The 57,461-nt window shown below is 61.9% G+C and carries 54 protein-coding genes and 2 pseudogenes (2 of these 56 only partly in view); 23 read left to right on the forward strand and 33 right to left on the reverse strand.

All coding sequences use genetic code 11. The annotated features are described in order from the left end of the window. The 18 genes from L286_RS0124925 to L286_RS40930 form a co-directional block, all read right to left on the reverse strand. A protein-coding gene (locus L286_RS0124925) for an LPD7 domain-containing protein (protein ID WP_031293477.1) crosses the window boundary here: on the reverse strand, positions 1 to 125 show its 5' portion. The gene continues 739 nt to the left of window position 1, outside the view; the window shows 125 of its 864 coding nt (coding positions 1–125); its start codon is at positions 123 to 125; the stop codon falls past the left edge of the window. Next, a complete protein-coding gene (locus L286_RS40855; RefSeq protein WP_021223799.1) occupies positions 115 to 2,076 on the reverse strand; it encodes a type IV secretory system conjugative DNA transfer family protein in 1,962 nt (653 codons plus the stop codon). Before L286_RS40855 ends, L286_RS0124925 begins: the two co-directional genes overlap by 11 nt. Then, on the reverse strand, positions 2,060 to 3,064 hold the full coding sequence (virB11, locus tag L286_RS40860; protein ID WP_021223800.1) for a P-type DNA transfer ATPase VirB11: 1,005 nt from the start codon (positions 3,062 to 3,064) through the stop codon (positions 2,060 to 2,062). The genes L286_RS40855 and virB11 overlap by 17 nt, the downstream gene beginning before the upstream one ends. A 3-nt stretch (positions 3,065 to 3,067) precedes the next feature. After that, complete coding sequence (gene virB10, locus L286_RS40865; RefSeq protein ID WP_031293478.1) at positions 3,068 to 4,291, reverse strand: type IV secretion system protein VirB10; 1,224 nt, start codon at positions 4,289 to 4,291, stop codon at positions 3,068 to 3,070. A 3-nt stretch (positions 4,292 to 4,294) separates the two neighbouring features. After that, complete coding sequence (gene virB9 / locus L286_RS40870) at positions 4,295 to 5,152, reverse strand: P-type conjugative transfer protein VirB9 (protein WP_021223802.1); 858 nt, start codon at positions 5,150 to 5,152, stop codon at positions 4,295 to 4,297. Beyond that, positions 5,149 to 5,847: a virB8 family protein gene (locus L286_RS40875; protein WP_031293480.1), complete on the reverse strand. Its 699-nt coding sequence runs from the start codon at positions 5,845 to 5,847 to the stop codon at positions 5,149 to 5,151. The genes virB9 and L286_RS40875 overlap by 4 nt, the downstream gene beginning before the upstream one ends. A gap of 334 nt (positions 5,848 to 6,181) precedes the next feature. Beyond that, positions 6,182 to 7,126, reverse strand: a complete 945-nt coding sequence (locus L286_RS40880) for a type IV secretion system protein (protein ID WP_015449342.1) — start codon at positions 7,124 to 7,126, stop codon at positions 6,182 to 6,184. Between the two features lie 18 nt (positions 7,127 to 7,144). Further along, positions 7,145 to 7,357 (reverse strand): EexN family lipoprotein, encoded by a 213-nt coding sequence (locus tag L286_RS48635; RefSeq protein WP_152522355.1) that lies wholly within the window; start codon positions 7,355 to 7,357, stop codon positions 7,145 to 7,147. Next, complete coding sequence (locus L286_RS40885) at positions 7,357 to 8,076, reverse strand: type IV secretion system protein (RefSeq protein ID WP_021223804.1); 720 nt, start codon at positions 8,074 to 8,076, stop codon at positions 7,357 to 7,359. The genes L286_RS48635 and L286_RS40885 overlap by 1 nt, the downstream gene beginning before the upstream one ends. Before the next feature lie 3 nt (positions 8,077 to 8,079). Next, a complete protein-coding gene (locus L286_RS40890; RefSeq protein WP_021223805.1) occupies positions 8,080 to 10,488 on the reverse strand; it encodes a VirB4 family type IV secretion/conjugal transfer ATPase in 2,409 nt (802 codons plus the stop codon). After that, on the reverse strand, positions 10,481 to 10,831 hold the full coding sequence (locus L286_RS40895; RefSeq protein WP_015449339.1) for a type IV secretion system protein VirB3: 351 nt from the start codon (positions 10,829 to 10,831) through the stop codon (positions 10,481 to 10,483). The genes L286_RS40890 and L286_RS40895 overlap by 8 nt, the downstream gene beginning before the upstream one ends. Continuing rightward, complete coding sequence (locus tag L286_RS40900) at positions 10,828 to 11,166, reverse strand: TrbC/VirB2 family protein (protein WP_021223806.1); 339 nt, start codon at positions 11,164 to 11,166, stop codon at positions 10,828 to 10,830. Before L286_RS40900 ends, L286_RS40895 begins: the two co-directional genes overlap by 4 nt. Beyond that, the gene (locus tag L286_RS40905; protein WP_021223807.1) at positions 11,163 to 11,831 is read right to left on the reverse strand and encodes a lytic transglycosylase domain-containing protein; all 669 of its coding nucleotides are present in this window, start codon (positions 11,829 to 11,831) and stop codon (positions 11,163 to 11,165) included. Before L286_RS40905 ends, L286_RS40900 begins: the two co-directional genes overlap by 4 nt. Then, a complete protein-coding gene (locus L286_RS49845; protein WP_443214993.1) occupies positions 11,828 to 12,016 on the reverse strand; it encodes a hypothetical protein in 189 nt (62 codons plus the stop codon). The genes L286_RS40905 and L286_RS49845 overlap by 4 nt, the downstream gene beginning before the upstream one ends. A gap of 200 nt (positions 12,017 to 12,216) precedes the next feature. Beyond that, a complete protein-coding gene (locus L286_RS40915; RefSeq protein WP_021223809.1) occupies positions 12,217 to 13,161 on the reverse strand; it encodes a phytanoyl-CoA dioxygenase family protein in 945 nt (314 codons plus the stop codon). A 10-nt stretch (positions 13,162 to 13,171) separates the two neighbouring features. Then, on the reverse strand, positions 13,172 to 13,783 hold the full coding sequence (locus L286_RS40920; protein ID WP_021223810.1) for an acyl-homoserine-lactone synthase: 612 nt from the start codon (positions 13,781 to 13,783) through the stop codon (positions 13,172 to 13,174). A gap of 72 nt (positions 13,784 to 13,855) precedes the next feature. Next, a complete protein-coding gene (locus L286_RS40925; protein WP_021223811.1) occupies positions 13,856 to 14,599 on the reverse strand; it encodes a LuxR family transcriptional regulator in 744 nt (247 codons plus the stop codon). Positions 14,600 to 14,615: 16 nt separating this feature from the next. Continuing rightward, positions 14,616 to 15,377 (reverse strand): helix-turn-helix transcriptional regulator, encoded by a 762-nt coding sequence (locus L286_RS40930; protein WP_031293485.1) that lies wholly within the window; start codon positions 15,375 to 15,377, stop codon positions 14,616 to 14,618. Between the two features lie 220 nt (positions 15,378 to 15,597). Between L286_RS40930 and L286_RS40935 the strand changes: the two genes are divergently transcribed. Next, entirely contained in the window at positions 15,598 to 16,164 is a 567-nt protein-coding gene (locus tag L286_RS40935; protein WP_021223813.1) for a hypothetical protein, read from the forward strand. A 574-nt stretch (positions 16,165 to 16,738) separates the two neighbouring features. Here L286_RS40935 and L286_RS48050 read toward each other — a convergent pair. The 5 genes and pseudogenes from L286_RS48050 to L286_RS40960 all read right to left on the reverse strand — a co-directional run bounded on the left by L286_RS48050 (position 16,739) and on the right by L286_RS40960 (position 22,692). Beyond that, a pseudogene (locus tag L286_RS48050) lies at positions 16,739 to 17,520 on the reverse strand (IS5 family transposase). 1,049 nt (positions 17,521 to 18,569) lie between these two features. Next, positions 18,570 to 18,854 carry a hypothetical protein gene (locus L286_RS40945; protein WP_021223816.1) on the reverse strand — a complete coding sequence of 95 codons (285 nt, stop codon included), beginning with the start codon at positions 18,852 to 18,854 and terminating at the stop codon, positions 18,570 to 18,572. Between the two features lie 4 nt (positions 18,855 to 18,858). Continuing rightward, entirely contained in the window at positions 18,859 to 21,393 is a 2,535-nt protein-coding gene (locus L286_RS40950) for a cbb3-type cytochrome c oxidase subunit I (RefSeq protein WP_021223817.1), read from the reverse strand. Next, a complete protein-coding gene (gene coxB / locus L286_RS40955; RefSeq protein WP_021223818.1) occupies positions 21,390 to 22,319 on the reverse strand; it encodes a cytochrome c oxidase subunit II in 930 nt (309 codons plus the stop codon). Before coxB ends, L286_RS40950 begins: the two co-directional genes overlap by 4 nt. A 1-nt stretch (position 22,320) precedes the next feature. Next, the gene (locus tag L286_RS40960; protein ID WP_021223819.1) at positions 22,321 to 22,692 is read right to left on the reverse strand and encodes a c-type cytochrome; all 372 of its coding nucleotides are present in this window, start codon (positions 22,690 to 22,692) and stop codon (positions 22,321 to 22,323) included. 98 nt (positions 22,693 to 22,790) lie between these two features. On the opposite strand from L286_RS40960, the pseudogene L286_RS49850 reads away from it, so the two are divergent. Then, positions 22,791 to 23,342, forward strand: a pseudogene (locus L286_RS49850) (c-type cytochrome); the annotation flags it as partial. Between the two features lie 13 nt (positions 23,343 to 23,355). Here the strand turns inward: L286_RS49850 and L286_RS40965 are convergent. The 3 genes from L286_RS40965 to L286_RS40975 all read right to left on the reverse strand — a co-directional run bounded on the left by L286_RS40965 (position 23,356) and on the right by L286_RS40975 (position 25,924). Beyond that, positions 23,356 to 24,027: a cytochrome b gene (locus L286_RS40965; RefSeq protein WP_021223820.1), complete on the reverse strand. Its 672-nt coding sequence runs from the start codon at positions 24,025 to 24,027 to the stop codon at positions 23,356 to 23,358. Further along, the gene (locus tag L286_RS40970) at positions 24,024 to 24,767 is read right to left on the reverse strand and encodes a cytochrome c oxidase assembly protein (RefSeq protein WP_021223821.1); all 744 of its coding nucleotides are present in this window, start codon (positions 24,765 to 24,767) and stop codon (positions 24,024 to 24,026) included. The genes L286_RS40965 and L286_RS40970 overlap by 4 nt, the downstream gene beginning before the upstream one ends. A gap of 110 nt (positions 24,768 to 24,877) precedes the next feature. Continuing rightward, positions 24,878 to 25,924: a sodium:calcium antiporter gene (locus L286_RS40975; RefSeq protein WP_031293489.1), complete on the reverse strand. Its 1,047-nt coding sequence runs from the start codon at positions 25,922 to 25,924 to the stop codon at positions 24,878 to 24,880. 85 nt (positions 25,925 to 26,009) lie between these two features. Here L286_RS40975 and L286_RS40980 point away from each other — a divergent pair, with 85 nt between their 5' ends. The 10 genes from L286_RS40980 (at position 26,010) to L286_RS41025 (ending at position 38,325) form a co-directional block, all read left to right on the forward strand. Next, positions 26,010 to 27,254, forward strand: coding sequence for an alpha-hydroxy acid oxidase (locus tag L286_RS40980; protein ID WP_021223823.1), 1,245 nt, complete (start codon positions 26,010 to 26,012; stop codon positions 27,252 to 27,254). A gap of 116 nt (positions 27,255 to 27,370) precedes the next feature. Further along, entirely contained in the window at positions 27,371 to 29,155 is a 1,785-nt protein-coding gene (locus tag L286_RS40985; protein WP_021223824.1) for a thiamine pyrophosphate-requiring protein, read from the forward strand. A gap of 71 nt (positions 29,156 to 29,226) precedes the next feature. After that, a complete protein-coding gene (locus tag L286_RS40990; RefSeq protein WP_021223825.1) occupies positions 29,227 to 29,967 on the forward strand; it encodes a hypothetical protein in 741 nt (246 codons plus the stop codon). Next, positions 29,960 to 30,559, forward strand: coding sequence for a gluconate 2-dehydrogenase subunit 3 family protein (locus L286_RS40995; RefSeq protein WP_021223826.1), 600 nt, complete (start codon positions 29,960 to 29,962; stop codon positions 30,557 to 30,559). The genes L286_RS40990 and L286_RS40995 overlap by 8 nt, the downstream gene beginning before the upstream one ends. After that, positions 30,549 to 32,183: a GMC family oxidoreductase gene (locus L286_RS41000; RefSeq protein WP_021223827.1), complete on the forward strand. Its 1,635-nt coding sequence runs from the start codon at positions 30,549 to 30,551 to the stop codon at positions 32,181 to 32,183. Before L286_RS40995 ends, L286_RS41000 begins: the two co-directional genes overlap by 11 nt. Further along, a complete protein-coding gene (locus tag L286_RS41005) occupies positions 32,180 to 33,184 on the forward strand; it encodes an SDR family oxidoreductase (protein ID WP_021223828.1) in 1,005 nt (334 codons plus the stop codon). Before L286_RS41000 ends, L286_RS41005 begins: the two co-directional genes overlap by 4 nt. Then, positions 33,181 to 34,761, forward strand: coding sequence for an alpha-amylase family glycosyl hydrolase (locus L286_RS41010; RefSeq protein ID WP_021223829.1), 1,581 nt, complete (start codon positions 33,181 to 33,183; stop codon positions 34,759 to 34,761). Before L286_RS41005 ends, L286_RS41010 begins: the two co-directional genes overlap by 4 nt. After that, the gene (locus tag L286_RS41015; protein ID WP_021223830.1) at positions 34,758 to 36,422 is read left to right on the forward strand and encodes an alpha-amylase family protein; all 1,665 of its coding nucleotides are present in this window, start codon (positions 34,758 to 34,760) and stop codon (positions 36,420 to 36,422) included. Before L286_RS41010 ends, L286_RS41015 begins: the two co-directional genes overlap by 4 nt. A gap of 182 nt (positions 36,423 to 36,604) precedes the next feature. Further along, positions 36,605 to 37,501 carry a BON domain-containing protein gene (locus tag L286_RS48060; protein ID WP_084498543.1) on the forward strand — a complete coding sequence of 299 codons (897 nt, stop codon included), beginning with the start codon at positions 36,605 to 36,607 and terminating at the stop codon, positions 37,499 to 37,501. A 65-nt stretch (positions 37,502 to 37,566) separates the two neighbouring features. Then, on the forward strand, positions 37,567 to 38,325 hold the full coding sequence (locus tag L286_RS41025; RefSeq protein WP_238559332.1) for an exopolysaccharide biosynthesis protein: 759 nt from the start codon (positions 37,567 to 37,569) through the stop codon (positions 38,323 to 38,325). A 98-nt stretch (positions 38,326 to 38,423) separates the two neighbouring features. Here L286_RS41025 and L286_RS48065 read toward each other — a convergent pair whose 3' ends face one another. Both L286_RS48065 and L286_RS41030 read right to left on the reverse strand, forming a co-directional pair. Further along, positions 38,424 to 39,305 (reverse strand): hypothetical protein, encoded by an 882-nt coding sequence (locus tag L286_RS48065; protein ID WP_084498544.1) that lies wholly within the window; start codon positions 39,303 to 39,305, stop codon positions 38,424 to 38,426. A gap of 151 nt (positions 39,306 to 39,456) precedes the next feature. Beyond that, positions 39,457 to 40,770: a chloride channel protein gene (locus L286_RS41030; RefSeq protein WP_031293501.1), complete on the reverse strand. Its 1,314-nt coding sequence runs from the start codon at positions 40,768 to 40,770 to the stop codon at positions 39,457 to 39,459. 48 nt (positions 40,771 to 40,818) lie between these two features. Between L286_RS41030 and L286_RS41035 the strand changes: the two genes are divergently transcribed. Beyond that, on the forward strand, positions 40,819 to 41,424 hold the full coding sequence (locus tag L286_RS41035) for an MgtC/SapB family protein (RefSeq protein ID WP_238559333.1): 606 nt from the start codon (positions 40,819 to 40,821) through the stop codon (positions 41,422 to 41,424). Positions 41,425 to 41,429: 5 nt separating this feature from the next. Here L286_RS41035 and L286_RS41040 read toward each other — a convergent pair whose 3' ends face one another. The 4 genes from L286_RS41040 to L286_RS41055 all read right to left on the reverse strand — a co-directional run bounded on the left by L286_RS41040 (position 41,430) and on the right by L286_RS41055 (position 45,769). Beyond that, on the reverse strand, positions 41,430 to 42,998 hold the full coding sequence (locus tag L286_RS41040; RefSeq protein WP_021223836.1) for a DUF389 domain-containing protein: 1,569 nt from the start codon (positions 42,996 to 42,998) through the stop codon (positions 41,430 to 41,432). A 78-nt stretch (positions 42,999 to 43,076) separates the two neighbouring features. Next, positions 43,077 to 44,066: a YihY/virulence factor BrkB family protein gene (locus tag L286_RS41045; RefSeq protein WP_021223837.1), complete on the reverse strand. Its 990-nt coding sequence runs from the start codon at positions 44,064 to 44,066 to the stop codon at positions 43,077 to 43,079. Positions 44,067 to 44,151: 85 nt separating this feature from the next. Continuing rightward, positions 44,152 to 44,973, reverse strand: a complete 822-nt coding sequence (locus L286_RS41050; RefSeq protein ID WP_021223838.1) for an ion channel — start codon at positions 44,971 to 44,973, stop codon at positions 44,152 to 44,154. 271 nt (positions 44,974 to 45,244) lie between these two features. Beyond that, a complete protein-coding gene (locus tag L286_RS41055) occupies positions 45,245 to 45,769 on the reverse strand; it encodes a MarR family winged helix-turn-helix transcriptional regulator (RefSeq protein WP_021223839.1) in 525 nt (174 codons plus the stop codon). Between the two features lie 289 nt (positions 45,770 to 46,058). Here L286_RS41055 and ectA point away from each other — a divergent pair, with 289 nt between their 5' ends. Genes ectA through L286_RS41095 form a run of 8 tightly spaced genes read left to right on the forward strand, consistent with a single transcriptional unit; the run spans position 46,059 to position 54,461 of the window. Beyond that, positions 46,059 to 46,502, forward strand: a complete 444-nt coding sequence (gene ectA / locus L286_RS41060) for a diaminobutyrate acetyltransferase (protein WP_031293503.1) — start codon at positions 46,059 to 46,061, stop codon at positions 46,500 to 46,502. 19 nt (positions 46,503 to 46,521) lie between these two features. Beyond that, the gene (gene ectB, locus L286_RS41065) at positions 46,522 to 47,829 is read left to right on the forward strand and encodes a diaminobutyrate--2-oxoglutarate transaminase (protein WP_021223841.1); all 1,308 of its coding nucleotides are present in this window, start codon (positions 46,522 to 46,524) and stop codon (positions 47,827 to 47,829) included. Positions 47,830 to 47,839: 10 nt separating this feature from the next. Continuing rightward, a complete protein-coding gene (locus tag L286_RS41070; RefSeq protein WP_031293504.1) occupies positions 47,840 to 48,253 on the forward strand; it encodes an ectoine synthase in 414 nt (137 codons plus the stop codon). 25 nt (positions 48,254 to 48,278) lie between these two features. Next, positions 48,279 to 49,199 carry an ectoine hydroxylase gene (gene thpD, locus L286_RS41075; protein WP_021223843.1) on the forward strand — a complete coding sequence of 307 codons (921 nt, stop codon included), beginning with the start codon at positions 48,279 to 48,281 and terminating at the stop codon, positions 49,197 to 49,199. Further along, positions 49,196 to 50,635, forward strand: coding sequence for an aspartate kinase (locus tag L286_RS41080; protein WP_021223844.1), 1,440 nt, complete (start codon positions 49,196 to 49,198; stop codon positions 50,633 to 50,635). The genes thpD and L286_RS41080 overlap by 4 nt, the downstream gene beginning before the upstream one ends. 9 nt (positions 50,636 to 50,644) lie before the next feature. Continuing rightward, on the forward strand, positions 50,645 to 51,883 hold the full coding sequence (locus L286_RS41085; protein ID WP_031293506.1) for an MFS transporter: 1,239 nt from the start codon (positions 50,645 to 50,647) through the stop codon (positions 51,881 to 51,883). After that, a complete protein-coding gene (locus tag L286_RS41090; protein WP_021223846.1) occupies positions 51,880 to 53,217 on the forward strand; it encodes an MFS transporter in 1,338 nt (445 codons plus the stop codon). Before L286_RS41085 ends, L286_RS41090 begins: the two co-directional genes overlap by 4 nt. Beyond that, on the forward strand, positions 53,214 to 54,461 hold the full coding sequence (locus L286_RS41095; protein ID WP_021223847.1) for a mechanosensitive ion channel family protein: 1,248 nt from the start codon (positions 53,214 to 53,216) through the stop codon (positions 54,459 to 54,461). The genes L286_RS41090 and L286_RS41095 overlap by 4 nt, the downstream gene beginning before the upstream one ends. Here the strand turns inward: L286_RS41095 and L286_RS41100 are convergent. Further along, the gene (locus L286_RS41100) at positions 54,458 to 56,011 is read right to left on the reverse strand and encodes a L,D-transpeptidase family protein (protein ID WP_274518526.1); all 1,554 of its coding nucleotides are present in this window, start codon (positions 56,009 to 56,011) and stop codon (positions 54,458 to 54,460) included. The genes L286_RS41095 and L286_RS41100 overlap by 4 nt on opposite strands. A gap of 150 nt (positions 56,012 to 56,161) precedes the next feature. Here L286_RS41100 and L286_RS41105 point away from each other — a divergent pair, with 150 nt between their 5' ends. Together L286_RS41105 and L286_RS41110 are read left to right on the forward strand one after the other, a co-directional pair. Beyond that, positions 56,162 to 56,671, forward strand: coding sequence for a DUF421 domain-containing protein (locus L286_RS41105; RefSeq protein ID WP_021223849.1), 510 nt, complete (start codon positions 56,162 to 56,164; stop codon positions 56,669 to 56,671). A gap of 26 nt (positions 56,672 to 56,697) precedes the next feature. Next, positions 56,698 to 57,461, forward strand: the 5' portion of a protein-coding gene (locus L286_RS41110) for a DUF2254 domain-containing protein (protein WP_238559335.1). The gene runs 613 nt beyond the window's last position; 764 of the gene's 1,377 nt are visible here — the first part of the coding sequence; its start codon is at positions 56,698 to 56,700; its stop codon lies beyond the right edge, outside the window.

A 57,461-nucleotide genomic window follows, 5' to 3' on the forward strand; every position in this document is an offset into this window, starting at 1 on the left:
TTCCCCTTCTTGGTTGCTTCGGGCGACGATTGCGCCGCATTCCTCGGCCTGGCTCCCGAGTCCTGCGCAATCGTATTGCTACGCTTGCCCGTACCACGTGGCGTCAGAGGTTTTTCAGCGGCCATGATCTGCCCTTTCCTGGATGAGGGGTGAAGATGACGCCCCTTCCGTCTGCACGAGCGCCCGCTCGATCATCGATGACACGAAAGCGATGGCCGCTGCCTCATCGCCGGGCGGCGGCAAGTCGGTCAGGTCGCCCAGGACCAGCATGTCATCGGTAATCTTAGCCGCGCCCGCCAGTTCACCATCGGTCATTTCCCGCATCTTGGTCTCCTCCAGCAAGGCCCCGCCCGTGCTCTTCGCCGTTGGTCCCTCCGCGTCATTGTAAGGGGACACCACCTGATGCTTGCCTGGGGGCAGAACAGTTGGGGACGCAGCAGCGGGGATAGGCCGCGACGGCAGAATAGGCGGCGACAAAACGCGCCGTGTGAAGCGCGGCATTCGATAAAAGGCGATCTTCCTACCACGAACCGGCGCGATCCCGCCGCGCAGCAACAAGAGCTCGGTCTTGGGCATTTGCATCAGCTCCTGCGGCAGCAGGAGGGCGCGGCGCTGATCGGATTCCGACACGCTGCGATTGGCCAACAGCCCATGAATCGTTCGGCTGCGCGATTTTACATTCATCGTGAAGAAGCCGAGCCGCTCTGAAAGCTCGTTCGCGACCTTCAGCTCCTTGGGCGTGAACACCACCTCAAGCCCGCAATTGGCGATGATTTCGTCGGTAACATCGGGACCATAAATGGCCCGCAGCTGCGCCCGGCTCTGGATCACCGGCAGCAGGCGCAAGCCGTATCCAGCGACATAGGAAAAGCCATCCGCGATGACCGAGGCCTTCCCCAGCCTTGCGAATTCATCGAGCAGGATCAGGACTGGGACATTGCTGGCAGCGTCGGGCAAATCGCGCGTGTTGAGATCCACCAGCTGCTGCAGAAAGAGGCTGTAAACCGGCGCGATCCGGTCGATATTGTCAGGCGAGACACCGAGATAGATCGACATGTGCCGCGCCCGGACTTCGCGAAGGTCGAAATCGCTTGCCGAGGTCGCGGCATCGACCACGGGGTTGAGCCAGAGATTGAGCCGCGCCGTGATCGTCTGCTTGATCCCCGAAAAGGTGTTGTCCGAAGCCGAGGCGAAATCCTGGATTGCCGAGACGCATGCCTGACTTAGGCGCTGTCCCGCCCCCCTCGCCTCTTCCAGGGCCTTGGGAAGATCGCTCTTGGGATCCCCAGTGGTCAGCCGTCGATAGATCTCGCCGATCGTGAAGGGCATGCCAGGATTGGCAGCAACGAGCGCGCCGACGCCGATGAAGGCCGCCCGCGCCGCTTCGGCCCAAAACGGGTCCGATCGTTCCGGCGCGGGGAAGAGCATGACTGCGATTTTCTGAAGCTCGTTGACGACTTCGGTGTCATCGGCTCGCCGGATATGCGCCAGGGGATTGTACCGTGCCGTCCGCCCTTCAGGGTCCAACGGATCGAAGAGGTAAACCGATTGACCGGCACGTTGGCGATAACCGGCGCTGGTACTCCAATTCTCCCGCTTCACATCGAGCACGACGACCGAATCCGGCCAGGTCAGCAGATTGGGGATGACAACACCGACGCCCTTCCCGGCGCGCGTCGGCGCTTCGAGCAGGACATGCTCGTTTCCGCCGAAAATGAGGAAACGCCCTGCTTTGCGTCCAACGACAATGCCAGACGGGGCACGCAGCCCCTCGCGTCGGATTTCGCCCTCGCGCGCAAACCGAGCCCTGCCGTGCAAGGATGGGCCTCGCCGCAGGATCGTGAGGACAAGAAGCGCGATTACGGCGGCGCCGGCCATCGCACCCCGCTTGATCCAATCCCCGAGCAGCGGATCACCACGATAATACCAGAGCCAGGCCGGCAGAGTGCCGAGATCGATATTAGGTCCGATCTGCCCGAGTCCGAACAAGGCAACGAACAGGGTAATGACAGCCCACAACAGAATTGCGCCGATCACGCACAGGCCAATCGCCCAGGGACTACGCTGCGCCAGCATCGCCCATCCTCGGCTCGAAATAGATCTCGTCGACCTCAAACCGCCCGCCGTGACGGCGTGTCTGCACAACGACGTCGACGAGCATGCGAAGGAGTCCGCGAATATCGTCGCGGGCGAGATCGCGGCCGCCTTCCGATTCCTTGACGAGCAACGTCAGCTGTTCGAACGCGCCGGCGGGTGAACCGGCGTGGACGGTCGTGATCGATCCGGGATGCCCGGAATTGACGTTCCTCAGATAGAAGAATGCGGTGCCGTCACGCAGCTCCTGGAGCAGGATGCGGTCGGGCCGCATGCGCAGCGCGCTTTCGAGCAGCTGCTTGGCGCCAACCTTGGCCAGGCCCTGACCCTCGCTCGAATAGACCATATGGACAACGTTGCGATGAGGCACGACCAGCTCACGCGTATCTTCGATGGTGAGCAACCGCTCCTCCGGCGGGATGAGCTGAATGAGTGCCTTGGCAAGAGTGGTCTTTCCCGAACCCGTGGCGCCGCTGACCAGAATGTTCTTGCGTGCCGGAACGGCGACCTTGAAGAATTCCGGCCAGTCGCCCGCGTCGCGCAGCGACACTAACCGCGCATCGACATCGGTGAGCCCTTTGGCGCTAGCACGTGTCGTGCGGAAAAGCCCGGCGCCGGCCAGTTGGTCAATCGGCAGGGTCACGGTCGACGGCTTGCGGATCGTGAAGGAAGGACAACCGCTTGGGGTGACCGACGGTATGACGATCTGGCAGCGCTCTCCACCCGGCAGGACCGTCGAACAGATCGGGGACTGACCATCGATGTCCTGGTGCGTGAAGCTCGCCGCAGCAACGGCGAGCGTCCCTAGCCAGTCGCTGTCCAGCTCCGGCATCTGCTGCCAGCGCCATCCTTCTCGATCCTCGATCCCCGCTTCCCCCGGTCGATTGACCACCAGCTCCGTGACATCATCCGGCTCCAGGAGCGGCAGGAGCGGCGCGAGATAGTGACGGAGGACGGCGGTATCGCGCATGGCTTACCGCCGCAGTTCCAGATTGTAGACATCGGCGAAGTTGAAATCCTTGGCGACGAAGATGCCGACCTCCTCACCCTGATTCTTCTTCAGGACCGGCCGGATATTGATATTGTTCTGCAGAGCGATCGCCGCGCCTTCGCTGGGCGCCCGCGTTACATTGTTGAAATTGCCGTTGCCGCTGGAGGCCGCCTGTCCGGCGATATAGGCGGCATCATCGACCAGCGAGAAGAGCAGGGCGCCGCCAAAACGCGCCCAGAAGAAGCTGTCGACCGCGCCTGCAAGCCCGGCTCGGCCGAGTGCATCGGAGCCAGGCGAGGCAAGATCGATCCGCACGCCCTGGGGCGTTACCGCTCGCGTCCAGAGGACGAACAGGCGATTTTGTCCTTGCTGGATGCCGCCGCGATATTCGCCGAGAACGCGCGTGCCCTTTTCCATGAGTACGACCCGGCCATTCTCGGAATAAACGTCCCGCGGAATCAGGCAGGACGTGTAACCGGGCTGCGCGGAATTGATGGCGGTTTGCAGGATACAGGGGATCAATGTGCCCGCCGTAATCAGAAAGTTGCGGTTCGGCAGCATCGAGGCCCGCGCTTCCCCGACCGACGAGCTTTGCCGCAGAAGATCGAGCGCGTTGGGTGCCCTGCCCTCGCCGCTCTCTGGCGATCCGGCAACGTTGTCAGGCGCTTCGCCGACGGCCCCTGCAGCTGTGGGCGCGCCAGCCTCGCCGCCGAGATCGCGACCTCCATAGGCAATCAGTGTGGACCGCCGCGCCTGCTCGGCAAGCGTTGGCCGAGGGGCGCTGGTTCTGCTCGGTGACGCGCCCGGCTGCATGGCGGGGACAATTTGGCCTTCGGGGCCGGGAACGCCAGCGGCTGGATTGAGCACCGGCGCGTTGGTGTCCGCGCCGGCTGCCCCGAGCGGCCGGCGTTGAGGGGCGACCGCGGCATAATCGACTGTTTCCCGGGCGACGATATCGGGGCGTTCCCGCGCTGCGCCTGCCGGCGCGGTGAGGTCGCGAGACGAGGCTTGCTTGCCCGTGCCGGAATTCACCCAAAGAATGCCCAGGACCATCGCCGTGCCGGCGAAGATCAACGCCGTGTTGCGCCGCGCAGGCGTCATGCCGCCGATCGGCTCGATTCCACGCTCGTGAAGAATTTCTTGCCTTTCGGGCGTTGGATCGGCACCGGGCAGCGGGCGCACAATAGGGGACGGTTCATCGGCCATGGTTCATTCCTGCGGATGGGTGATGGTGCGCTCGACGTGAGGCGATCCGGTATTTGTTCCATGATCGACGCCATAAGGTTCGGGCGCCTGGTTATAGATGCACAGCACCTCGCCGCCCCGGCGCAGGCGCAGTTGGCGCGCCACCAAATGAACGACGACGAATTCGTCGCGAACGTCGAACGGAACCAGCGTTTCGGACCCGTCTGGCCTCACCAGATAAATGGCAGGAACTTCCCGGTTCGCCGGAAACCGCAGCACTGTGAATTGGCCATTGTCGGAGACTTCCGACGGCTGCAGCTCGCTCGAGCCCTGGACCTTGTAATTCATGTTGCGCGGACCCTCGATCACCGCATGATCGAGGGCACCGCGTACAGCCTGGGCCTCCAGTGCAGCCGCTTGCATCGCGATCTGTGCTGCTCTCAGGCGTTCCGACCGCGCCGCGTCGTCCCTTGGATAGCGGAAGCGCACCTGGAAATAAGCGTGGCCGTTGCGGCCGGTGATCGGCCCATTGCGCGCGGTCAATTCGAAGGCATAGCTGCGCAATACGCCACCGCGGGACGTCGTGACGATGAGGTTGGTCGGTCCAGCCCGCTCGCGTGGCTTGAGGAACAAGATGTGCCCGGCCACCGCGACCTCCCAGGAGACGGTGTCGCCCAGCGCGACGTGCTGGATCGTCTCGTCCTCACTGAGGACAATCTGGGTTGCCGTCCGAAAGGTGCCGACGACGCGATAAACCTGGGTTTCCTCGTAATCCACGAACTTGACGCGAGGGTCGGACGGGCCGCCCCTCGGCACCTCAACCGCATGGCCCGCAGATATGGGTGCGAGCGCCAAGATGATCGCGGCAGCGAGCGCCCTCATCGGATCACCTCCGGGTCGGAGCGGTAATTTTCGACCTGGAAGCCGAGCGGGTTCCGATAGCGGTCACCTTCGGCCATCGGCGCATTGGCATAGGCGAATGTGACCGTGGCGATCCAATCGCTGCTCTGCGTATCCGTCTCGGTCTGGACGATCCGTGTGAATCGCACATTGGCGACCCGATCATTGATGAAGGCGATGTTGCGCACCCGCGCCTGCACGACCGCGTTTTTCCCCCAGGCGTTCTGGGGACTGGTGGCATTGTTATTGCTGAAGAAGCGTGCCCAGCGCTGCTGCTCCGTAGGCTGCGACAGGATCGTCACAAAGCGGAAATTCTCCTCGGCCGCCGCCGGTATCCAGCTTTCGCGTGTGCGGACATATTGCGCGAGGAAGTATTTGGTGACCGCCTCATCATAGCGCATCGGCCGCTGGGTCAGCGCCGTCTGGACATCCACCGCGCCCGTCGTCTGATTGACCCGAATGACATAGGGCACGACGGTCTTGAGCGGGGCCAGCGCGGCGACAGCAAAAATGGATGCGGCCGCAAGGATCGAGGTTACCGTCGCCACGGTCCAAGCAATACGTGTCGATCGCAATGCCGATCGAACCCTGTCCTGGTCCCAGCTTCGCGCTTCCTGGAAATAGCGTTTGAGCCCGGAAGTAGGCACCGCCTCCGCGTCATCGTCAGCAACTCGCATAACGAATGTCCTTTGGCGCAAAGGAAACCTTGTCGTCCGGAGGCGCTGGCACTGCGGGCGGAGGCGGTGGATCGCCCACCTGCGGATGAGACAAGGGAGGAATGGGCGGTGCGGGGCGCGGCGCTGTAGTCGCCCGCACCGGCGATCCGGGCAGAACGCTCCCATAGATATTCACGTCACGCAGATGGTGCCCGTTGCAAACGGCCAGCTTCTTGGGTCCGGACGCGCATGCCGCGAGGCCCAGCAGTGGAAGGCTGCCGATCAGGCAGAAAGTAACCTGGCGGATGGTGAACGTCGATTTTTGAGGACAGGGCAAGGTCATGGTGATGTCTCACTATGCCGCTTCGATGGAGCCGCCCCGACGAGCGGCGCGCTCCAGATTGCGGCTGTTGCGCGCAATGCGGCGTTGTCGGAAGGGAGATGCCATCGTCCCCCAGGCGGTCCCGGCGAAGGCACCAACCCCCGCAGCGGCGCCGCCCGCAATGCCGGTGGCAATGGCCGGAGCCTGGAAAAAGAAAATCGTCCCGAGGAAGAGGTAGACGGCGTAGATGACTGCAGCGATCGTGACGTCCGACTTGGCCTCAGCCTCCGCCAACGCGGCCGCGCCCAAATCCGCGACCAGCACTGTGATGGCAATGATCACCGCAATTAGAATGATATAGTTGAAGGCTTGCCCGAGCCACCCATGAAAGAACCGACGAGTCGGCTCGAACAGAGCGAGAGCAATAAATATCGGGCCTAGAGCTATGAGGATCGCCAGCGCCACCTTGGCGAATATCGTAATGGCAAATCCTATAGCTGCAGAAAGGCCAGCCAAGGCGTATAATACAATCGCCAGCGTCAAAAGAACCAGCTTCCAAGGATTTATGTCGAGGTACGTCTCTGCTTCCGCCCGGATAAGACGGATGACATCGTCAACCTGACTAAAATAGTGGTCAAATGCCGAACCAGCGGTGCCGATCGTTTTACCGGCAAGAGCCTGTGCGATCGCATCGGGCATCCCGTGGAAGAGCGGATCGATAATCCACTCCGAATAGGCGACTGTCGTGGCCGCCATATACAACACACAGAGCTTGACCATCCGGGCGAACAGCTCGCCCCACGGCTCGCTAATTATACCTCGCATGACCATAAATCCGAACAAGGCGATATAGATTACGAGGCCGACGGCGAGTGGACCCCGGATTACTTCCACGACGTTTGACAATCGATCATTGAGAAAAAGATCGAGCTTGCCGTCGATATCGGCATAGATGGTCGAGAAAATGGTGGAGGACATTGAACGGTTCTGCGATCTTCATCGACCCAAGGATTGTTCAAGGTTTCTGGAATTCTCGACGCTTTTCGCGTTGCTGCACTCCTGCGGATCGATGTGGGTGCCGTTTGAGCAGGCCTCCAGAATTCGTGACATCTCCTGCGGTGAGTTCGCGAGTTCGTCCTTCCCTTTTGTTACGTCGCAGGCGCAGAGCAGCAGCGTTGTGACCAGTGCGGCGGGTCCGGCTAATTTCATCACCGGGTCTCGCCCAACGATTGTTCAAGCTTGGCCAGAGCTTCTTCTCCTTGGCGCTGCGAACGTAACCGATCCTCCGCATCCTGCCGCATGCGGAGCGCCTGCAACTGCAAGGCATCATTCTGGATGTGGGCGTTTTCGACCCCTACCCTTGCCTGAATGTCCATGACCTGTTTCGCGTCCGAAGCCGTATCGAGCGAGGTGCGCAGTTCTTCCAAGCCCGCTGTGCGTTGGGCCGAGACGCCATAGGCCGACTCCGCGATCGCGGCATCGCGGGCGGCTAGATCGCCATTTCGCAACAGAGTGTCGCGCGACGCCCGCTCATAGGCTGAGGCGCCTGGCCGCAGGTCCGGCAGCGCAATGCGGTTGGCATCGCGAATTCGGGTCGCGGCACTGCCAAGCGATCCCAGGCTGGCATTGTCCGACGACATCAACCTGCCGAGGTCGCGGGCCTCGCGCGGCAGAAGATGGCGCATCGCGTCGGTGGAAAGCGACGGGGCAATGCCGTTGACGTCGGTGACCTGATTGAAGCTACCGTAGAGCTGCTTGGCCTCGGCGATCTGCTCCTTGCCCTGCTCGATCATCGACAGGGTGTTCTTGACCGTGGCGAGCGCCTGCAAATAGCCAGAGCTGTCATAGACCGGTATGCCTTGGGCGGCGGCCGGACCTGCTGTTCCCAGGATAATCGCACCGATCGCTGCGATTTTGCCTTTACGCATAGCTCATCCTTTCCTGCTCGATGGAGACCGACGCTGCCCGTGAAAGAGAGGCAGCCAGTTTTCGGGATCGTCGCCGACCTCGGCGCGGATGGCATCGAGCAGCGTCACCGTTTCCGTGGTGCCCGAGAGAACTGCCAGCTCGTCGGAGAGACCGCCAAGATCGAGCTCTACGACGATCGAGTCATGGCCTTGCTTGACCAGGAACCGGCGGGATTCCGGATTCAGATCGTGGCGGATGAGCTTGAACTCCGCCTGGGTCAGACCCAGTCCATCGACATAGTCCGTTTCGCGGCCATAGGGGTTGGGCAGCAATATCTTGGTCGCAACCTGCTCCATGATACTGTGCGAAATGTCCGAACGCAGCGCATCCGCAGGGCTTTGCGTGCCGAAGACAAGAAAGGCATTCTGCTTGCGGTAGGTCTTGAGGCCGTCCTGCGCGAAGGCGCGAAACGCATCGTCCCCCAAGGCTTTCCAGAATTCGTCGATGTCGATCACAAGCCGCCGGCCGTCGAGGAGACCGTCGATCCGGTGGAACATGTACATCATGAGCGGCGTGCGGACTTCGGGGTTGTCGAGAAAATCGGTCATGTCGAAGCCGACGAACGGCGCCTCGAGCGACAAAGCGTCGATCTCATTGTCGAACACCCAGCCGAGCGACCCTCCCCGTGCCCATTTCTCCAGCCGGGCACCGATGCCTTCCGGGTCGCGCTGACCGAGCAGCTGGCGAAGCGCGAGAATGGAGCGGTCCTCCGGCGCGAGGCGTCCGAGCGAGGCCAGCCCCTCGTCGATCATGCGCTCCTGTGTGACGCCGAGCTGTCCTCCGACCGGCGTCACAAGTTGGCGGATCAAGCGCCCCAGGAAGACAAGATTGCGTGGACCATAGTCGAGCGCCCGCAGAGGCGCGAAACCTGTAGGTTCCCCATTCTTCAGCGTCAGATAGATCCCGCCCGCGGATCGGACATAGATCTCCGCGCCGCGGTCCTTGTCGATGAAGATCTGCTGCGCGCCCGTCTTCTCGAGCTGCGCCATCAGAAAATTCTGGACGACGGTCTTGCCCGCGCCGGAAGGACCGATGATCAGTGTGTGGCCCAAATCGCCGACATGGAAGTTGAAATAATAGGGCGATTGCGCGGCCGTCTTCATCATGGCGATGGCAGGCCCCCAATGGTTCCCGTTGGCTCGGCCCGCAGGATAAGTGTGGAACGGCGCCAAGGCGGCAAAATTGCGCGAGGTGATCGCCGCCGGCCGCGCCCGCCATGCGAAATTTCCGGGCAGCTGCGCCCAGAACGCCGCTTCGAGCGCTGGTCCTTCGCGCGCCGCCACCAGGCCGGCATCGGCCAGTGCCGCGCGCGCGGCCGAGAGATTATCGGCAAGCCGCCTCTGGCTCTCGGCGAAGACGGCCAGTGAGAAATGATGCTCCCCGAGCACGAACCGGTTGCTTTGCAGATCGTCGGCGGCATCGGCGAGATCGAGCGCCTGGCTCGCTGCGGCATCCTCGGTCGAGGCCATCTGGTTCTGACGGCGGCGCAGGCGTTCGGCTGCCCGCGCCTTGCCCATGAAAGTGAAGGATTGGGAGACGACGAAGGCGAAATCCTGGCCGAGCAAGGCATTCATCTGGCCCGGGCGCGTGAGCGCGGGATACTCTCTGATCCCGAAGATACCCTGCCAGCGGCTTGCGTCATGGGCGCGGATCTCAACTGTCTCGCGTCCGAAGATCACGCGCTCGCCATAAAGCGCCGATCCCAGATGACCGCGGACGAGCGGAACCCTGGATCGCGCGCCCATCATCACTTGCTCGAGCACCTCGAGCGGGGTGGAGAAGATAAGGCCATTATGCTCGTAGAGGGCGAGGCGCGACGGGCTGCAGCGGCGGAGCAGCTTCTCGATGTCCCGTGCCTTCTCCTCGAAGCGCGCCAGTTCATCGGGATCGACTTCCTGCGCCGCCGCCCTGGCTTTCGCGAATCGCTTGAGAAGCAGCCCGGTCCGGTCGGTCGATCCGACTGCTGGACGCATGAGCAGCGTCAGATAATGCTCGTTGACGAACATCCGCTTGGCGGTGACGCGCGCACGATATTTGCTGTCGAGCTCGGCGGCGAACCTCGAGCGGAACTCCCCTTCGGGATAGTCCCCTACGGCTGAGCGGACGATGTGGGTCCAGATCGCAAGCCGATCGTCGGCGATGTTGCGCCAGGTGCCGTTGAGCTTCTCGTGCCAATCGTTGAGGTGGATCGGATCAGCCGTCTCGAAAGCCAGGCCTTCGAGGCGGAACATCATCATGAGATCGCCGCTATCGAGCGCAATCACATCGGGCGTCGCATGGCGGGCATAGGGAAGATAGCGCCCGGGCTCCGCTTCTCGGGCCAGAACCCGCCAGGGCGTCTTGCGTGGCGGCAGTTGGGCGGCGCTAGCCACGCGCGAAACCCTTCCGCTTCATCCCCGCGACCGGCAGCGGTGAATAGGAACTGCCTCCCCACCAGCCGCGGTTCCGGCAGCGCGCCTTGGTCAAGGTCCACAACCATAACAGGCGAAAGGCATTGGCGTCGTGGCGCACGATGAGGCGCGCGACCGCGAGGCATGCACCGCCGATCGCCACCGCGTAAAGCGGATTGCCGCTGACGATCAGGGTGAGACAGGCAGCAAGCGCGATCGGCAAGGACGCTTCGAGCGGCACGCCCAGCCACATCGTCGGCCGGGTCACCGCAAGGAAGAGCGTTTCCTCGCGCAGCCGTTCGTTCGAGGACGCTGCCTCCTTCACGCGCCACCCGTGATGGTATCGACGATCCACTGCGCGCTGAAGACGATGAAAATGCCGACGATGACCGTCACCAAAAGGCCAAGGCTCGCCCGTCCAGTGAAGAACATGAAACCGACGATGACGACGGCGATGACCGCAATCGTCTTGGCAAAGGTTCCCGTCAGCCAGGTCTTGATGTTCTCCGCCATCGAGGTGATGCCGTCCGCGCCCTGCGCATGGGCGGGATCGCTGAGCAGCAATGAGACAAGCACCGCCAGACCGACGATGCCGGCGATGCGCAGCAGAAGACGCGCCCATTGGGGCTGGGAGCCCAGGCGGGCGGTGATCGCTGTCATGGATGCTTTCCTTTCTCAGAAGTTGCCCCGTCCCCGAAGACCATGAGCGAGGCCTGCCGGGCATCGGCGGTGGTGTTCCAGCCGGCCGCCTGCGTCGCCGCGAGCGCGGAGGCTTGCGGATTGGCGCTCGCCGCGTCGGCAATCTGGACAGGTGCCGGCATGACAGGCGCTGGGCGCCTGCCGCGGATCAAGGGGATGACGGTTGACGCGCTGGCATAAACCCGGGCGACATAACCATTGCGAAAGCCGCGCCGCCGATCGCCGGTATTGTAGAGCGAAAGCGCTGTTGCGATCGCATGGTCCGAACTCTGGGCGGAGTGCGCCACCGACTGATAGTTGGTCGTCAACACCCGCGCGGCGGCGGCAAGGTTGCGGCACGGCTCGAAGGCATCCTCCACCGACAGACCCAGCCATCCGAGGTTGGCGCTGTTGATCTGCCCCAAGCCCAAGTCGATGTTGTAGCCTTGGCGAATGAGGCGACGCGCGGCGGCAATCGCCTGTGCCCTCGTCGCCGGCACCGGCTTGCGCGCACCCGGACTGTTGACCCCGATCGCCAGCGTGTTGAATCGGCTTTCCGTGTGAATGATCGAGATCAGCGTCTCAGGCGCCACGCTTGGCGCGCATGAGCCTGCAAGGGCGAGAAGACTGGCGACGTCGAGGATCATCGAGCGAGATCCTGCAGCCGCTCGACATGGGCCAGCGAGGTCTCGCGGCGTCCATCGCTGAAGGTCATGACAACCCGGCGCCGCGTTGCGGAATCGCGATCGTAGACCTTGGTACGAGCAACACCGCCGCCGCTACAGGCGGGAAAAGAGCCGCCGGTGGCCAAGCGCTGCCACAACTTGGTCATGGGCGCGACGCACTGGGCATATTGCGTCGCGCCACTAGGATTGGAAAGGCACAGTAGAACCTGGCAGCCCAAGTCATTCGCTCGCGCGGGAGTCGGTCGAAGGGCGGTGCCCATGGCGAGCACCGCCAGGCTGAGAGTCACGCGTTGCATCGGGTCATTCCCCCGCGAGAGACACCTCCCACGTCGGGAATTGGCGTCAGCTATCCGTTGGATTGCACCTCTCTTTTGTTCCGCCCGGCCCCGATTTCGGCAATCCCCCCAGCCGGGGGGAGTTGGCCTGTGCGTTGCTGGTCCAGGAATTCGGCCAGCGCACCTTCCTGATCGGGGCGCAGGGCATCGGTGGCAGCCAGATATTCCGGCGGTTCGCCCCGAAGCAGGATGGACGGACACTGGCCGTTATAATTGCCGAGATTGGGACGGTGCTGCTGGTAGCCGACCAACGCGGCAAGCTCTGGATCGAACGCACGGGCCACATTGGGCGGATAGGTCAGCCATTGATTTTCGTAGGGCTTCAGCCAGCCCAAGCAATAGCTGACAATGATGCCACGCCGGATCGCGCCAGTTATGTTGGCGCCGGCGCCATGCAGCGTAGAACCGAGGAAGAGGATCGCCGAACCCGGCTCCGCCTCAATCGCCACGGGCTGCGCGTCCTGCGTGGAGCCGGCATTATGGCTCCCAGGCCAGATCAATGTGGCGCCGTTTTCAGCTTTGAACGGAGTAACCGGCCACATCACGTTGACGAGATATTCGATCTCGCCGGTCGGGCCACGCCACATATCCTGATCCCTGTGAGGAAACTGCGCCGGGGCTCCTGGATGCAGTTCGAGCGCCTGCGTCAAGTTGAGCTGGATGGTATCGCACCAGGGGTCGAGAACCGACCGCACCAGGCGCATGATCGCGCCATGGCGCACGAGCCGTTTGACAGCAGGTACGCGTTTCAAAAGGCCGCCGAAGCGCTTGGTGCGCGGACCGTAGAAGCCGCCCTGACAAAAGGGTGTGGCGGCAAAGCGCGGATCGAGGGCCTGATCGATCTCCGCGATCTCTGTCTTGGATGCGATGTCCCGCAACACGCAGAAGCCGTGCCGCTGCAAATCGTCATCGACGGCAGGTTCGACAGCTTGGCGATAGGTGGAGAGATTTGTCATAGCGCCCTCCTCAAGCAGCCTTGGCTAGATAGGCAAGGCCGACCGAGCGCCAGATGCCGCTGGCCTGCAGCTGCTCGCGGGTGCGGCCATCGATGTCGATCTGCAAAGCGACAAGGCAGCGGCCGCTTGTCGAGCCGGGCAGGCCGAGGGGACGGCATGCCCAGCCAAAGCTCAGGATCTGTTGGAACCAGGACCACTCAGCGACGCCGGTGTAACTGCCGATATGATTGCAGAGCGCATATTCGACGAGCGCGGACACCAACCGGTTGCGCACCTCCAGGCGCTCTCGTGCCCGCAATCGTCGTGCAAGACAAAAGCGCGTGATCTCGAGGATCGCACCACCCCGGGGAGGCGCTTGTTCACATAGCTCGGGGAAAATGATGCCGAGAATATGGTCACCGGTCGTGGGAAGCAGCCGCGCCGAGGCAAGATGCTCGCCCTCGGCGTCGGCTATCACGATGTAGACGGCAGAGCCATTGTCGAACTGGTCGATTTCATAACGACCGGCGAGGACCGGCACGTCCCAGCGCAGAAGATCGACGAATACCCGTTTGCGTTCCTCGAACATCGAACGGAACAGGCGGTTTTCCATGGCGCGGGCAGCGCCGGTTTCAATATGCATGACAGCCTCCTTTGGTGAGGCGGTCAGTCGATCAGGCCCGCGTCCTTTCGGTTATCCCCAGTCTTGGGGAGATCATCGCCCGAAAACATCTGCGAAGCTGATCTGTCCATCGAACAAAGCGCGGATCGCCAGCAGCGTGCGCTTCGTCACGCCGTAACGGTCGCGCGCATCCTTGACATGCTGGATCACCGTTTCCTGCCCGATGCCGAGGATCGGGCTGATCTCCCAGTCAGTCTTCCCGCGCGCGACCAGCGCTACACATTCAGCCTGCCGCTCGGTCAGGCTCGGGCCTTCGCATGGAGCTTGGGTTTGCCGGGACAGTCTGCGCGCAGCTTCGAATGCGAAGCTGCCAATGAGCTGGACGAGCGGGAGCTGTCGTTGATCGAGCACATCGCCCGCCCCCATGGCGAATGAGCAGGACCCATTCACCTCACCAGGAATGTGGGCAGGAACCGTGAAACCATCGCCCAGCCCGGCATCGTGTGCCTCCGCCAGGATCGACCGATCAGCGGCGCTGAGCGTGATGAGGGATTGCACCGCCGACCAGGCAAAGCCGATATTAGTGCGATGGCTGGCACGATGGATCGGGTCACTGGCATAGAGGCGCCGCGCCTGGAAACGCTCCACCCATTCCGGCGGATAATCGACGATATGGACAGAGCTCACCGCTGGCTTGAGGTCGATATGGTGGACCAGGGCAAAGTACCGAAAACCCATCTCACGCGTGATCTCGGCCATCAGGCCGGCGAGTGCTCGACTGTCCTTGATTGTCGCGGCGATCGCGCAGAATTCCTGAACTTGGCCAAGCCAGATCATCACGGCCCAAGCGAGATCAGAGAAGCGCGTCCATGTTGAGATGACCGTCGCGAACCGCGCGCAGGACTAGCTGCGTTCGGCGCCGAACGCCGTAGCGCCGGCGCGCGGATTCAACATATTCGTGCACGGTGTCGCGGCTAAGCCCAAGGATCTGGGCAATCTCCCAATCGCTCTTACCCTGCGCGACGAGCGCGATGCATTCGACCTGGCGCGGACTGAGGGAAACGAACGCCAAGGTCCTCATCTCTTCGCCGAGCAGTTGTCGCGCCCGGTCATAGGCGACCGAACCCAGCAACCGGGCAGTGAGAATTTCCGCCGCATCCAGCGGTTCATCGCGCGGTCGGGCGACGGTGAAAATCGCCTCAGGCTCACCCAGCATCCTGATCGGCAAGCTATAGCCCGCTGCAAGATCATGATCCCTGGCGCGTTGCAGAATGCTTCGCTGGCGCGACGAAAGCTCAAGCACGTCGCCCACCCGATCCCAGGCGAGCCCCGATGGCGTGCGGGCGCAGGCCGCGTGGATGGGGTCCTCGACATAGTGGCGCTCCTCAAGCACCTCTTCGAGCCAAGCCGGCGGATAGGTGGTGAGGAAGAGGCGCTGCCCGCCTCCGCGCCGAAGGTCGACATTGTGGAGCAGCGTGAACCAGCGGAAGCCAAGTTCGCGCACGGTCGCATCGATGGTTCCTCGCAGATCGCCAAGGCTTTCAGCACGCTCACATTCCTCTGCGAAACGCGTGAGGTCAGCCAAGCGGCCGCAGTCTGTTATCCAGTTCGTCATAGACGGTCGAAGCTCGTCGCCAGGACGACTCCCCGTCCAGCCCTGAGCGGCCAGCCCGGCGATTATCGCGGTGAGTTGAGAACAATTCGCAACAGCCTTGGGGAATGAATCGTCTATGACACTTTACCAGCAGGTAAAGTGTCATAGACGACAAACGACGCGCCACAGTGCAGATTTCGGATTCACATTGATCCTCGTCTGTGCTTGATTCAGTCACGTTATGTTTCATCCCACCACGCTTCTTGAGCCCTCCGGCAGCTGCGACATCGCAGCCGTGCTGGAGAGATTGGCGCAGGTCTCAAGCCGCCCCCGCTACGCCTTCATGCTACTCAACCTGATTGCCCAGGTCGCCGGGCCCGACGGGAGCGCTGGCCCTTGGATCAGGCAGGACGACCAGTTCGTTTCGCTGCGCGACTGGCTCTGCGATGCGCTCATCCCAATGGCCCAGCGGCCCCCGCGGAGCGCAGCGCTCGCAGATCGTGTTCAACGACAACTCAACAAAGACGGGCTACTCCCCAGCGATGCGAACGAAGCACAACAGACTATCGCCAAAGAAATGCGCACACGCATTCGGAATGCTGGCAAGAGCAATCTGAGCCGTGCCGTGACTGAGCTTGTAAGCGCTGACCTCCTCCGCCGCCATTATCACGGTTACAGGATTGATCATCGAAATCGTGGCGGCCAGCGCCAAGCGGTTTATACATTAATTGGTGATGCATTGAGATTGCTTCCGGCCGCTCGGAACCAGCCGCTTTCTACCGCCAAAGTACAGCCTTCGTTATTCTAATCGGGAGCAGGCAGTGGGATCACCTTTTTCCGATGGCAAGAAAGCATGGGGCGACTCTATCATTTAAGTAATAACCTGCTCAAGTTTTTTATGGGCCCGGACGAGCTTAGAAGGCGCAATTCGACTGGTTAGACCGGGATAGAATTCGCCGCTCTCGCTAACGTCACTTTCGCAGTGTAGCGAAACCAAGAATGCCGCCTTTAACCTTGATCCTTAAGCGCCATTCACGCCTCCCCTGGTGCAAGAAAGGACTGAGATGTCACTTGCGGTCTGAATCGCAGTTTTCGGGTGCACGGACCAAGGCTGTCGAGCACGAAGCGATAATCGGCCAAGGCCTTCGCACGTGTTTCCTTCGTCGGCGAAACATTGGCGCCCAACGGCGGAGTTGCCGGCAGCGAGCAGGCCAGTCGATACCATGCAAGTGTATCAGATGAGGGAGGTTTGCCGGTCTCCGCTATGAGTTCGGAAAACGAGACGTTCCAGCTTGGTGAAGTGCCCGGGCGATTTCGGATTGTGATCGAAGCGAAGGAGCCATCCTGCGTATTTAAGAATATTTGCGTTCTGCCTTGGCCTATTAGGCCGCGTTGACAAAAGACTTCAGCCATAGGCGTGCTGCGGCAAGGTTGAGGAAGCTCTCAAACGATAGGACGGTCTTGTCGTAACGGGTGGCGATGCGGCGCTGCTGCTTGAGTTTGGCGAACATGCGCTCAATGCGGTTGCGGTCCTTGTAGCGCCGGTAATCTGGATGAGCGGGTGCCTTGCGGTTGGATCGCGGCGGAATGACCGGCAGGATACCGCGCAGGAGCATGTTTTCGCGGAACCTGTCGCCGTCATATCCCTTGTCGGCGAGCAGGCCCTTGGGCGTCGGCAAGGGCAATGCCATCAGATCATCGGCAGCGGCATAGTCCGAGGCTTCACCGCCGGTCAGGATGAAGCCGATAGGACGTCCTTGATTGTCCGACCGGGCGTGGATCTTGCTCGTAAATCCGCCGCGCGATCGACCAAAAGCCTGCGCACGAGCCCCCCTTTTCCGCCCACGGCCGATACGTGGCCGCGAACTGTGGTGCTGTCGATCATGTGCTGCCAGTCGTCGGTGAGCCCCAGATCGACCAGCGTTTGCAGCATCGCATCCCAGACGCCTTGTTCCGCCCAGCGCCGGAACCGGACATAGACCGAGTTCCACTTGCCGTAACGCTCATGCATGTCCCGCCAGGGGCAGCCGACCCGCAACACGTGAAGCATGCCGTTGAGAAATCGCCGGTTATCGCCTGCAGGGCGAGCCCAGCGCCCGCGCTCAGATGGCAGCAGCGGTCCGATCACTTCCCATTCCGCATCCGACAAATCCCCGCGACCCATGCCTGCTCCTCAAAGAGCAGCCTTGAATCAGAACGCGAGCCCGTTGGGAATCCCTTTTGTCAACACGGCCTAGCGCACCGGGGACATGCAGCAAAGCACGTACGCCTGTTACCGGCGGTGGTGCATCTAGAGAAACGGCGGAACGCAAGATGCCGCGCAGACTCGCTTCTCGCGACAGGCTCCAGGGCAATTGCGCTGTAGGCGTAACAAGCTGCAATTCTCCAGGCCTTCCGGCCACGCTCCGTGCGAAGATAAAAGCCTCTTGGCCCTCCAGATTCTCAGCCCGGCCACGGTGGTCGAGCGGCAGATCGACTAGATATCTGATCGATTGCCCCAGGGGTTGTTTGCTCACTAGCAAAGTCTTTGCCTGGGCTTCGATGTAGAACCGTGCATATCCAGACCTCATGGCCGGTGAACGCGACGGATCGATTGGGATCATCGTATCTATTCGGACCAGCGCCACCAGCCCCGCTGAATAGGAGAGGTCTACGGCATCGGCATATGTGATGATGCGCTCCCCCTGGTCGTCTGCAAGGAGAGGCGCCATCGGGAAAAGTGCCGCAGTTGCCGAGATACATCTGGCCAGGATCCACGAAATCGCTCGCATTTGGCATTTCCTACATTCGGGCGGCGAACGCCCCGCATCCACCGAGGCAAATTCATTCAAGAATTTAGCTGCCTTATCAGTTGTATTGCAAGCGACTCTCTGCCTCGTGTGTCGTGAGAGGGGAGCGGCAGGCGCCATGTCAAAGTTCACCTTATCGTTTAGGCTTGATCTGTCGAAGCGCAGGTCATGCCTCCGGACACGACGCGCTGCCGTTCTAGTGCGATGGAGATACAGCCGCCTTGCAGGGAGTCATGGCTGATCTCGTCATGTTCCATATCGGTGGACCTCGAGCAGCGACTGGGCGAAAGCTCGACCCCGCCCACTGCATCTCTCGTCACAGGGGTGACAAAGTGTGTCAAGACGCGCGTTGTCTTCAACACAAGCCTGACCAGAACGCTTTCTCATTCAAGGACTACCGGCCACGTTGAGAAGACTGTACAGCTCACACGAGGAGGGCAGGCAGAGCCTGCCAGATGATAGCGATGGCGGCCAGGCCGGTCCCGCAGAGTGCAACAGCGCGCATCCATGCCTCCATGGTGGCCGACGCATCGCTCCGGAGCGTCCTGGCGAGCAACAGTCCGCTGACAGCAAGGCAGGCGAGCGTCACCATTAAGGTCAGCCCGCGGGCCAGCAGCGTCGTCAGGAAAATGCTCGCGATCGCATATAAGGCGAAGAAGTGCACTGCCCATAGGATGAGTCCGGCAAGCAGGAACGTCCAGCCGCGCATCGGCTCAGCCCCCGCCGAAGGCGCGGGTGACAAGCGCCGTCACCGTGCCCTGCCCTGCCGCGTAGATCACCCAGAGGACGCACAGATCGAGGCTGTTATTGCGCGGCCGCACGATCATGGCTCGGCTGTTGCGGGCCGAAATATAGGCCGCCATCAGCAGCCCGATCGCCGCCAACGTGCTGTCGAGCGACAGCAATGCATAGACGGTCGCGCCCTGGCCGCTCGCGTCGGGTCGCAACCCCGACGCGATCCAGCTCCACAGATCGACGCCCGTGCCGACTGCGAGCGCGAGCGTTGCGCACAGGAACAGCACCCCAGGGGTCCACAGCTGCGTCTTTTCCCGTGCAAGCATATATCGCGCGAGCAGCGCAAGGGTTGCGGCCAAGGCATAAGCGGGCAGGATCGCGCCGAGCCAGGCCAGCCCCGCCGGCGCGACCCAAAAACGTGGTTGGACCCCGTAGAGATAGAAGAAGCTGAACAGCGCCATGACGAAGATCATGCCGACCACCACCAGCAGGATCACCATCGCCCACCAGCCATGGCTACTCGGCCCGGTCACATAGGTCGGTAATCTGATGCCTGCGCCCACGTCCACATTGTCTTCCTTGACCAGCCGGTCGGTATCCCAAAGCCACCGCAGGACACAAAGGATTGCCAACAGCCCACATGCGAAGGAGGGTGTATAAGCCTGGACGGTAAGAAGTAGGAAAAAGCCTGCGGTGAACACGGCGGCGAGGAATGGCCAGACCGACGGCCCCGGCATGATCTGAAGATATTGTGGCTCGGCGCGCAGGGGGCTGGTGATGATCGTTTCGCGCAGGCCGGTCGCCGAACCGGGAAGGAAATAGCGCCCCTGCTCAACATCTTCCGCAAGCCTGGGTTCGTCCCACAGGGGCTCACGGCTTTTCACGACCGGGATGCTGCGTGTGGAATAGAGGCCGGTGGGCAGCCATTCCAACGTGCCGCCGCCATAGACGTTGCCCGCATCATTGTCGGTGGTGAACCGGAAATTGCGGGCAAGGTCGACCAGAAACAGCAGCACCCCAGCCGCGAGCAGGAAGGCGCCCGCGGTAGAGACCATGTTGACAACTTCCCAGTCACGGCCCGGCAGATAGGTATAGACGCGGCGTGGCATGCCCATGAACCCGGCTATGTGCATCGGCCAGAAGGTTATCTGCATGCCGATGAACATCAGCCAGAACGCCCATTTGCCGATCCGCTCGGAAAGCGGACGGCTGCTCGTCATCGGCGCCCAATAGTAGAATGCGGCGAACATGGGGAACACCATCCCGCCGATCAGCACATAATGAAGATGCGCGACGATGAAGTAGCTGTCGTGCACCTGCCAATCGAAAGGCACCATAGCCACCATCACGCCGGTGAGCCCGCCGATCACGAAGGTGACGAGACCGCCTAGCACGAAAAGCGTGGGCACATTGTAGCGTGGCTTGCCCACTGCAAAGGTCGCGATCCAGGAGAAGACCTGAATGCCCGCTGGCACGCTGACCGCCATGCTCGCGGCCGAGAAGAAGCCGACCGACAGGTTCGGCATTCCGGTCGTGAACATGTGGTGCGCCCATACGCCGAAGCTGATGAAGCCTGTCGCGAGGAAGGCGAGAACGATGAGGTAATGGCCCACGAGCGGAGTCCGGGCGAGCGTCGCCACCATCATCGAAACAAGCCCCGATGCGGGCAGGAAGATGATGTAGACCTCAGGATGGCCGAAAAACCAGAACAGATGCTGCCAAAGCAGCGCGTCGCCGCCGCGCGTGGGATCGAAAAAAGGCCAGTTGAACGCCCGCTCAAGCTCCAGCAGCAGCGTGCCCAGAATGACTGAAGGAAATCCCACCACGATCATCACGCCGAACACCAGCATTGCCCAGGCGTAGATGGGCATCTTGTCGAGCGTCATGCCGGGCGCGCGAGTCCGCAGCACGCCGACAATGATCTCGATCGCCCCCGCGATCGCGCTGATTTCGATGAAGCCGATGCCGAGCAGCCAAAAATCCGCATTGATGCCGGGCGAATAAGTGAGGCTGGTATAGGGCGGATACATGAACCATCCGCCATCCGGCGCAAGGCCCACGAGGATCGACGCGAAGAAGCACAGGCCGCCCACGAAATAGGCCCAGAACGCATAGGCCGACAGCCGCGGAAACGGCAGGTCGCGCGCCGCCAGCATCTGCGGCAGCAGCAGCACCCCGATCGCCTCCACCATCGGCACGGCGAAAAGGAACATCATCACCGTGCCGTGCATGGTGAAGAACTGGTTGTAGGTTTCCTGCGGCAGGAAGCCCTGGAGCGGCAGCGCGAGCTGGACCCGCATCACTAACGCAAGAATTCCTGCCAGAAGGAAGAAGAGGAAGGCGGTGGCGACATAGAAGAAGCCGACATAATTATTATTGACCGCCGTCAGCAGCTGCCAGCCTTTGGGCGCGCACCAGATGCGCTCCAGCTCCTGCAACTCTTCGTGCGGGCGCTCATCCCTGGTTGGGAAGCGATCGTAAAGCGCGGGATTGAAACCCGTCTCCGACGTCATTTCTGCGCGCCCAGATAATCCGCCAGAGCCTGCAGCTCCCCGGCCGACAGCGCCTTGTAGGGCGGCATGCGATTGCCCGGCTTGATCGATTGGCTGTCCCCGATCCAGCCCATCATCGTTCCGCGATTATTGGGCAGGATGCCGGCGCCCAGTGACCGGCGGGAACCGACATGAGTGAGGTCCGGCCCGGCGATGCCATTGGCATCCGTCCCGCCGATCCGGTGGCAGGCTGCGCATCCGGTGGATCGGAACAGCGCCGCGCCCGGCCCGCCTACCTGGGCGCGGACGCTGCGGCGCTGAGCCATGAGTGCATCGAAAGCAGCGGGTTCATGCGCAATGACGACGAAGCCCATCAACGCATGGGGACCTCCGCAATATTCCGCACATTGTCCGCCAAATACCCCCGGCGTATCGGCCTGGATCGGCAGGATGTTTCGCCGTCCGGGGACCATGTCGAGTTTGCCGGACAGGCGGGGGACCCAGAAGCTGTGGATCACGTCGCTTGATTCCAGTTCCAGTACGACTGGGCGGCCAGCGGGAATGTGCAACTCATTGGCGTCGAGCATATAGGGCTGGCCTTGCCCATCAAGATAAGCCACCCGCCACCACCACATCTCACCAGTGATGCGCACCCGCATCGCTTCGGTCGGCACGGGAGCGGTAAGGTTTCGGGTCAGGCTGAGTCCGTAAACAAGCAGCAGCGTCAACACAATCACCGGGAAGGCGATGCCGCCGATCCAGACCGCTTTTGTCCCGCCGAGCTTTTGCTTGAGCCGTCCGCTCCCGAAGAGCGCCACATAGAGCGCCGCGAGCACCACCGCCAATACTCCTGCCGCCATCGCCAACAGGATCCAGCTCAACGTCGTGATCGACCCTGCATAGGGTCCGGCAGGATCGAAGACGGGGATGATGGACGCATCGAACATATCAGCGTTTGCCGACCTGGTAGAGATAGGCAGCCACGTCCCGCGCTTGCGCATCGTTCAGCGGCATCGCTGGCATCGTCGTGCCCGGCAACACTGCTGGCGCATTGCGAACAAAGGCGGCAAGATTGTCAGGACGGTTGGGCAGCCTTCCCGCGATCAGGCCCTGAGCAGCAAACCCCTGGAGTGACGGACCGCTGCCACCCTGCGGCCAGCCGAGGCCGGGGATTGCATGACAGGCCCCGCATCCCACACGCTTGATCAATTCCAGGCCACGCGCGGCGCTCGCCTGCGGCATGTGATGCACCTCCTGCGGCGGGGGCTTGCATGCGGTGGTGAGCAGCAGCAGCGGCGAAAAGGCGCGTATCGTCAGCAATCGTCCCCCTTCTCTGCCGCCAGCTTTAGCGATTACAGTGCGGAACCGTTACGATGGGCAGCGGTTCCCATTGCACAATGGTTTTGGCTCGTATGGCAATGATCGGGGCGGCGGCAGCCTGGCTGTCGGGATGCAATCAGGTCGCGCGCGGCGCGGCTGATCAATTTACCGCGACCGGTGAAATCATCGCCTTGAGCGGCGGGGACGCGGGCGGATCCAACGCCTGCTTCACATGCCATGGGATCGATGGGCGAGGAAACGGCGCGGGCGCGCCGCGTCTTGCCGGTCTGGATCGCGGCTATATGGCAGCGCAGCTTGAGGCCTATGCAAGCGGAAGGCGTCAGCATCCCGAAATGGCGTGGATCGCCAGCAGACTGACCGCCGATCAGCAGGACGCGGTGTCGGCATATTACGCGGCCAAGCCCTTCGCGCCCGGCGCGGCGAGCAGCGGCGCGCCTGCAGGCCAGGCGGCAGAGCTCTATCATCGCGGCGATCCGGCGCGCGGCATTGCGTCCTGCGCTTCCTGCCATGGCGTGAGCGGTGAAGGGTTGGGGCCGGCCAATCCGCCGCTGGGCGCGCAGCCCGCCGCCTATCTGGCGCAGCAGCTCGACCTGTGGCGGGCGGGAAAGCGGCGCAGCGATCCGCAGAACGTCATGCTGCAAATCAGCCAGGCGCTCTCTCCCCAGGAGCCAGCAGCTCTCGCGGCTTATGCCGCTCGCCTCCCCGGGGGTCCTCCGCATCGGGAATCTCGGGCAGCATTCCCCTCAGGACGTCGTGACGATCCCAGAAATGATGTTTCAACGCAGCCGCCACGTGCAGCGGAATGATCAGCAACAATGTGATCACCAACAAATGATGCACATCCTCGGCCAGGTCCATGATCTGCCAACGCATCGTCAGGGGCAGCTGCTCGAACGGCAGCTGGGGCCAAGGCACCAGCCCAGCCAGATAAAGCGGCCCAGGTTCGGCGATCGCCGACCACATCGCCCAGCCACTTAAGGGTAGTCCGAAAAAGGCGACGTAGAAGACATAATGCATCGCGTAGGCGACCTTGGTCTGCCAGCCTTGTTTGTCGGCATCGTTGACGGGCCCGGGGATCATCAGGCGCCAGCCGAAGCGGCCCAGCGCCAGCAGGAGGATGGGCAAGCCGATCATGCTGTGCGCTTCATAGCCGCGCAATTTGTCGCCGCCCGCAGGCAGCCAGCTCATGTAATAGCCCCAGCCGATTTGGAACATGACCAGGAAAGCCATGATCCAGTGAAAGGCGATGCCGACCGGCGAGTAGCGGCTGCGATCCGTATGCCCCCGCGCCCATTTGCGGAGCGCCTCGATCATCCCGCCAGCGCCGACGGCTGCTCGCGTGCAAACCAGCGCGCCAGCAGCGCGAGCGCTGCGACCAAATAGATCCCCGCGCCCGGCGCCCACATGATGAGACCGGCCAACTGCTGGTCTTCCAGCGGCGACAGTCCCCAGGCGACCGGCGCGATGAAGTGCGGTGCATAGAGCGCGGACCCGGCAAAGGTGAGCAACGCCCCCAGCAGCCCCATCTGCACCATCGTCCCGAGCAGCGCGGCGATGGCGTTCGTCACCGATACCCTGCTGACGGCGCTCCAGAGGCCCACCGCGCTCAGCAACAGGCTTGCCTGCATCAGCCAATAGACAGCATCGTTGGAAAGCGCCCAGCCATAGGCCTCCGGAACATGCCAGCTCCAGAAGATGAATGCATGGACAGCCGTCCACGGAAAGACTCCACCTGGAAGCCGCGGGGAATGCGGGCAAGCCACGACAATCAGCGGAGGTAGCACCGCGGTCAGAAGCAGATGATGCACCGCACGGGCAGAAAAAAGTGCAGAGGTCAACGCGCAGAATGGCGAAACGAACAGCAGCAGCGTCAAGCCCCCAACTGCGGCAATAAACCGGCGTTCACGCGCGCCGATACCGGGCTGGCGAAGTGAAAGGACGATCGCCAGCGCCAGCGCGAGCAGGAGAATGGGGTCGAGGTTCCAGCGGCCGAGCCATTCGGCGGGCACGGGCGCCGCTCCGCAATAGGGCAGCCAGGCATCGCTGTCAGGCAAGCTTCATTCCCCCGTGACCCAGGTCCACACTTGCTCAACTGGCGAAACGGGGCGTCGGTTCCTCATCATGTGCACTGAAGCAGCGCAGCCAACCGAACGGAGGTGCATGCTTATTGCGCAAATCGCGCCATCACTAGCACACCGCCACAGAACAGCAGAAGAGATCCTACTGCATCATAGCCCATGCGCCACACGGTGCGGTCCTTCCGTTCCAACAGCCCGACGGTGAAGCAGCCCGTCATCAGGAGTGCCAGAAGTGCGCCTAGCGCCTCAAATGTCCCTGCGCTGGCAAGGACCGGCTCGCCTGAGCCAACCGCATCGGCCAGCAGGAGCAGCATGAGGTTGAAGAGGTTGGTGCCGAAGATATCGCCCACGGCGAGTTCATATCGTTTTTGCCGCACGGCCGCGATGATCGAACTCAGTTCCGGCAGGGAAGTGGCGAATGAGACCAGGACAAATCCGACCATGCCTGAAGAAATGCCTGTTTGGGTTGCAATCGCGTCCGCCGATTGCGACAGGGCGACGCCTGCAAGCAGAATCAGAAGGCCCAGCCCCGCCGTCACAAGGATCACGCGGCGCAGCGATCGGGTCTCCTCCCCCTCCTCTCCCGTGCAGCCTTCATCGTCGCCCTCAGCATCCTCGGCCGGCTGCCAGACCCGCCGCTGCTCGAAACCAGCTGCCACACGGATCGCGAGCAACGCGCCCAGTGCGACCACGATGCTGCCCGCGCCAACGCCGAACAGCGGATAGTCACCGCTCACGACGATGATCGCCACGAGGCCCAGCAACATCATGCCCAGCACGCCCTGCATCAGCGTCGCCGGTTTGGCGACGACACTGGTCAGTGCGCCCCGGCCATACACCATGTCCGCAACCGCAAGCAGCAAAACGTTGACGGCCGCGCTGCCGAGCAGATTGTTGACCGCGAGTGGCGCATTGCCCGTCAGGGACGATGTGGTGACTGTCGCCAGTTCGGGCAGAGAGGTGATCCCGCCGAGAAGCAACATGCCCGCAAAGGCAGGGCCGATCTCCAACTTCTTCGCGATCGCATCCACATGGGAGGAAAGCCGGCTTCCAGCTCCCCACACAACGACCGCGGCAAAGAAAAAAATTGCTCCGACGGCCCAGAGCGGCAATTGCGACATGTCAAAAGGCATGCTGGCAAATGCACTGACTCGCGCCGATGTTCCGTTTGGTCATAGCATCGGGGGAACCCATGAGCCGCTGAGCCGCTAGCAAGGCATGGATGCCTTCACCTCACCGCGGCAGAATGCGCTCGCACTTGGTCAAGCGCTTCATCGCCGCTTCTACACGGGCGCCAATCTTTCCCGCATGCGGTCGATAGGCGATCTGCGTGCGCGCGCGTACAAGCTGATGCCCCGGTTCGTCATGGAATATCTGGAAGGCGGCGCGGAGGACGAGGCGACGCTGTCGCGCGAGCGCGCCGCTTTCGCCGAATGGCGGTTCATGCCGCGCCAACTGGTCGATGTGAGTGGTCGGACGCTGGAGGGCTCGCTTCTCAGTAAAAATGCGTCGATGCCGCTGGCCGTCGCACCCACCGGCCTGAATGGTCTTTTCCGCCGGCATGGCGACATGATGCTGGCGCAAGGCGCCGCTGCGGCAGGGGTCCCCTTCATTCAGAGCACCATGTCCAATGACTGCATGGAGGACGTCGCGACCATTCCCGACCTTCGGCATTGGTGGCAGCTTTATATGTTCGGACCAGACGAGATCTGGCAGGAACTGCTCCGACGAGCGGAAACATGCAACGTTGAGGCGCTGGTCCTGACGACCAATGCGCAGATTTTTGGCGATAGGGAGTGGGACGCCCGCACCCGCATTAATCGGTCCATACCCAGCGCAGCGACGATATTCGATGCCGTGCGCCATCCGCGCTGGGCGACCGCGACCTTGAGCCATGGCATGCCAGTCTTTCGCAACGTGATCGACTTCGTTCCTATGGATCGGCGGAGCTTCTTCGATAGCGCCTTCTGGATCAGGGAGCAGATGACCCAATCACTGTCATGGGGCGATGTCGCGCGTATCCGGCAGCGGTGGCGCGGTCCATTTCTGCTCAAGGGCCTCCTCAACCTGGAGGATGTGCGCCGCGCGCTCGACAGCGGGGTCGATGGCGTGATCCTGGGAAGCCACGGCGGCAGGCAGGCAGATTGGGCGGTTTCGGCGCTCGACATCCTGCCACAGGCGCGCGAGATCATGGGAGATCGCATCGCGCTGATGATGTCAGGCGGCATCCGTCGCGGCACGGACTTGCTCAAGGCGCTCGCGCTGGGAGCCGATGCCGTGCTCTCCGGCCGCGCGCCGCTCTATGGCCTCTGCGCGGCAGGCGCAGAGGGTGTGACCCGCGCGCTCGAACTGCTCCACGAGGAAGCGCTGGACGAGATGGGCCAACTGGGTGTCGTCAGCCGCGCCGGCCTGACGCCGAAGCTGCTGGTATCCGCGCGGGAAGGATTCCAGCCATCAGCCTGACATGGCCGAGCAACAGTCTGTTCACTCAGCCGGCGTCTTTTTGCCAGGATCGGAACGCTCGCCGTTACGGCCCGTTACCCTAAAACACTCGAAATTAGTGACTGAGGAGGCTGCACATGGCGCAGACCGTCGGCGAATTTTTTTGGGACCGGCTTCACCAATGGGGCGTCCGCCGCATCTTCGGCTATCCCGGAGACGGGATTAACGGCCTGCTCGGGGCTTTGCAGAAGATCCCTGACAAGTTCGAATTCGTGCAGGTGCGCCACGAGGAAATGGCGGCGTTCATGGCATCGGCACATGCCAAATTCACCGGTGAACTGGGCGTCTGCCTCGCCACATCCGGGCCGGGCGCATCCCATCTGCTGACCGGCCTTTATGACGCGCGGCTCGATCATATGCCGGTGCTGGCGATTGTCGGCCAGCAAGCGCGCACCGCTGTTGGCGCGCACTATCAGCAGGAATTGGATCTGGTTTCGATGTTCAAGGATGTGGCAGGCGCCTTCACTGGCTATGCCACGGTTCCGGCACAGGTGCGCCACCTCACCGACAGGGCGGTGCGCATCGCCATGGCCGAACGGCGGGTGACGGCGCTCATCTTCCCCAATGATCTTCAGGACATGAAGATGGAGGAGCCGCCCCGCAAGCATGGCGCGGTTTTCTCCGGGGTCGGCTGGACGCCGCCGCGCGTCATGCCGCAGCAGACGGATCTGCAGCGCGCCGCAGACGTGCTGAATGCGGGCAACAAGGTCGCGATCCTTGTAGGAGCAGGCGCTCGCGAGGCGACGGACGAAGTCATCGCCATTGCGGATATGCTGCAGGCCGGTTGCGCCAAGGCGCTGCTGGGCAAGCAGGTGCTGCCCGATGACCTCCCGTGGGTCACCGGCTCGATCGGCCTCCTGGGAACCAAGCCTTCTTATGAGATGATGATTGAGTGCGACACGCTCCTGATGCTGGGCTCCGGCTTTCCCTATTCGGAGTTCCTGCCCAAGGAAGGACAGGCGCGCGGCGTGCAGGTCGATATCGACGCCGGCATGCTGTCGATCCGCTACCCGATGGAGGTGAACCTTACCGGAGACGTGAAGGCCACGATCGAGGAGCTGCTGCCGCTCCTGAAGCGCAAGACGGACAGCAATTGGCGCGATAGCATCGCCGAATGGAACGAGGATTGGCAGCAGACCCTCCTCGATCGCGCGCATGCCAAGGCGGAGAAGGTCAATCCGCAGCGGGTATTCACCGAATTGAGTCCGCGCCTGCCCGAACGGGTCATTCTGACCAGCGACAGCGGTTCCTGCGCCAACTGGTATGCCCGGGATCTCAAGATCAGGCGCGGCATGATAGCGTCGCTTTCGGGGGGCCTTGCCTCCATGGGGGCGGCGGTGCCCTATGCCATCGCGGGGAAGTTCGCCCATCCCGATCGTCCGGTAATCGCCATGATCGGGGATGGCGCCATGCAGATGAACAACATGGCCGAGCTCATCACTGTCCAGAAATATTGGCGGCAATGGGCAGACCCGCGCCTGATCGTCATGGTCCTCAACAATGAAGACCTCAATCAGGTCACCTGGGAACAGCGGGCCATGGAGGGCAATCCAAAGTTCGAGGCGACCCAGCAGATCCCGGACGTGCCCTATCATAAGTTCGCTGAGCTGATCGGACTGGAAGGCATATTCTGCGACGACCCCGATCAGGTCGGCGCGGCATGGGACCGCGCGCTCGCCGCACGGCGACCAGTCGTGCTGGAGATGAAGACCGACCCTAATGTGCCGCCCTTGCCGCCGCACATCAGCCTTGATCAGGCGAAGGCGTTCACTTCCTTGCTGTTCAAGGGCGACCCCGAACAGGGTTCGATGATCAAGAACACCGCGCGTCAGGTCATGGCAAGCATTCTGCCCAAGGATTGAGCGCCTTGAATATAGCGGCGAGACAAATACCCGATCCCGCAGTCCGGCTGTTGTCGGCCGGGGCGGGATTGATGCATATCGCAGTGCTGCTCGATAGCGGGCTCGAACATTATCGCGGATCCTTTCGCAATCCGGCGATGCTGTTGCCGCTGGCGGCCTCGAGCGTGAATGTTGGAATAGACGGTGCCCGACTCATGGCGGGGCGCGGTGCGGCTGGATGGGATGCGCGCCTGGTGGGTCAAGGCAGCGCCATGGCCGTCGGGCTGCTCGGAATGGGATTCCACCTGCTCAACATCGGCAAGCGCCCCGGCGGCTTCGGTTGGAGCAATCTGTTCCATGCGGCGCCGCTCGGTGCGCCCGCCGCTCTTGTCCTTGCCGGTGCGCTAGGTCTGGCGGCCGATCAGGCAGCGCAGCCATCCGTTTCGAACGGACGTGCATTGGGCGCCTTGTGCGCCATCGGCATCCTTGGCACCTCGGCAGAGGCGACGCTACTCCATTTCCGGGGCGCGTTTCAGAACCCGGCCATGTGGCTTCCAGTCACCGTGCCGCCGGTTGCAGCTGTGACGCTCGCCGCCGACGCGGTGCTGGCAAGGGCGCGGCCGGCAACGATGGCCCTTCTCGCCCTTACAGCCGTGCTCGGTTTCGCTGGCGCTGCTTTCCACGCTTATGGCGTGTCCCGGCGGATGGGTGGGTGGCGCAACTGGAGGCAGAACCTGTTCGCCGGTCCGCCGCTGCCCGCCCCTGCGGCCTTCACCGGCCTCGCGGTGGCCGGCCTCGGCGCTCTTCACAGGATCGGCCGTCGTGATGGCTGATCGCTTTCCCGGATATGATGTGCTGGCCAAAGCAGACAGCCAGAGCTGGGACGCGATCACCCGCCGCACCATTGCCGAACGGATCGCGCTTGCCGAGCGGCAGGACGTGCTGACGGACCGGCAGCGGCTGACGCTCCGCGCCGTCATTGACCGCATCACCCCGCAGCCCGAAGGGCGGCCGCCGGTCAATGCGGCTGCGATATTGCTGGAAAAGATTGCGGGCGAGGAAGGCGATGGCTACCGGCACCACCGGCTCCCGCTTTTGCGCGTCGCCTGGTCGCGCGGGCTCGATGCCATCGAGGCGGAGGCCTGCGCTCGCTACGGCCGCGCTTTCGATACGCTTGACGGCAAGCTGCAGGACGAGCTTCTGCGCATGATCGAAGCTGGCGAAGCGCATGATCCCGCCTGGGCCGATATGCCGCCGGACATTTTCTTCATCTGGCGGCTCATACCTGACATCGTCGCAGCCTATTGGTCGCATCCTTCGGCGTGGAGCGCCATGGGGTTCGGCGGCCCCGCCAGCCCGCGCGGCTATGTGCGGCTGGACGCGGATCGGCGCGATCCGTGGGAAGGCGCTGAAGATGCAACATGAGGCGCGAGCGAAGGCCGGGCGCGCACCCGATGTGTTCGTTCCGGGCGGCTGGGTGCCGATGCGGCAGCATCGGGAAAAAGAAGCCGTCGATTTTGCGATTGTCGGCACGGGAGCCGGCGGCGGGACGCTTGCCTGCCGCCTTGCAGAAGCCGGCTTTTCCGTGGTGGCCTTCGATGCGGGCCCCTATTGGCAACCCCTGGAGGATTTCGCCTCGGACGAGCGTCACCAGTCCCAGCTTTACTGGAACGACGATCGCATCGTTGAAGGCGCGAACCCGCTCAAGCTGGGTGCGAACAACAGCGGCAAGGGAGTGGGCGGATCGACGGTTCATTATGCCATGGTCGCGCTGCGCTTTCGCCCCGAATGGTTCAAAAGCCGCAGCCTGCTGGGCTATGGTGCCGACTGGCCGATCGACTGGCGCGAGATGTGGTCATATTATGACGAGGTGGAGCAGGCGCTCGCCATCGCCGGGCCGGTGAACTATCTCTGGGGTCCGAAGCGGCCTCGCTATCCCCGCCGGGCGCACCCCCTGAACGCATCTGCGGCGCTGCTCGCCCGCGGAGCCGAGGCGCTGGGCATTGGATGGAGCGAAACGCCCATCGCCACCCTCTCCTCGCCGCGCGGCAAGGCGCACCCATGCGTCTATCGCGGCATGTGCACCATCGGCTGCTCGACCAACGCGAAACAGTCGGTGCTCAACACCTGGCTCCCCCGCGCGCTCAGTGCGGGGGCGGAAATCCGCGACCTTGCCATGGTCGGTCGGGTCGAGACGAACGTACGCGGTCTGGCGACGGGCGTTCATTATCATCGGGAAGGCGCATGGCGCTTCCAGAAGGCGCGCAATGTCGTTGTCGCCGGCTATGCGATCGAGACACCCCGGCTGCTCCTCAACTCGGCGAGCACGCTCTGCCCCGATGGCCTTGCTAATTCCTCGGGACTGGTGGGGCGCAACCTGATGGTGCAGCTCAACCAGGCGGTCTGGGGACAGGTGGATCAGGAGGTTCGCTCCTACAAGGCACCGCCCAGCCTCGCGCTCACCGAACACTGGAACTACGAGGATCGCGGCAAGAATTATCATGGCGGCTGGTGCTATATGAACCAAGGCCCACTGCCGATCGGCTGGGCCCAGACGCTCGCAGGGGGGCGGCGCCTGTGGGGCCAGCCTTTAGTCGACGAGATGAACCGCGCCAATCATTCGGTCGGCCTCAAAATGGTGGGCGAGGTTCTGCCTTCCCCCGCCAATCGCGTCACGCTGGCCGACGAAGTCGATGCATATGGACTGCGCATCCCGCGCATCAGCTTTTCCTATGGCGACAACGAACGCGCCATGCTGGCGCATGCGCTGCCTTTCATGGAGCAGGCCTTGGAGGCGGTGGACGCGCGCGAAATCTGGCGTGAGGAAGAGGACACCTGCCACCTTAACGGCACCGCGCGCATGGGCGATGACCCGGCGACGAGTGTCGTAAATGCCGATTGCCGCAGTTGGGACATGCCCAATTTGTGGATCTGCGATGGCTCCGTCTTCCCGACCGTCGGCGGGGTGAACCCATCACTCACCATTCAAGCCATCGCTTGCCGCACCGCTGATCGGATAGCGGCTCTTGGAAGAAGGGGAGAATTATGAAGAATAATCATCGTCCAGTCATTGTGGTCACGGGCGCTTCCGCCGGTGTCGGACGAGCGGTCGTGCGCCGCTTCGCTCAGGAAGGCGCGCGCATCGCGCTGATCGCGCGTGGCAAGGACGGGCTGGAAGCCACGGCGAGCGAAGTGGAGGAAGCTGGCAGCGAGGCGCTGGTGCTTCCACTCGACGTAGCCGATGCGGCCGCTGTCGAAGCCGCAGCAGAGGAAACGGAGGCGCGCTTCGGTCCAATCGACATCTGGATCAATGCCGCCTTCGCAGGCGTGCTATCCCGCTTCCTCGACATGGACCTTGCAGATTACCGCCGTGTCACGGACGTCACCTATCATGGCCAGGTGCATGGCGTGATGGCCGCGCTCAAGCGGATGGTGCCTCGAAACCGAGGCAGCATCGTTCTGGTTGGCTCAGCGCTCGCCTATCGCGGCATTCCGCTCCAGTCGGCCTATTGCGGCGCCAAGCACGCGCTCCAGGGCTTTCAGGACTCGATCCGCGCCGAATTGCTGCACGAAAAGAGCCGGGTCCATGTTTCGATGGTGCAGTTACCGGGCGTCAACACGCCGCAGTTCGACTGGATACGCACCAGCTTTCCCACGAAGGCGCGGCCCGCAAGCCCGCCCTATCAGCCGGAAGTGGCGGCGGACGCGATCCATTTCGCCGCGCATCATCGACGCAAGCAGGTGATCGTCGGCTTTCCAGCTTTGGAGGCCATTTGGGGCGACCGCTTCGCTTCGTCCGCGCTCGATCATTATCTGGGCGCTACAGGGGTCGCGAGCCAGCAGGACGAGGAACGGGTCGGGCCTGATTATCGCGACAATCTCTATGAGCCGGTGCCCGGGGATCACGGCGCTCATGGCCGGTTCGACGCGATCGCCCGCACGCGCAGTCCGCACTGGTGGACGAGCAAGCATCGCGTGGCGTTGGGCACAGCGGGCGCATTGATCGCAGCAGCCGCAAGCGCGCTGGCACTGGGGAGGAAAGCACGATGAGCCGCTGGTGGCGCGAGGCGGCGCTATATCAAATCTATCCCCGCTCCTTCCAGGACAGCGACGGCGATGGCGTGGGCGATCTGGAAGGCGTCCGCCGTCGGCTCGACCATATCGCGGAGCTTGGCGTGGAAGCGATCTGGCTTTCGCCTATCTTCCGATCTCCGATGGCGGACTTCGGTTATGACGTGTCCGATTATCGTGAAATCGACCCGCTGTTCGGCGACATGGCCGCTTTCGACCGACTGCTGGAGGAGGTCCATGCACGCGGGCTCAAGCTGCTGCTCGATTTCGTGCCGAACCATAGTTCTGGCCAGCATCCCTGGTTTCAGGAAAGCCGGTCGAACCGCGACAATCCGAAGCGTGACTGGTATATCTGGCGCGACCCGGCGCCGAATGGCGGGCCGCCGAACAATTGGATAAGCAATTTCGGCGGCAGCGCTTGGACCTGGGACGACGCGAGCGGGCAATATTATTATCACGCCTTCCTGGCCGATCAGCCCGACCTCAACTGGCGCAACCCCGAAGTGCGCGCCGCCATGCACGACATCCTACGTTTCTGGCTCGACAAGGGCGTGGACGGCTTCCGCGTCGACGTGATCTGGCACCTGATCAAGGACGAGCAGTTTCGCGACAATCCACGCAATCCAGCCTATGCGCCTGACCGGCCCGACATCGATCGCTTTCTCCAGGTTCACTCCGCCGATCAACCGGAAGTGCATGACGTCATCGCCGAATTGCGCGGGGTGATCGACAGCTATCCGGGCCGCCTACTGATCGGAGAGATCTACCTGCCCATCGACCGGCTGATGGCTTATTATGGTCATGACAATAAGGGCGTGCACTTGCCCTTCAACTTCCAGCTCATCAACTGCCCTTGGCATGCCGAAGCGATCGGCGCCCTCATCGATGAATATGAAAGTGCGCTGCCGGAGGGGGGCTGGCCCAATTGGGTGCTGAGCAATCATGATCAGCCGCGCATCGCCGCGCGTGTCGGCGAGGCACAGGCGCGGATCGCGGCCATGCTTCTGCTGACGCTGCGGGGGACCCCGACGCTCTATTATGGTGACGAAATCGGCATCGCCGACATCGACATGTCGCAGGAGACCGTGCTCGATCCTGCCGCGATCAACGAGCCGGGAATCAGCTTCAATCGCGACCGTTCGCGGTCCCCCATGCAGTGGTCCCGCGACGACTTTGCCGGTTTTTCGCCTTCGAAGCCATGGTTGCCGCTGGCGACTGATTGGAAGGAGCGCAATGCCGCTGTGCAGCGCGACGAGGAAGCATCGATGCTGAACCTATATCGAGCCCTGCTCCGCCTGCGCCGCGCCGAACCGGACCTGCTGACAGGCTCCTATCGCCGGGTCGCTCTTGATGCTGACCTTCTGGCTTACCAACGCGGCGAAAATATCGGCGTCATTCTTAATCTTTCGGCGGATAGCGCACCGCTCACCCTTCCCGCTCAATGGCGCGGAGCCAGCGTGAGGCTTTCCGCACGCGAAGCGCGAGCGTTGCCCGCCGTGCCCGACAGCCTTGCAGGTGGCGAAGGCCTGATCCTGCGCATCGGGGGCGCGGCATGATCCCGGACCTGTGGTATAAGAATGCGATCATCTACAGCCTGTCACTCGACGGCTTCCTGGACGCAAACGGTGACGGGATAGGAGACTTTCGCGGGGCCATGCGACGGCTCGACTATCTGCAGGGGCTTGGCGTCACCGCTGTCTGGCTCGCGCCGTTCCAACCTTCGCCGCACCGCGACCACGGCTATGACGTGGCCGATTATTATGGCGTCGATCCGCGATACGGCTCTCCGGGTGACTTCGTCGAATTCGTCAACGCCTGCCATCAACGCGGCATGCGGGTCATCATGGATCTGGTGGTCAATCACTGTTCCGATCAGCATCCCTGGTTCCAGGCGGCACTGGCCGATCCCAAGTCCCGCTTTCGCGACTATTTCATCTGGGCCGACAAGAAGCCCGACGATGCGCATAAGGGCGTCGTCTTTCCCGGTGTCCAAAAATCGACCTGGACCTATCACCGCAAGGCGAAGGCCTGGTATTTCCACCGCTTCTTCAAGTTCCAACCTGACCTAAACATCGCCAATCCCGATGTGCAGGCGGAGATCATGAAGATCGTGGGCTATTGGCTGCAACTGGGCGTTTCCGGCTTCCGCATGGATGCCGTGCCTTTCCTGATCGCCGCTGACGGCATCAATGTAGATGACCCTGAACCTGCCTATGACCTGCTGCGCGAGATCCGCGCCATGGCCCAGTGGCGCAAGGGGGATGCCGTGCTGCTGGCCGAAGCGAACATCCCGCCCGACGAGGCGATGGAATATTTCGGAGCAGACGGCGACAGGATCCACATGGTCTTCAACTTTCCGGTCAACCAGGCGCTTTTCCACGCCATGGCGACGGGCGATGCCAGCCTGCTGAAGAAGGCCGTCGCCGCGTCGAACGGCCTTCCGGAGACCGCCCAATGGGCGAACTTCCTGCGTAACCATGACGAACTGGACCTCGGCCGTCTGACCGAGAAGCAGCGCCAGGCAGTGTTCGCCGCGTTCGGGCCAGATCCGGACATGCAGATTTATGATCGCGGCATCCGGCGCCGCCTCGCGCCGATGCTGGGCGGCGACCGCGCGCGGCTTGAGCTCGCCTACAGCCTGATGCTCACCCTGCCCGGAACGCCTGTGCTGCGCTATGGGGACGAGATCGGCATGGGCGATGACCTGTCCTTGCCGGAGCGGGACGCGGCGCGCACGCCAATGCAATGGTCGGCTGCCGTCAACGGCGGCTTCAGCACATCCGACAAGCCCATACGCCCGCCGATCGAGACGGGGCCCTACGGCTTCCTTCAGGTCAACGTTTCGAGCCAAAGAAGCGATCGCGACTCGCTTCTAAACTGGACGGAGCGCGCCGTCAGGCTGCGCAAGGAATTGCCGGAACTCGGGCGCGGTCGATGCTCGGTTCTGGATTGTCCCTCCAGCATCCTTGTCCTTCGCTACGACTGGCAGGGGGAAACATCGGTTTATGTCCATAATTTCTCCGGACGAGCCATCGAATTCACGCTCTGCTTGGAGGAAAGCGCCGATCCTCGCGGCTTGATCTGCCTGCAGACTGCGCGTCGCAGCGAAGCGGACGCCGATTGCCGGCATCACATCATGATCGAGGCGCATGGATATCGCTGGTTCCGCTTCGGCGGGCTCGATGAACTGACATATGTGCATGGAGATCAGCATTGAGCGGGCGATGCTGGCGCGTTCAACATACTCCCGAACCTGACCACCTCAGCCGATGACATCCACGTTGATATCACCGGAACTCCACCACCTGCGGTGAATTGACCTTTTGCGCTTTCGCCGGTCGCCGGAGCATTCCGTCAGTCATGCCGGACGATGACGCACCTGCAGGAAAGGATACTGACATGGCCGATAGGTGGAGAGATGAAACCCGCTATGGCGGCGATCGCAATCGCGGATCAGGCGGTGATTACCGCGACTGGGGAGATGAGGATGATGGTGGCAGCCGATACGACCGGGAACGCGGCGGCGGCATGAACTATTATGGCGCAGATTATGGCCGATATGTCGGTGACGAGGATCGCCGCTACGCCGGCCGGGAATCCAGCGGCCGCGGCTATGGCGGTTCTCGGGGCCAAAGAGGCTATGGCAGCTACGGCGAAACGGGCTTTGGGTCTGACCGGGGATATGGCCGTTCCGAGGATCGCGGCGGATATTCGGCCTATGACCGTCAGGCCTCACGGTACAGCGGCAATTATGGCCAGGGCTCCAGCGATTTTGGCGGTAGATCAGGCCGCTACAATGCCGGCTACCAGGGCTCTTCCGGCGGCTATGGCCGTGACGATGTTCGCGGCGGAGAAGAACGGGGCTGGTGGGATCGCGCCGGTGATGAGGTCCGCTCCTGGTTCGGTGACGACGAAGCGGAGCGCCGCCGCCGCATGGACGAGCATCGCGGTCGCGGGCCCAAGGGTTATGCGCGCTCGGATGACCGAATCCGCGAGGATGTCTGTGATCGCCTGAGCGACGATCCCTGGCTGGACGCGTCCAATCTCGAAGTGTCCGTCGCCAACGGAGAAGTCACCCTATCCGGGTCGGTCAGCGACCGCAGCGCCAAGCGCCGCGCCGAGGATTGTGTCGAAAACGTCTCTGGCATCAAGCATGTTCAGAACAACTTGCGCGTGCAGCAGGGAATGACAGGCCAAGGCTCGACCAGCACCTCCGGAGCACCCAGCACCATCGCTGGCGACAGCAGCACCGGAACGGCGAGCGGAACGCCCGGCAAAGTCGGCGGAAGCAGCTGACGACCAGAGGGGCGCGGCCCTGACCGCGCCTCTCTACGCCATTCTTCATGCTGACAGGTGACAGGATGAACAGGGACGAGGATAAACGAACAGGGCTCGACCGGAAAATCAGTCAGCCTCAAGGCAAGCATCGCCATCGCGCGCTTCGCGGACTGAATGCTGCTGACGGTCCGGCTATCTCTGTCGGGCGGATGACAGGCCGTTCGGATCCGGGCATCGCATGGGCCGGCCAGGTGCGCGACGCGTCAACTGATTCTCATCGCCTGGGCGACATGCTCGACCGCCTGCGCAAACTGGCGTCCAAAGCTGACACAGTCTCGCTGGGCGACGTCGTGGAAGCACTGGGTAATCGCAGTTACGGTCCATTCCTGATCCTCCTGCCGCTGATCGACATTTCTCCCGTCGGCGCGGTGCCAGGCCTGCCCACGCTGCTGGCCGTACTCATCATCCTCGTCGCTGGACAGCTGCTGCTTGGGCGCAAGCATTTGTGGCTGCCCGGCTTTGTGCAGCGACGGTCCATATCCGCTGGCAGGGTTGCCAAGGCGATCGAGAAGATCCGCCCGTTCGCCAAGCGCATGGACCGCTGGTTCCATGGGCGCATGCCGATGTTGACGAGTGGCCCGTTCGTACGCGTGGCGGCGGGGGCGATCATCCTGATGGCGCTTACGGTCCCGCCGCTCGAACTGCTGCCGCTTGCGACCACGGCGCCGATGGGAGCGATCGCCGCATTCGGGCTAGCGCTTCTGGTCCGCGACGGATTGTTGATGGTCGCCGCCATCCTCCTTGCCGTAGCAGCCGTGGCGGTCGGTCTTAGCCTGATATGACCTCGCCCATTTCCCAGCTCGTTGTGCAGCTGCAAGCCCCACCAAAAGGTTAATTTGGCGGTAGGTGAGCGCACTTTGAGGTGGTCAAGCTCCCCCGCCTATGTTGCGGGAAATAATGAATTAGCGGCAATCTGCGGCCGAAATCGTAGACTTCTGTCACACGGGCCAAGAGAGTTCATCACAACACGGTAGTCAGCCAAAGCTGTAGAACGAGCCTCTGGGGTTGAGGAAATGTGAGCGCCGGGAGGCAGCTGATCAGGGAGCGAGCAAGCCAAGCGGTACCATTCAAGAGTATCGCTTGCAGGAGGGCTTCCCACATCTGCAATGAGCTCCGAAAAGGATACGGTCCAGTTTGGAGAGTGGCCCGGACGACGATGTACCGTGATCGCCGGGGTGGACGATCCGTTCGTTTCCAAGAATATCTGTGTTCGTCCCTGACCCACTAACGTGCCGGGCACATGCAGCAAAGTACGAACACCTGTAACGTGGGGAGGGGCATCCGGCGACATGGCGGCGGTCAACAAATCGCGCAGGCGCGCTTCCCGCGAGGCGCTCCAGCGCAACTGCGCAGTAGGAGTGACGAGCTGCAGCTCTCCAGGTTTCCCCGGCACTCTGCGGGCGAAGATAAAGGCTTCTTCACCTTTCAGATCTTCCGACCGACCATGCCAATCCAGTGGAACGTCAACCAGGTATCTAACTGATCGGCCAAGAGGCTTCTTGCTCACCAGCAAAGCCTTTGTTTCCGCCTCGATGTAGAAGCGGCGGTATCCGGTGCGTTTGGCCGGAGAACGAGACGGATCAATCGGTATCATTGAATCGATATGCACCAGCGCCACCAATTCGGCGGCAAAGGACAGGTCTGCAATATCCGCATAGGTGACCATCCGATTCGTGGCGGTCTGTGCGACCACGGCCACGGGTTGGAAAAGCCAGGAGGCCACCAACAAACCCGCGGCAAGAATTCGCGAAACATGTGGCATTGGGTGTGCTCCTGCGTTTCGGGGGGCACTGCCTCACCCACCGCCAGGCAGCTCAGCATAGTATGTAGCTGAACTATCGATATTGTTGCAACCCTGCCTCGCTCGCCGCCCCGCTGCGACGCTGCATCACAATCCGAGATTCGGAACGGCTCTATCCGTCGATTTTACGTTCAACTCCGGTTTCAAAGCGTTGGGAAAGGCCATGATAGAGTCGCTCCTTGCTGACGAGTTGCGCAGCAAAATCCGCGATCAGCGCTGTTGCGAGCAACGGCATCATCAGACCACGGCTCGCCGTCGTTTCCGAAATAATAATCACGGCCGTGAGTGGCGCTCGCACCACGCCGGTGAAATAAGCCACCATCCCAAGCAGGATGACGGCTCCTGAAGGATAAGTTGGAAATATGCTGCGCAGAACGTCCCCAATTCCGGCACCGACTGATAAGGAGGGGGCGAAGATACCACCTGGAATCCCGGAAATCGCTGTGGCCAATGTCGCGATGAATTTCGCTGCCCCAAACCACATCGGCACGTCTGAACCTGCTATAACGGCGTGGGCGGTCTGATAACCGGTTCCCCAGGTCAGGCCGGTCGCGACGCCAAGGAAGGCTACGACGAAGCCGCAGCCCGTGGCGAATAGCACAGAATGGCTGCGCAACCAGCGCATCGGCGCCGTTGGGACTCTGCCCGCCGAAAGCATCAGGCGTGAAAAGGATCCGCCCGTTAGGCCGCCGATCACGCCAGCAACAGGGGCCGCGGAAAGCGCTTGGTGCACATTCAACGTCTGACCCATCACACCGAAATAGACATAATCACCAGCTAGGCCAAGGCTCACCATGCCGGCGATGAGGACGGCCGCCATCACCAGCAAGGCCATGCGCTGCTCATAGGCCGCAGCAAGCTCCTCGATCGCGAAGGCCACCCCGGCGAGCGGCGTATTGAAAGCGGCTGCAACGCCTGCCGCGCCTCCGGCTATATATACGGAAGCGCGTAAGGGAACGGCCATCAGCCGATGCGCGTAGCCCATGATCGAAGCCGAAATCTGCACCGTCGGCCCCTCCCGACCTACCGATGCGCCAAACAACAGGGCAGCGACCGTCATGATGAATTTCACGATGGCGATGCGTGCAGACACCAGGCGGCTGAGCCCGTCGTCGGGATCGCGCGAGGCCGCCATTACCTGTGGAATGCCCGAACCGCTCGCGGCAGGCGCCAGCTTGCGCGTCAACCAGACGATCGCTGCAAATCCCAATGGCGTGATCAGCAGCGGCGCCAGCGGCCAGCGACCTGTTAGCGCGAGGAACATCTCACTTGCCTCATCCGCCAGCCGCGCGAACAGCAAGGCGACAAGTCCGGTCAGTACGGCCCCACCCAAAAAGGCGATGCGGCGCCGCCATACCAATGCCTCGGGAACGTGCCGCCGCAAAAGCGCACGTAGATGGGGCGGTGAAAAACTGGAACGAGGCATCGAACTCCCTCAGCGATTGTGCTGGAATGCCGAGCAAAGGGCAGACCGGTGATTCCTCTCGTGAAGGCCCTCTCCCAATTTGATGGCCACCGATATCAACGGCGCGTTCGCAATGTTCTGGTGACCCACCGGGCGAACGGAACGGCGACAAGGTTCGATGGTTTGCCCGTAATGGCCAGTCTGGCGCCCCTTCATTTTACATGGGTCGATGTCCTGATCCGGCTCGGTGCGGCGGTCCTGTTTTCACTCCTCATCGGGCTGGAGCGTTTCCACAATCGCCGACCAGTCGATTTCCGACCGTATTTCATTGTGTCCCTCGCATCCTGTGCTCTCGTCATTGGTCTCATGGAGGCAAGTTTCGATATCAAGGATCCACGCCTGTCCATCGATCTCGGCCGTGTCATGAGCGGTGTGATGACTGGCATCGGCTTTCTCGGCGCAGGAGCATTGTTCCGGGAGAGCCACATCGTGCAGGGTGCAGGATCGGCCGCCGCGATCTGGGCCGCCGGGGCGATCGGCATTGTCTGCGGGCTAGGCCTCATATGGCTCGGCGGACTGGTCGCAGCCGCAATCCTTTTGCTCTTTCTCATAGGCCGCCGCTTTACAGGCCCCTATCATGCCGGATTGGATGATGAAGAAAACGAGCGATCATGATCGCGTCATGGCAGACTCTCGTCCAGCGCGGCAGCCAATCTGAAGCTTTGGCCCGCAGCAGGTGTTGAGATTGGCGCGATGCCCTCGGCGCGTAAAATCTCCGCGATGGCCAGCCCTCTGCGCTGAGCTAGATCAGGTCCATCCGACGCTTCACTGGACAGGCCCGGCACCGCGAGCGCGCGAATGTTCCATCGACGGGCCGCCCAGGCGGAAGTGAGCACAGCGTCGCGCGCCGCTGAACCCAGCATATCGGAGCCGTCCGCGAAACGGACCAGCGGCAGCTGCGCTTGAGGCGGAACGATAGCAATGTCCCAATCACCAGACTGGCTGCGCGCACGCTGTTCGAGCATACGATAGCTTGCGAGACTGGCGCCAGGTATCGGCTCGGCCAACGCACTGGCGCGATGATGATCGCGGTCCAGGGTAATTGCATCAACGGGCACGCCCGCAATAAGCGAGACCATCTGGGTGAGAGCGCCAATCCGCGCCGTTTCGGCGGCTCCAGGCGCACTGGCCTGCCGCAGTTCCTCCCGCTGCGCTTCCAATGCACCCGCGCCCGGCTCTAGCAGGACCTGATCAAGTTGAAGGCGGAGGGGTTCGCCCAGACGTCTCGCGAGGTCGGACTGGAGCGTCGCCGTTTTTTGCATGCGCGCACGCGGCGTGATGATGACTGACCGGATGGCGATCGGCTTCGCATCGAAATCGACGTCCAGCTGGGTAACGCGGGCACTGTTTCCAAACCGCTCAGCCAGGAAGGATCGGACCTGCGTAACCGCCAGGGCCTCGCCCGCAATTTGCTTGAGGGAGAAGGCCAATGGAATCGCCATGACAACGAACACCAGGATCAGGACAATTGTCTGCGCCCAGCTCTGCTGACTTGAAAGAGAATGCCCGAAGCCGTAGACACGCGCCATGACGGTCGCGGACAAGGCAATGGTGACGAAGTTTGTGACAAACAGCGCGAACGCTCCCCCCAGTACCGGCAAGTTCCAGGTCGCAAGGCCATAGCCGACCACTGCCAGCGGCGGCATGAGCGCCGTCGCGATTGCAACACCCACGATAGTGCCGCCCCTTCCCCTGATGATCGCGAAGGTTCCGGCCAACGCCGCGAAAAGGGCGACTCCCAGGTCGAAGAGGTTGGGTCGCGTTCTCGATATGATTTCGGTGGTTGGCGCCTGAAGGGGCGAGAGCGCCACGATTAGCGCGGTGAAGGCAACGGCGCATGCGGACCCCGCCCCAAGAGCAATCAATGCCCTGCGCATCTCGCTGAAATCGAACAGGGCCAGGCTGAAGCCGAGGCCCAGGATCGGATTCATCAGCGGAGAAATCAGCATAGCGCCGATCACGACCGCCGGGGAAGAAAGAAGCAGGCCCAGGACAGCGATGCCCGCCGACATGATCGTCATGAACAAATAGCGCGGCGACCAGCCGCTTTCTTCCACGATCGTCTCTACAACCTTCTCATGATCGACGATGCCGACGATCCTCCTCCGCCACCAGCGATAGAGCGGCATGCGATCCATGCGCTCATGCAGGACGGATCCGGCACTCCCAGCCAAATCACTGTCTGTCATCTGCCCCTATCTCCAAATCCCTTCAAATGCCGACACGCGCCCTCTGGAGCAACGAGTAATAGCTGGCAAATTCACGGCCTATTTCTGCAGCGCTGCGCTCATGTCGGCCATTGTCGCGCCCCGGTGACCCATTGGTTCTTCCGGGCCCGTCGTTGTATCGCGCGCCGTCTGCCGTTCGGTTTCGGCATTGATAAGACCGCCGACAAGCACGGCATAGGCGGAAACATAGAGCCACATCAGCAGCACCACTACCGCGCCCAGTGAACCGTAGGTCGCATCATAATCGCCGAACCAGCTCGCATAGAGTCCGAAGCCTAGGGTCGCGAGAAGCCAGAGCAAAGTTGCAAGACATGAGCCAAGGGTCAGCCACTGCCAGCGGGCGTCGGCCCTATCCGGCGCGAAGCGGTACATGCCCCCGATAGCGAAGCTGCACAGCGTCGCCGCGACAAGCCAAGTAAGCCCCTGCACTGCAGCTGCGCCCACTGGCCCGATCCCGGCGACCAGCCCTTCGGCGAAGCTCAGCATGGATGCCGCCGCCAAGCCAATAATTCCCACGAGCACGGCTGCGCCCGCCAGAGCAGTGGCGATAAAAGTGCTTTTCACAAGGGAGCGCCGGTCTTCCTGCTCATAGATGATGTTGAGTGATCCGATCATCGCGCCTGAGGCGCGTGACGCGCCATAGATGGAAATCAGCAACGCTATTAACAGCCCCAAGCCCTTCTTGTTCGCTGCGCTGTTCGTTAGCTGCGTCAGCTGCTCGTAGATGAGGCGTGCCGCATCCGCCGGCACGAGGTCGATGATCGTGCGCATATGCTGGGCGACTGTTGCGGGATCGGCGGCAAGACCATAGATCATGACGACAGCCCCCAGCAGAGGCACGAACGACAGAAAGGCGTAAAAGGCTACGCCTGCCGACAGCAATCCGAGATTATGCCGTCCGCTGTTCACCCAGACGCGCTTCAATATAGGTTTCCATCCCGCCCAGCGCATCTGGGTAGGCGCGAGAGCGGCAGCGCCATTTTCTCTGGCAAGTTCCTGATCTTGCAATGCAGACATGTTGCCTCCCATCTTTACTCAAGATAATGGACGGGTCAGGTATCGGGTCGGTTCCCAGATAATGCCTGCTTGATGGATCCCGCACACGAGTGCAGCCTCAATTCCCTTCGCTTGGAATGTTGACGACGTTCCCGCAGTGCTTGCAGTGCACAGCATCCGCGTCGTGGCGTGAAAGGCCACAGCGCTCGCACTCATGCTGAATCTTGGTTGGGCGAATGATGGCCTGGGCGAGCCGCACGAAGAGCGATATGCCTGCAATCATGATCGCAATAGAAAGGAGTCGACCTGTCTCACCGACGAGCGTGATGTCGCCAAAGCCCGTTGTAGTAACAGTCGTCACAGTGAAATAGAGAGCGTCGCTGAATGTGGCGATCGACGGATTGCGTCCGACCTGCGCCTCGTACACTACAGCACTGGTGACGAGCAGGAAGATCAAGAGCTGGGCACCATTACGGATCACCTCTTCGTTTTCCGCGAACCAATGACTGCGAATGCGCAGGGCATGGCCCAGGCCCACGACTTCAAACAAATGCACGGCTCGGAACACGCGGAGGAAGGCAAAACTTCCAACGATCGCAGGGACAGTAAGTGAGATCACGATTAGCAAATCGATGAAGGTATCGAGTTGCATCAGGCACCGAACGCGTTCTCTAGCTGCCACGATCCTGCCCATCAACTCGAGCGTGATCAGTCCCGCCAGCAAGCTATTGAACCAAAACACCCAGTCGGCTGCGGGTACAAAGGTGAGGACGATGAAGCTGAATATCAGGGTCAGGTCAAATGCGATCAATACCCGCCTGAAACGGACCGAGCGATAGATTGCGCGTACACGTCTTCCAAACTCCGAGCGAGCGGTCAGCCTGTCAGCGCTCGCTGCCAGTGTGAACCCGCCTAACGCTGAAAAAAGGCGATCAATCATAGATTCGCCTCCATGCATGGCCAACTCGAAACAAATCGCCAGCAGGACTGTCGCATGAAGGCAAGGTCGGGCACCTCTGCGATGGTCATCGCCGGTGATAACAACCCAGATGCTTAGTGGTTGCACCCGTCGGACGAACGCAACTTGCCTTGCACAGACCGCTGTTTACCTCGCGATGCCTGCCTAGAAACGATCGGTCAACCGCCAGAGCTCCTTAGTCGATGGCTACTTGGAGTTATTCATCGCTGAATGGTTTCCATCCATATCCATGTTAGATAGGCGCGGATCGGTCAATAAGCCCGCTGTCGAGCAGCGGGGCAGCATCGATATTCTGCGCGTCCATCAGCATCGCCAGCCGTTCCACCGCCGCAAGGATCATTGCCTGTTCCCAAGACGGCAGATGGTTGAACCGCTCTGTAAACGTCGTCTGCAGTAAGTCGGGGGCATCGTTAAGCGCGACAAAGCCCGGGGGAAGCGCTGACAGGATGAATTGCCGCTTATCGCGCTCGTTTCGCTGGCGCTGGACGAATCCCAGTTCCTGTAGACGGTCGACGACTGTCGTGATCGTGGCCTGGCTGAATTGCAGTGCTTGGGCAACCTCGCTGGGCGTGACCGAATCACGCGAGGCGATTTCACGAAGCACGAGCCATTGGGACGGAGTGAGGCCCGTCGCATTGGCGAGGCGGCGGCTGCCGATTTCAGTGGCGCGCAGGACGCGGCGGAGCGCGCGAAGCGTGAGGGAGGCGATGTTGGAACTCATGAAGAAAACATAGAAAAGATAGGGGTTTAAAGCCATGCAAATTCCTTCGGTAGACAAAGCATCTTTATGGATTCTTTATGTGATGAAGAAATGGAAAATGGCTGGTCGGTTGAAAAACGCGACGAAATCTTATAGGTAACCCGTCGACATGAGGGGGTGGACCTAATCCTGCACCAAATTATAATTTGGGAGATAAAGTATATTTGAGTATGAATCCGATGCGGCCAGCCAGCCGCCACGGAGTTCTGCGCGCCTTTCACTTGGGCGCGCATCCAAGCTCCGGTTCCGGAGGCCCGTTGCAGCGGACGGCCCGGCGGTCACCGCGCTGATCGCGCAATGCCCGCCGCTTGATCCCAATTCCGCCTACTGCAACCTTTTGCAGTGCACGCATTTTGCCGAAAGCTGCATCATTGCTGAGCGAGACAGCGCGATAGCCGGATGGGTTTCGGGATACCGCCCGCCGTCCGAGCCGGAATGCTTCTTCGTCTGGCAAGTTGCCGTCGCGCCTGCCGCCAGAGGGCAGCGGCTGGGCGGCCGGATGATCGAAACGCTGCTGGATCGCCCGTCGTCTCAAGGCGTCACCCACCTGATCACCACGGTGACGGATGACAACGCGCCGTCCTGGGCCCTGTTCGAAGGGCTGGCGAAACAGTGGAGCACCGCGCTTGCGAAAAGCGCGCTGTTTCACCGGGACACTCATTTTGCCGGCGCACATGCCACCGAATGGCTAGCGCGTATCGGCCCGCTGCCCATGACGAAGGCGGCCTAACACAAGGAGAAAGGGCGACATGATCACCACGCTTCCCCGACCCACCAGCCGGAAACCTGACACCTCGATATATGAAAGGCGCGAGTCCGAAGTTCGCAGCTATGCCCGTTCCATGCCCCGCCAGTTCAACAAGGCGCAAGGCGTGTGGATGCACGACAATCAGGGCGGGGTGTATCTCGACTTCCTGTCCGGGTGCTCGACACTGAATTATGGCCACAACCATCCTGTGTTGAAGCAGGCGCTGCTCGACTATATCCAGGACGACGGCATCGCCCATGGCCTCGACCTGCACACTGACGCCAAGGCGACATTTCTCGAAACGCTGGAAAGCGTAATCCTGAAGCCGCGCGGACTGGGTTATCGGGCGATGTTTACCGGGCCGACCGGCACAAACGCGGTAGAAGCGGCAATAAAGCTGGCCCGCAAGGTGACGGGCCGCGAGTTGGTAATCGCCTTTACCAACGGATTTCACGGCATGACGCTGGGCGCGCTTGCCTGCACAGGCAACGCCACCAAGCGAGGCGGAGCAGGCGTCCCGCTCAGCCATGTCGCGCACGAGCCCTATGACGGCTATCACGGTCCGGAGGTGGACACCGCCGATCTGTTGGAGCGGCGTTTATCCGACCCGTCGAGCGGCCTCGATGCACCAGCCGCCATATTGGTGGAAACGGTGCAGGGCGAAGGCGGTTTGAACGCCGCTTCGCCGGAATGGCTGCGCAGGATCAGCGCCATTGCGAAGCACCATGGCGCATTGATGATCGTGGATGACATTCAGGCTGGTTGCGGCCGCGCCGGCGGCTTCTTCAGCTTCGAAGGCATGGGTTTTACGCCCGACATCGTGACGATGGCGAAGTCACTTTCGGGCATGGGCCTACCCTTCGCATTGGCTCTGTTCCGGCCGGAACTGGACCAATGGTCGCCCGGCGAACATAATGGGACGTTTAGAGGCAACAACCACGCTTTCGTCACCGCCACCGCCGCGCTGCGACACTTCTGGAGCGATGGGCAGTTCCAGCAGGACATCGCGCGTCGCGGAGAACTGATCGAGCGCCGCCTGGACGCGATAGCAGCAGAATACGGTCTGTCCACCCGAGGCCGGGGGATGATGCGCGGCATCGACGTCGGATCGGGCGCCGTGGCTGCCACGGTCACCGCAGCTTGCTTCGCACGCGGCCTGATCATCGAAACGAGCGGGGCGCATGACGAAATCGTCAAGATACTCGTACCGCTGATCATAGACGATGCCCAGCTTTCGGCGGGCATCGACATATTGGAAAATTGCATCCGCGAAGCACTGGCCGTGCCCTACGGCGTCGCAGCGGAATAAAGGAAACATCATGATTGTTCGCAAATTGCAGGACATCCGTAAATCGGATCGAAACGTGGCGTCAGATCAGTGGGAAAGCGCGCGCTTGCTGCTGAAGGACGATAATATGGGTTTTTCCTTCCACATCACGACCATGTATGCGGGCGAAGAAATCCACATGCATTACCAAAATCATCTGGAAGCCGTGCTGGTGCTGAAGGGCAATGGCACGATCGAGGATCTAGGCACGGGCATCACACATCAGCTGGCCTCAGGCGTCATGTACGCGCTCAACGCCCATGACAAGCATATCGTACGCCCCAACACCGACATTCTGTGCGCCTGCGTGTTCAATCCGCCGGTCACCGGCAGGGAAGTGCATGACGAAAGCGGGGCCTATCCCGCTGAGGCGGATATGATCCGCGAGGCCGCGCTTAGTAATTGAACCTGACTGAAAAGGGGGAAGGCCCTTGCAAGACATCTACCCATCCCGCCATGCGAATGTGGCGGAGTTTTTGCCGCGTCTCGACCCCGTCGTGCACGGCGATTGGACCCAGGACGCGGCGATCAGCAGGGAACAGGCTGCGCAGTTCGACCGCGACGGTTATCTGGTACTGGAGAGTCTGTTCTCTGACGAGGAGGTGTCCTTCCTTCAGCGCGAGGCGGGCAAGCTATTGTCGGACCCGGACGCGCTGGAGGTTGAAACGGTCATCACCGAACCCGGCAGCCGCGAAATCCGTTCAATCTTCCGCATTCATGCGCAAAGCCTGATTGTCGCAAGGCTGGCCGCCGACGAAAGGCTCGCCGAGGTGGCGCGCTTCCTGTTGGGTGACGAAGTGTATATTCACCAGTCGCGCCTCAACTATAAGCCCGGCTTCCAGGGCAAGGAATTCTATTGGCATAGCGATTTCGAGACCTGGCATGTCGAGGATGGCATGCCGCGCATGCGAGCGCTGTCGATGTCGGTGCTGCTTGCGGAGAACACGCCTCATAACGGACCGCTGATGCTGATCCCAGGATCGCATCGCAGCTACCTGACCTGCGTTGGTCAAACCCCCGAGGATCATTATCGCATGTCGCTGAAGCGCCAGGAATATGGCGTACCGGACGAGGACAGTCTGGCCGAACTGGCGCACAAGCATGGCATCGTCGCTCCGACGGGCAAGCCGGGTTCCGTCGTGATCTTCGACTGCAACATCATGCACGGATCGAACGGCAACATCACCCCCTTCCCCCGCGCCAACGCGTTCCTGGTCTATAATGCGGTCAGCAACCGGCTGGTCGCGCCATTTGGCGTCGACAAGCCACGCCCGGAATTCATCGCGGCGCGAGGTGAACCACAGCCGATCGTGCCTGTGTCCGGTTCGCTGGCCGAGGAGGTGCTGATATGAACCGCCATAGCGTGGAAAAGATCGGCGGCACGTCGATGGCACAGACAGCCACCCTGTTCGACAATGTGCTGATAGCAGGCCGAAAGGGCGCGGATCTTTACAACCGCATCTTCGTCGTGTCCGCCTATGCGGGGATGACCGATCTGCTACTGGAGCACAAGAAGAGCGGCCAGCCGGGCGTCTATGCCCGTTTCGTCGCGGATGAAGGCACCGACGGCTGGCGCGAAGCGATCGAAGCGGTGCGTTCCGCGATGCGCGCGCGCAATGCCCAGATGTTCGCGCGGGCCGACAGCCAACGGGAAGCCGACGCCTTCGTCGATATGCGGATCGATGCCGCGGCCGCATGCCTGAACGATCTCGCGCGGCTGCGCAGCCACGGGCGCTTCTGTGTCAAGGAGCAGCTGATAACGGTACGGGAAATGCTCGCGGGGTTGGGCGAGGCACATAGCGCCCACAGCACAGCATTGTTGCTGCGCGACCGGGGGGTCAATGCCGCCTTTGTCGATCTGACGCTGTGGTATCAGCAGGATATGCAGGAACTGGACGAGCGGATTGTGACGGCGCTTGAAGTCATCGACCTTACCTCCACCCTGCCGATCGTCACCGGCTATGCAGGGTGCCGCGAAGGCATGGTGCGCCGCTATGCGCGGGGCTATTCGGAAATGACCTTCTCGCGCATCGCGGTGCTGACCGGGGCGCGCGAGGCGATCATCCATAAGGAGTTCCACCTGTCGAGCGCCGACCCGAAGCTGGTGGGGATCGAAAAGGCACGCAAGATCGGTCGCACCAATTATGACGTTGCCGACCAGCTCGCCAATCTGGGCATGGAGGCGATCCATCCCGGCGCGGGTCGGGGCCTGCGGCAGGCCAACATTCCGCTACGCGTGCGCAACACATTCGACCGGGAAGATGGCGGGACGCTGATCTGCGGCGATTATGTGTCCGAAACGGCGCGCGTCGAGATCGTGACCGGCGTTCGTCATGCGCAGGCGCTCCAATTCTTCGAGCAGGACATGGTCGGCGTAAAGGGCTATGACGCTGCCATATTGGAGGCGCTGACACGGCATCACGCATGGATCGTCAGCAAATCGTCCAACGCCAATACCATCACCCATTATTTGTCGTCCGATGCGGCGACGGTGAAGCGGGTGATCGACGATCTTCAGCAACGCTACCTGGATGCCTCGATCTCCGCCCATCCGGTGGCGATGGTGTCGGTGATCGGGAGCGACATATCCCGACCTTCGCTGGTCTCCGATGCGCTGTGCGCTCTCGGCGAGGAAGGCGTCGGCGTCATCGCGATGCAGCACCAGATCCGAAATGTCGATGTGCAGTTCATAATCGATGTCGAACATTATGATGCTGCCGTGCGGGCGCTGCACCACGTTCTGGTGGAACGCGAAGAGATGGCGGCGAAGGGGAAGCGCGCCGCCTGATCGACTGTCATGCTATTGGCCATCCAACCTGTCCGAAGCCTTTTGCTTTCCATCTTCATGCTGATGGCGGGCAGCGGGTTTCTGGCAACCCTGATCAGCCTGCGCTTGAACCGGGCGGGCAGCGACACGATGACCATCGGCATCGTCGCCACCGCCTATTTTGGCGGGCTGATTGTAGGGTCGCTGCGCGCGGGCGGCATAGTGCGGCGCGTGGGGCATATCCGCGGATTTGCCGCTTTCGTTGCGCTGCTCTCGGCCAGCACATTATCCTATGCGTTGTGGACGCAACCGCTGTTCTGGATGCTGTTGCGGCTGACCGACGGCATCTGCGTCGCGGGCGTGTTCGTGTGCCTGGAAAGCTGGCTGAATGACAGAGCCGATCCGCAGATGCGGGGCAGCGTGCTGGCGGCCTACATGGTCGCTCTTTATTCGGGGCAGGCGATCGGCCAGTTGCTGCTGGGGGCGACCGGGGCCTTGCCCGCCATCCCCTTCCAGATCGCCTCCATCCTGATTTCGCTGGCCATCATCCCCCTTTGCCTGACGCGCAGTTCCGCGCCTGCCCCCGTGGAGGCGAGCGCCTTTTCGATCCGGTCGTTGCTGGCGGCGTCGCCGCTGGGCGCGTGGGGCGCGGTGGCAACCGGGCTGATGCTGGGTGCCTTCTACGGGATGGCGGCGGTGCATGTAAGGCGGCTCGGGCTGGACCTTGCCGAAACAGCGCGCTTCATGATGATCGTCATTCTGGGTGGTGTGGCGCTGCAATGGCCGCTGGGGCGCCTGTCGGATCGGCATGACCGGCGGCGGGTGATTGTCGGCAGCTTTGCAGCGGCGGCGCTGACAAGCGTGGCGCTGTCGATGACCGGCGGTAGCGGCCTGATGCTGATGGGACTAGGCGCACTGTTCGGCGGATTGAGCTTCGCGCTCTATCCGCTGTGCGTAGCGCACTGCAATGACCGGCTGCTGGAGACCGAGCGAGTGGCGGCGAGCGGTCGGCTGGTGCTGCTTTATTCGATCGGCGCGGCGCTGGGGCCGGTGCTGGCGGCGGGATTCATGACGGCGGCGGGTACGGGCGGGCTGTTCCTCTTCATCGCCTGCTGCGCCGGGCTCGCCATGATGGTCGGGTTATGGCGGCAGCGCGCATCCGATCCGGTGCCGGTCATGTATCAGCAGGAATTTCAGATCATGCCACGCACCACCCCCATGGCCGCGCTGCTGGACCCCAACAGCGCCGATGAAGGACAGACGACATGACCGCGATTTCCGCCGCCGCCGTGGCCGAGCCCGCGACCGGGCAGGACGCCACGCTGCGCCGCGCTATTGCCGCGTCGGCCATGGGCAATGCGACCGAGTGGTTCGACTATGGCATCTATGCCTATGGCGTGACCTATATCTCTGCCGCGTTGTTTCCGGGCAGCACGGAGGAAGCGGTGCTGTTTGCGCTGGCGACATTCGCGATTTCCTTCCTCGTGAGGCCGTTGGGCGGGCTGTTTTGGGGGCCGCTTGGCGACAGGATGGGACGCAAATCAGTGCTGGCGCTCACTATTTTGCTGATGTCCGGCGCTACGCTGTGTGTGGGGTTGATCCCGGATCATGCCAGCATCGGCTTTTGGGCGCCGGTGCTGCTAATAGTGCTGCGCATGGTGCAGGGTTTTTCGACCGGTGGCGAATATGGCGGCGCGGCGACCTTCATGGCGGAATATGCGCCAGACGATAAGCGCGGCTTCTATGGCAGCTTCCTGGAGTTCGGGACATTGGCGGGATTTTCGCTGGGCGCTGCGCTGATGTTGGGCTTTTCGCTGATGCTGGGCGATGCGGCCATGCATGAATGGGGGTGGCGCGTGCCATTTCTGGTGGCGGCACCCCTGGGGCTGGTCGGCATGTATCTCCGCTCAAAGATGGAAGATACACCGGTTTTTCGCGCGGCGGCGGCGTTGCATGATGCGGGGCCGCCTTCACCTAGGCTGTCACTGCTGATGCGTCGGCACTGGCGACCGATGCTGGTGGTGGGCGGACTGGTAGTGGCGCTGAACGTCGTGAATTACACGCTGCTGAGCTACATGCCCACCTATTTGCAACGCCGGATCGGCCTCACGAGCGACGAGGCGCTGATCGTGCCGATCATCGGCATGATGCTGATGATGCTGTTCCTGCCCTTTGCGGGAGCGCTCTCGGACAAGGTCGGGCGGCGCATGATGTGGCGGGTTTCGCTGATCGGGCTGCTGCTGGCGGTCATGCCGCTTTACCTCCTGATGGCGACTGGACTTGCTGGTGCGATCATCGGCTTCACGCTGCTAGGGCTGCTTTATGTTCCGCAACTCGCGACCATATCAGCAACCTTTCCCGCGCTGTTCCCGACGCAGGTGCGGTTCGCGGGGTTCGCCATCGCATATAATGTATCGACCTCAATCTTCGGCGGGACGGCCCCGGCGATTGGCAGCGGGCTGATCAGCTACACCGGCAATGAACTGATGCCCGCATTCTACATGATGCTCGCCTGCGGCGTCGGCCTGATCTCGCTGCGCTTCATGCCCGAGACGGCGGGCCGGTCCCTTTATGACGACCCTTTTGCGGAGAAACAGGCTTGATCACCAACCTTCCGGTGTCCAACGATAGTATCTCAACGCTGACGCGCGGCTATGTAAACCAGCCTTGGATTCAAACCGGGCTGGCGCTGCTGCTACTCGGGACCTTCGCCTGGATCGCGAACTGGGTCGCCAAGCGTGTGGTACTGCGAGTTCTGCTTCGTCTGTTGAACCACCTCCCCTTTCGGATCGAAGCTGGGCATCTCGGCGCAATCGTCGCGCGGCTGTCGAACATCGTGCCGGCGCTGGTCATTCAGACCGGCATAGGCGCCGTTCCGCATCTCCCAGCCGAGGGCGTTACATTCGTCCGCAGCCTGTGCACCGCATTCATCATCCTGACGATCGCGATCGCGCTCAGCGGCTTCCTGACGCTGCTCAACGATCTCTATCAGCGCCGCCCAAACGCCGCCCACCGGCCGATCAAGGGCTATGTGCAGCTGGGCAAGCTGCTGCTTTATGGCGCGGCAGCGATCCTGATCATCGCCGCGCTGATGAACCAGTCTCCGCTGCTGCTGCTGTCCGGCCTTGGCGCCATGGCGGCGGTACTGATGCTGGTGTTCAAGGACACGATCCTGTCGCTCGTTGCCTCGGTTCAGATCGGCTCCAACGACATGGTGCGCGTGGGCGACTGGATAGAAATGCCGCAGTTCAACGCCGATGGGGATGTGATTGACATCGCGCTGCATACGGTGAAGATCCAGAATTTCGACAAGACGATCACCACCGTCCCCACGCACCGCCTTATTTCGGAAAGCTTTCGAAACTGGCGCGGCATGTCTGAATCCGGGGCAAGGCGCATCATGCGTTCGTTGATGCTCGACCAGCGCAGCGTGCGCTTTCTGGACGATGGCGACATCGAGGCGATGGCGCAGCTTGCAGTGCTGCGACCCTATCTCGATCACAAACGGCAGGAGATCGAGCGATGGAATTTGGAGCATGGCGCAAGCGGCACGGTCAACGGCAGGCGGCTGACCAATATAGGCACCTTCCGCGCCTATGTGCTGGCCTATCTGCAGTCACGCAGCGACATTGCACAGGACAAGACGCTGCTTGTGCGGCAGCTTGCCCCCAGCGAGAACGGGCTGCCAATGGAAATCTATGCCTTTGCAAGCAGCACCGTCTGGAACGAATATGAGGGGATACAGGCCGACATATTCGATCACCTGATTGCGATCCTTCCCGACTTCGACCTGCGACTCTTTCAGCGGCCGACAGGCGCTGACCTCGCCGCGCTGGCAGCCGCTTAAGGTCCGATGTCGATCGCCGCCGGCTGGGACTTGCGGCCTGTGCCGATGAAGCCGAGACGCTGCGCAACCGCGTCGTTCCAGCCATAGGGATCGGCGCGGAAAGCGATTTCGCCCGATGGCCTGACAAAGACATTGCGGTAGAGCAGGCGCACGGGAATCTCGCGGGGAAGATCGACGAACTGCTCCTGTCCCGATGCTCGCGCCGCCAGCCATTTGTCCAGCACGCCTTCGTCGGAGGCAAGCATCTGCGCGAAACCAAGAGCATCCTCCACGCGGACGCAGCCATGACTGAGGTGACGTTCACTTCTTTCGAACAAGGCGGGAGCTGACGTGTCGTGCAGATAGATGGCGTGAGCGTTCCGCATGTCGAATTTCACCTCGCCGAGCGCATTGTCCGGACCCGGCTGCTGGATGATCCATCCCCCGCGCATGACCATGTTGTTGCGCCGCAGGTAGGCGGCGTCGACATCCGACAGTTCCGCCTGCTGAATGGATTTGGGTACGGTCCAGGTTGGATTGGCAACCAGGCGGAAGATCGGGGAACGAAGCAGCGGCGTCGTCCAGTCAGGACGCCCGACAATCGCCCTGCGCTCATCCATCACCAAACCGTCGCGAATATAGCGAAGGCGCGCCGCTGCGATGTTGACATCGATCCGTGTGGCGGGCAGCGTCCGGGGCATCCAACGCCGCCGCTCCAAAGCCACCGCCAACGCGCGCGCCCGATCCTGTGCACGCAGATTAAGGATGCCGAACGTGTCCGGGCCAATGATGCCGTCTGCCGCTATTCCATAGTCTTCCTGAAAGCGCTTGATCGCACTTTCAAGCCAAACGGTATAGACGGGACGCCGCTCATTATCGCCCACTGCGCGGTCAAGATTTCCCCAACTGAGATAATCATTGTCCACCAGCTGATCGGCGATGGCGGCAATTCTGGGATCACGATCGCCCACATGGATCAATCCGTTATCGGGCAACCGCTTGCGCGCGTCTTCCAGCGCCCTCGACGAATAATGGAGATAAGCCACCGACAGGCGACGATATTCGTCCGTAGCGGGAGCAAGGCTCTCCAGCCACTGACCAAGCCGGCCGGCCTTGATCGCGCTCGCCAACGCGACTGGCACATTCATGTCGGGCCGGGGCAAGGTATAGACCGGGTGCAAAGCGGCGGGATCGACGAGGCCATGCGCAAGTGCGGAGGCGTAAGCGAGCGCAAGTCGCGTGAGCTTCAGCTCACGATCGATCGCGCTGTCCGATGAGGACGGCAGCGGACCGAAATCAATGCGATCCAGGCCGTGCTTCGCCCGCTCATCAAGCGCATCGGTCAACTGCCGTTCGGCGGCCACGGACCAGCATGCCCGCCATCCCACCGCCGCATAGAGGCTGCGAACTTCGTCCTTCTGGACCGCTGCCCGCAAATCCGCCTGCGACAAAGGCCCCGGCAGAGCATATGCGGCTCCCGCCCGAAGGGGCTGCGCTTGCGCGTTCACGAAGTTCGAGAGAGAAACGGCGATAATCGCCAAAAGGCGAAAGCGAAACCGGCATAACCTCATGATCTCTTGAACGGTCCGCGAGCCCGATTTCTCCCTTTTCTGTAAGGAAAAGGAACGATTTTAAACAATTGCCAATACTGCCCCACTCTGTTCAAACAGTCTGCACTTTTCGGCAGCATGCGCGTTCCTCCAGTAGAGGAAAGGACCGCGATGCTGTTCGACAACTGGCAAGGCCTTCTGCGCGTGATCCTGGTGGGGTGTCTCGCCTATATTATGCTGGTGATCGTGCTTCGGCTCAGCGGCAAACGCACGCTGGCGAAGTTGAACGCCTTCGACCTGGTGGTCACCGTAGCGCTGGGTTCAACGCTCGCAACAGTGCTGCTGACGAAGGGAGTGGCGCTATTGGAAGGAATAGCAGCCTTCGCGCTGCTGGCGCTTCTGCAATTCATCATAGCCTGGAGCGTATGCCGATACCGGGTCGTCGCGCGGTTCGCCAAAGGGAAGCCTCGCATCCTCCTGGCCGACGGTCAGATGATCGACGGAGCTTTGCGCGCCGAGAGGGTGTCGAAAGATGAGGTGAAGGCCGCGGTGCGTTCGGCCGGCATCGGAGATCTTGGGCAGGTTGCGGCTGTCGTCCTTGAAACGGACGGAAGCCTCAGCGTCATCGGGAATGATCGAGCGGGAGCCCGAAGCGCCTGGCCTTCGGAACATGTGCGATGAGGGCGCGCCTGCTGCGCCTGGCCGATATGCTGCGGCAAAGCTATTGGTTCCTGCCGTCGCTGATGGCTGCAGCGGCCATTTTGCTGGCCGGAGGCATGATCTGGCTGGACAGCTATCAAGGTTCCTTGTGGATGGATCGCCTACCTTGGCTCCGCGCTTCCAGGCCAAGCGGCGCCCGGCAGCTATTATCCGCGATTGGCGGATCGATGATTACCGTCGCGGGCACCGTCTTTTCCGTGACGATCGCCGCCGTGGTCTATGCGTCAGGCCAATATGGTCCTCGACTGCTCAGCAACTTCATGCGGGACCGGGGCAATCAGATCACACTGGGAACATTCATCGCCACCTTCCTCTACTGTCTCGTTGTGCTGCGGACTGTCCGCTCGCCCGAAGAGTCCGGGGGCGTGGGCTTCGTACCCAATTTGGCGCTGCTCGTCGCCGTGCTGTTGGCGCTCTGTTCGATCGCCGTGCTGATCTTCTTCATCCACCATGTACCGAGCAAGATTCATATCAACAATGTCATAGAGGATGTGGGTCAAAGACTGCTGCGGGAGGTGGGCCATCGCTTTCCTCGCCTCCTCGGCGACCCGTCCAATCCCCGCCACGATGACGAAGCGGCTATCCCCGACCCGTTGCGGCGGTATGGAGATGCGCGCCCAACATCGAAGCTGCGGTTCGTGGAGTCCGCCGGAACGGGCTATATCCAGTTCGTCCGCGACGAGGAATTGCTACGCCTCGCCGCCTGCCACGACCTCGTGATAAGGCTTCATTATCAGCCAGGAGATTTCGT

This window comes from Sphingobium sp. HDIP04, assembly GCF_000445085.1.
Lineage (GTDB): Bacteria > Pseudomonadota > Alphaproteobacteria > Sphingomonadales > Sphingomonadaceae > Sphingobium > Sphingobium indicum.

Coding starts and splice junctions, on each gene's coding strand:
- L286_RS41005 (WP_021223828.1), top strand. CDS start 32,180: ATGAAGAATAATCATCGTCCAGTCATTGTGGTCACGGGCGCTTCCGCC.
- L286_RS48065 (WP_084498544.1), bottom strand. CDS start 39,305: ATGCCACATGTTTCGCGAATTCTTGCCGCGGGTTTGTTGGTGGCCTCC.
- L286_RS41105 (WP_021223849.1), top strand. CDS start 56,162: ATGCTGTTCGACAACTGGCAAGGCCTTCTGCGCGTGATCCTGGTGGGG.
- L286_RS49845 (WP_443214993.1), bottom strand. CDS start 12,016: ATGACCAAGTTGTGGCAGCGCTTGGCCACCGGCGGCTCTTTTCCCGCC.
- L286_RS40945 (WP_021223816.1), bottom strand. CDS start 18,854: ATGCGCGGCTGGACGTTCCTGCTTGCCGGACTCATCCTATGGGCAGTG.
- coxB (WP_021223818.1), bottom strand. CDS start 22,319: ATGTTCGATGCGTCCATCATCCCCGTCTTCGATCCTGCCGGACCCTAT.
- L286_RS41040 (WP_021223836.1), bottom strand. CDS start 42,998: ATGACAGACAGTGATTTGGCTGGGAGTGCCGGATCCGTCCTGCATGAG.
- L286_RS48635 (WP_152522355.1), bottom strand. CDS start 7,357: ATGAAATTAGCCGGACCCGCCGCACTGGTCACAACGCTGCTGCTCTGC.
- L286_RS40900 (WP_021223806.1), bottom strand. CDS start 11,166: ATGACAGCGATCACCGCCCGCCTGGGCTCCCAGCCCCAATGGGCGCGT.
- L286_RS40975 (WP_031293489.1), bottom strand. CDS start 25,924: ATGCCTTTTGACATGTCGCAATTGCCGCTCTGGGCCGTCGGAGCAATT.
- ectB (WP_021223841.1), top strand. CDS start 46,522: ATGATCACCACGCTTCCCCGACCCACCAGCCGGAAACCTGACACCTCG.
- L286_RS40935 (WP_021223813.1), top strand. CDS start 15,598: ATGTTTCATCCCACCACGCTTCTTGAGCCCTCCGGCAGCTGCGACATC.
- L286_RS41025 (WP_238559332.1), top strand. CDS start 37,567: ATGAACAGGGACGAGGATAAACGAACAGGGCTCGACCGGAAAATCAGT.
- L286_RS40950 (WP_021223817.1), bottom strand. CDS start 21,393: ATGACGTCGGAGACGGGTTTCAATCCCGCGCTTTACGATCGCTTCCCA.
- virB11 (WP_021223800.1), bottom strand. CDS start 3,064: ATGCGCGATACCGCCGTCCTCCGTCACTATCTCGCGCCGCTCCTGCCG.
- L286_RS41080 (WP_021223844.1), top strand. CDS start 49,196: ATGAACCGCCATAGCGTGGAAAAGATCGGCGGCACGTCGATGGCACAG.
- L286_RS40990 (WP_021223825.1), top strand. CDS start 29,227: ATGCATATCGCAGTGCTGCTCGATAGCGGGCTCGAACATTATCGCGGA.
- L286_RS40930 (WP_031293485.1), bottom strand. CDS start 15,377: ATGACGAACTGGATAACAGACTGCGGCCGCTTGGCTGACCTCACGCGT.
- L286_RS48060 (WP_084498543.1), top strand. CDS start 36,605: ATGGCCGATAGGTGGAGAGATGAAACCCGCTATGGCGGCGATCGCAAT.
- L286_RS41015 (WP_021223830.1), top strand. CDS start 34,758: ATGATCCCGGACCTGTGGTATAAGAATGCGATCATCTACAGCCTGTCA.
- L286_RS40885 (WP_021223804.1), bottom strand. CDS start 8,076: ATGCGTAAAGGCAAAATCGCAGCGATCGGTGCGATTATCCTGGGAACA.
- L286_RS41070 (WP_031293504.1), top strand. CDS start 47,840: ATGATTGTTCGCAAATTGCAGGACATCCGTAAATCGGATCGAAACGTG.
- L286_RS40995 (WP_021223826.1), top strand. CDS start 29,960: ATGGCTGATCGCTTTCCCGGATATGATGTGCTGGCCAAAGCAGACAGC.
- L286_RS40925 (WP_021223811.1), bottom strand. CDS start 14,599: ATGATCTGGCTTGGCCAAGTTCAGGAATTCTGCGCGATCGCCGCGACA.
- L286_RS41100 (WP_274518526.1), bottom strand. CDS start 56,011: ATGAGGTTATGCCGGTTTCGCTTTCGCCTTTTGGCGATTATCGCCGTT.
- L286_RS41030 (WP_031293501.1), bottom strand. CDS start 40,770: ATGCCTCGTTCCAGTTTTTCACCGCCCCATCTACGTGCGCTTTTGCGG.
- L286_RS41090 (WP_021223846.1), top strand. CDS start 51,880: ATGACCGCGATTTCCGCCGCCGCCGTGGCCGAGCCCGCGACCGGGCAG.
- L286_RS40880 (WP_015449342.1), bottom strand. CDS start 7,126: ATGTCCTCCACCATTTTCTCGACCATCTATGCCGATATCGACGGCAAG.
- L286_RS40985 (WP_021223824.1), top strand. CDS start 27,371: ATGGCGCAGACCGTCGGCGAATTTTTTTGGGACCGGCTTCACCAATGG.
- L286_RS41010 (WP_021223829.1), top strand. CDS start 33,181: ATGAGCCGCTGGTGGCGCGAGGCGGCGCTATATCAAATCTATCCCCGC.
- L286_RS40920 (WP_021223810.1), bottom strand. CDS start 13,783: ATGCATATTGAAACCGGCGCTGCCCGCGCCATGGAAAACCGCCTGTTC.
- L286_RS40980 (WP_021223823.1), top strand. CDS start 26,010: ATGGATGCCTTCACCTCACCGCGGCAGAATGCGCTCGCACTTGGTCAA.
- virB10 (WP_031293478.1), bottom strand. CDS start 4,291: ATGGCCGATGAACCGTCCCCTATTGTGCGCCCGCTGCCCGGTGCCGAT.
- L286_RS41045 (WP_021223837.1), bottom strand. CDS start 44,066: ATGGGAGGCAACATGTCTGCATTGCAAGATCAGGAACTTGCCAGAGAA.
- L286_RS41085 (WP_031293506.1), top strand. CDS start 50,645: ATGCTATTGGCCATCCAACCTGTCCGAAGCCTTTTGCTTTCCATCTTC.
- L286_RS41000 (WP_021223827.1), top strand. CDS start 30,549: ATGCAACATGAGGCGCGAGCGAAGGCCGGGCGCGCACCCGATGTGTTC.
- L286_RS40915 (WP_021223809.1), bottom strand. CDS start 13,161: ATGACAAATCTCTCCACCTATCGCCAAGCTGTCGAACCTGCCGTCGAT.
- L286_RS40965 (WP_021223820.1), bottom strand. CDS start 24,027: ATGATCGAGGCGCTCCGCAAATGGGCGCGGGGGCATACGGATCGCAGC.
- L286_RS41055 (WP_021223839.1), bottom strand. CDS start 45,769: ATGGCTTTAAACCCCTATCTTTTCTATGTTTTCTTCATGAGTTCCAAC.
- L286_RS40855 (WP_021223799.1), bottom strand. CDS start 2,076: ATGCTGGCGCAGCGTAGTCCCTGGGCGATTGGCCTGTGCGTGATCGGC.
- L286_RS41050 (WP_021223838.1), bottom strand. CDS start 44,973: ATGATTGATCGCCTTTTTTCAGCGTTAGGCGGGTTCACACTGGCAGCG.
- L286_RS40905 (WP_021223807.1), bottom strand. CDS start 11,831: ATGATCCTCGACGTCGCCAGTCTTCTCGCCCTTGCAGGCTCATGCGCG.
- L286_RS40875 (WP_031293480.1), bottom strand. CDS start 5,847: ATGCGAGTTGCTGACGATGACGCGGAGGCGGTGCCTACTTCCGGGCTC.
- virB9 (WP_021223802.1), bottom strand. CDS start 5,152: ATGAGGGCGCTCGCTGCCGCGATCATCTTGGCGCTCGCACCCATATCT.